At 66.2% G+C, this 51494-nt stretch carries 47 protein-coding genes and 3 pseudogenes; 17 read left to right on the top strand and 33 right to left on the bottom strand.

Features of this window, described 5'->3' with window-relative positions:
- Nucleotides 1–1125: 1125 nt before the first annotated feature.
- A complete protein-coding gene (locus FV234_RS14185; RefSeq protein ID WP_147829899.1) occupies nucleotides 1126–1989 on the bottom strand; it encodes a zincin-like metallopeptidase domain-containing protein in 864 nt (287 codons plus the stop codon).
- A 548-nt stretch (nucleotides 1990–2537) separates the two neighbouring features.
- On the opposite strand from FV234_RS14185, the gene FV234_RS14180 reads away from it, so the two are divergent.
- From FV234_RS14180 to FV234_RS14170, 3 genes are all read left to right on the top strand, one after another.
- Nucleotides 2538–3344 (top strand): alpha/beta fold hydrolase, encoded by an 807-nt coding sequence (locus tag FV234_RS14180; RefSeq protein WP_246686201.1) that lies wholly within the window; start codon nucleotides 2538–2540, stop codon nucleotides 3342–3344.
- 324 nt (nucleotides 3345–3668) lie between these two features.
- The gene (locus FV234_RS14175) at nucleotides 3669–4751 is read left to right on the top strand and encodes a catalase family protein (protein ID WP_147829909.1); all 1083 of its coding nucleotides are present in this window, start codon (nucleotides 3669–3671) and stop codon (nucleotides 4749–4751) included.
- Between the two features lie 54 nt (nucleotides 4752–4805).
- Nucleotides 4806–5375 carry a type 1 glutamine amidotransferase domain-containing protein gene (locus tag FV234_RS14170; RefSeq protein ID WP_147829895.1) on the top strand — a complete coding sequence of 190 codons (570 nt, stop codon included), beginning with the start codon at nucleotides 4806–4808 and terminating at the stop codon, nucleotides 5373–5375.
- 111 nt (nucleotides 5376–5486) lie between these two features.
- On the opposite strand, the gene FV234_RS14165 is transcribed toward FV234_RS14170, so the two are convergent.
- Nucleotides 5487–5900, bottom strand: coding sequence for an ester cyclase (locus FV234_RS14165; RefSeq protein ID WP_147765289.1), 414 nt, complete (start codon nucleotides 5898–5900; stop codon nucleotides 5487–5489).
- Between the two features lie 170 nt (nucleotides 5901–6070).
- A pseudogene (locus FV234_RS14160) lies at nucleotides 6071–6577 on the bottom strand (molybdopterin oxidoreductase); the annotation flags it as partial.
- 82 nt (nucleotides 6578–6659) lie between these two features.
- Here FV234_RS14160 and FV234_RS14155 point away from each other — a divergent pair.
- Entirely contained in the window at nucleotides 6660–7034 is a 375-nt protein-coding gene (locus FV234_RS14155) for a response regulator (protein WP_147709887.1), read from the top strand.
- Between the two features lie 276 nt (nucleotides 7035–7310).
- On the opposite strand, the gene FV234_RS26675 is transcribed toward FV234_RS14155, so the two are convergent.
- From FV234_RS26675 to FV234_RS14105, 8 genes are all read right to left on the bottom strand, one after another.
- Entirely contained in the window at nucleotides 7311–11549 is a 4239-nt protein-coding gene (locus FV234_RS26675; protein WP_246686199.1) for a GAF domain-containing protein, read from the bottom strand.
- 497 nt (nucleotides 11550–12046) lie between these two features.
- A complete protein-coding gene (locus FV234_RS14135) occupies nucleotides 12047–12406 on the bottom strand; it encodes a hypothetical protein (RefSeq protein WP_246686198.1) in 360 nt (119 codons plus the stop codon).
- A 621-nt stretch (nucleotides 12407–13027) separates the two neighbouring features.
- Nucleotides 13028–14095, bottom strand: coding sequence for a calcium/proton exchanger (gene cax, locus FV234_RS14130; protein WP_147829891.1), 1068 nt, complete (start codon nucleotides 14093–14095; stop codon nucleotides 13028–13030).
- Between the two features lie 65 nt (nucleotides 14096–14160).
- Nucleotides 14161–15414 (bottom strand): sodium:proton antiporter, encoded by a 1254-nt coding sequence (locus FV234_RS14125; RefSeq protein ID WP_147829889.1) that lies wholly within the window; start codon nucleotides 15412–15414, stop codon nucleotides 14161–14163.
- A gap of 55 nt (nucleotides 15415–15469) precedes the next feature.
- Complete coding sequence (locus FV234_RS14120; RefSeq protein WP_147829887.1) at nucleotides 15470–16537, bottom strand: endonuclease/exonuclease/phosphatase family protein; 1068 nt, start codon at nucleotides 16535–16537, stop codon at nucleotides 15470–15472.
- Nucleotides 16534–17070, bottom strand: coding sequence for a YetF domain-containing protein (locus FV234_RS14115; RefSeq protein WP_147829885.1), 537 nt, complete (start codon nucleotides 17068–17070; stop codon nucleotides 16534–16536). The genes FV234_RS14120 and FV234_RS14115 overlap by 4 nt, the downstream gene beginning before the upstream one ends.
- A 95-nt stretch (nucleotides 17071–17165) precedes the next feature.
- A complete protein-coding gene (locus tag FV234_RS14110; protein ID WP_147829883.1) occupies nucleotides 17166–17435 on the bottom strand; it encodes a hypothetical protein in 270 nt (89 codons plus the stop codon).
- Nucleotides 17436–17690: 255 nt separating this feature from the next.
- Nucleotides 17691–18245 (bottom strand): fasciclin domain-containing protein, encoded by a 555-nt coding sequence (locus tag FV234_RS14105; RefSeq protein ID WP_210250891.1) that lies wholly within the window; start codon nucleotides 18243–18245, stop codon nucleotides 17691–17693.
- Between the two features lie 384 nt (nucleotides 18246–18629).
- Between FV234_RS14105 and FV234_RS14100 the strand changes: the two genes are divergently transcribed.
- The 6 genes from FV234_RS14100 to FV234_RS14075 all read left to right on the top strand — a co-directional run bounded on the left by FV234_RS14100 (nucleotide 18630) and on the right by FV234_RS14075 (nucleotide 23048).
- Complete coding sequence (locus FV234_RS14100; RefSeq protein ID WP_246686197.1) at nucleotides 18630–19082, top strand: PRC-barrel domain-containing protein; 453 nt, start codon at nucleotides 18630–18632, stop codon at nucleotides 19080–19082.
- Between the two features lie 26 nt (nucleotides 19083–19108).
- A complete protein-coding gene (locus FV234_RS14095; protein ID WP_147762980.1) occupies nucleotides 19109–19357 on the top strand; it encodes a hypothetical protein in 249 nt (82 codons plus the stop codon).
- Nucleotides 19358–19466: 109 nt separating this feature from the next.
- A complete protein-coding gene (locus FV234_RS14090; protein ID WP_147829879.1) occupies nucleotides 19467–20462 on the top strand; it encodes a mechanosensitive ion channel family protein in 996 nt (331 codons plus the stop codon).
- Nucleotides 20459–21757 carry a DUF2254 domain-containing protein gene (locus tag FV234_RS14085; protein ID WP_147829877.1) on the top strand — a complete coding sequence of 433 codons (1299 nt, stop codon included), beginning with the start codon at nucleotides 20459–20461 and terminating at the stop codon, nucleotides 21755–21757. Before FV234_RS14090 ends, FV234_RS14085 begins: the two co-directional genes overlap by 4 nt.
- A gap of 59 nt (nucleotides 21758–21816) precedes the next feature.
- Nucleotides 21817–22068 carry a hypothetical protein gene (locus FV234_RS14080; RefSeq protein ID WP_147762983.1) on the top strand — a complete coding sequence of 84 codons (252 nt, stop codon included), beginning with the start codon at nucleotides 21817–21819 and terminating at the stop codon, nucleotides 22066–22068.
- A 92-nt stretch (nucleotides 22069–22160) separates the two neighbouring features.
- Nucleotides 22161–23048 carry a YihY/virulence factor BrkB family protein gene (locus FV234_RS14075; RefSeq protein WP_147829875.1) on the top strand — a complete coding sequence of 296 codons (888 nt, stop codon included), beginning with the start codon at nucleotides 22161–22163 and terminating at the stop codon, nucleotides 23046–23048.
- Between the two features lie 247 nt (nucleotides 23049–23295).
- On the opposite strand, the gene FV234_RS14070 is transcribed toward FV234_RS14075, so the two are convergent.
- The 9 genes from FV234_RS14070 to FV234_RS14035 all read right to left on the bottom strand — a co-directional run bounded on the left by FV234_RS14070 (nucleotide 23296) and on the right by FV234_RS14035 (nucleotide 31982).
- Nucleotides 23296–24501, bottom strand: a complete 1206-nt coding sequence (locus FV234_RS14070) for a DUF2252 family protein (RefSeq protein ID WP_147829873.1) — start codon at nucleotides 24499–24501, stop codon at nucleotides 23296–23298.
- Nucleotides 24502–24663: 162 nt separating this feature from the next.
- On the bottom strand, nucleotides 24664–26046 hold the full coding sequence (locus FV234_RS14065) for an SLC13 family permease (protein WP_187273684.1): 1383 nt from the start codon (nucleotides 26044–26046) through the stop codon (nucleotides 24664–24666).
- A 5-nt stretch (nucleotides 26047–26051) separates the two neighbouring features.
- Entirely contained in the window at nucleotides 26052–27233 is a 1182-nt protein-coding gene (locus tag FV234_RS14060) for a glycerate kinase (protein WP_147829869.1), read from the bottom strand.
- 123 nt (nucleotides 27234–27356) lie between these two features.
- On the bottom strand, nucleotides 27357–27758 hold the full coding sequence (locus FV234_RS14055; RefSeq protein ID WP_147762988.1) for an exopolysaccharide production protein YjbE: 402 nt from the start codon (nucleotides 27756–27758) through the stop codon (nucleotides 27357–27359).
- Between the two features lie 133 nt (nucleotides 27759–27891).
- A complete protein-coding gene (locus FV234_RS14050) occupies nucleotides 27892–28557 on the bottom strand; it encodes a response regulator transcription factor (RefSeq protein ID WP_147763010.1) in 666 nt (221 codons plus the stop codon).
- 11 nt (nucleotides 28558–28568) lie between these two features.
- Complete coding sequence (locus FV234_RS14045) at nucleotides 28569–30650, bottom strand: ATP-binding protein (RefSeq protein ID WP_147829867.1); 2082 nt, start codon at nucleotides 30648–30650, stop codon at nucleotides 28569–28571.
- A 181-nt stretch (nucleotides 30651–30831) separates the two neighbouring features.
- On the bottom strand, nucleotides 30832–30984 hold the full coding sequence (locus FV234_RS26225; RefSeq protein ID WP_187273686.1) for a hypothetical protein: 153 nt from the start codon (nucleotides 30982–30984) through the stop codon (nucleotides 30832–30834).
- A 76-nt stretch (nucleotides 30985–31060) separates the two neighbouring features.
- The gene (locus FV234_RS27055; protein ID WP_348643063.1) at nucleotides 31061–31285 is read right to left on the bottom strand and encodes an Rmf/CrpP family protein; all 225 of its coding nucleotides are present in this window, start codon (nucleotides 31283–31285) and stop codon (nucleotides 31061–31063) included.
- Nucleotides 31286–31556: 271 nt separating this feature from the next.
- Nucleotides 31557–31982, bottom strand: coding sequence for a hypothetical protein (locus tag FV234_RS14035; RefSeq protein WP_147829863.1), 426 nt, complete (start codon nucleotides 31980–31982; stop codon nucleotides 31557–31559).
- Between the two features lie 562 nt (nucleotides 31983–32544).
- Here FV234_RS14035 and FV234_RS26220 point away from each other — a divergent pair.
- Nucleotides 32545–32712 (top strand): hypothetical protein, encoded by a 168-nt coding sequence (locus FV234_RS26220; protein ID WP_187273683.1) that lies wholly within the window; start codon nucleotides 32545–32547, stop codon nucleotides 32710–32712.
- 80 nt (nucleotides 32713–32792) lie between these two features.
- The gene (locus FV234_RS14030) at nucleotides 32793–32972 is read left to right on the top strand and encodes a hypothetical protein (RefSeq protein ID WP_147829861.1); all 180 of its coding nucleotides are present in this window, start codon (nucleotides 32793–32795) and stop codon (nucleotides 32970–32972) included.
- 26 nt (nucleotides 32973–32998) lie between these two features.
- Here FV234_RS14030 and FV234_RS14025 read toward each other — a convergent pair whose 3' ends face one another.
- Nucleotides 32999–33418: a BA14K family protein gene (locus tag FV234_RS14025; protein ID WP_147762995.1), complete on the bottom strand. Its 420-nt coding sequence runs from the start codon at nucleotides 33416–33418 to the stop codon at nucleotides 32999–33001.
- Between the two features lie 329 nt (nucleotides 33419–33747).
- On the opposite strand from FV234_RS14025, the gene FV234_RS14020 reads away from it, so the two are divergent.
- Nucleotides 33748–34491, top strand: coding sequence for a glutaredoxin (locus tag FV234_RS14020; RefSeq protein WP_147829859.1), 744 nt, complete (start codon nucleotides 33748–33750; stop codon nucleotides 34489–34491).
- Nucleotides 34492–34503: 12 nt separating this feature from the next.
- Here FV234_RS14020 and FV234_RS14015 read toward each other — a convergent pair whose 3' ends face one another.
- The 4 genes and pseudogenes from FV234_RS14015 to FV234_RS26670 form a co-directional block, all read right to left on the bottom strand.
- Complete coding sequence (locus tag FV234_RS14015; protein WP_187273682.1) at nucleotides 34504–35184, bottom strand: LysM domain-containing protein; 681 nt, start codon at nucleotides 35182–35184, stop codon at nucleotides 34504–34506.
- Between the two features lie 250 nt (nucleotides 35185–35434).
- Entirely contained in the window at nucleotides 35435–36595 is a 1161-nt protein-coding gene (locus FV234_RS14010) for an AI-2E family transporter (protein ID WP_147829855.1), read from the bottom strand.
- A gap of 190 nt (nucleotides 36596–36785) precedes the next feature.
- On the bottom strand, nucleotides 36786–37058 hold the full coding sequence (locus tag FV234_RS26485) for a hypothetical protein (RefSeq protein ID WP_210250889.1): 273 nt from the start codon (nucleotides 37056–37058) through the stop codon (nucleotides 36786–36788).
- Nucleotides 37059–37140: 82 nt separating this feature from the next.
- Nucleotides 37141–37230, bottom strand: a pseudogene (locus FV234_RS26670) (ion transporter); the annotation flags it as partial.
- A gap of 175 nt (nucleotides 37231–37405) precedes the next feature.
- On the opposite strand from FV234_RS26670, the gene FV234_RS14000 reads away from it, so the two are divergent.
- Entirely contained in the window at nucleotides 37406–39319 is a 1914-nt protein-coding gene (locus FV234_RS14000) for a potassium transporter Kup (RefSeq protein ID WP_147829852.1), read from the top strand.
- A gap of 383 nt (nucleotides 39320–39702) precedes the next feature.
- Here FV234_RS14000 and FV234_RS13995 read toward each other — a convergent pair whose 3' ends face one another.
- From FV234_RS13995 to FV234_RS13960, 8 genes and pseudogenes are all read right to left on the bottom strand, one after another.
- Nucleotides 39703–40131, bottom strand: a complete 429-nt coding sequence (locus FV234_RS13995; protein ID WP_147829850.1) for a hypothetical protein — start codon at nucleotides 40129–40131, stop codon at nucleotides 39703–39705.
- Nucleotides 40132–40342: 211 nt separating this feature from the next.
- On the bottom strand, nucleotides 40343–40609 hold the full coding sequence (locus FV234_RS13990) for a hypothetical protein (RefSeq protein ID WP_147829848.1): 267 nt from the start codon (nucleotides 40607–40609) through the stop codon (nucleotides 40343–40345).
- 76 nt (nucleotides 40610–40685) lie between these two features.
- Entirely contained in the window at nucleotides 40686–41825 is a 1140-nt protein-coding gene (locus FV234_RS13985) for an ADP-ribosylglycohydrolase family protein (RefSeq protein WP_246686196.1), read from the bottom strand.
- Nucleotides 41826–42283: 458 nt separating this feature from the next.
- Nucleotides 42284–42487: pseudogene (locus tag FV234_RS13980) on the bottom strand (transposase); the annotation flags it as partial.
- Between the two features lie 52 nt (nucleotides 42488–42539).
- Complete coding sequence (locus FV234_RS13975) at nucleotides 42540–43781, bottom strand: DUF4238 domain-containing protein (RefSeq protein WP_147829846.1); 1242 nt, start codon at nucleotides 43779–43781, stop codon at nucleotides 42540–42542.
- 217 nt (nucleotides 43782–43998) lie between these two features.
- On the bottom strand, nucleotides 43999–44355 hold the full coding sequence (locus tag FV234_RS13970) for a DUF2958 domain-containing protein (RefSeq protein ID WP_147829844.1): 357 nt from the start codon (nucleotides 44353–44355) through the stop codon (nucleotides 43999–44001).
- Nucleotides 44352–45680: a hypothetical protein gene (locus tag FV234_RS13965; RefSeq protein ID WP_147829842.1), complete on the bottom strand. Its 1329-nt coding sequence runs from the start codon at nucleotides 45678–45680 to the stop codon at nucleotides 44352–44354. Before FV234_RS13965 ends, FV234_RS13970 begins: the two co-directional genes overlap by 4 nt.
- A gap of 442 nt (nucleotides 45681–46122) precedes the next feature.
- Entirely contained in the window at nucleotides 46123–46767 is a 645-nt protein-coding gene (locus tag FV234_RS13960) for a hypothetical protein (RefSeq protein WP_147829840.1), read from the bottom strand.
- A gap of 168 nt (nucleotides 46768–46935) precedes the next feature.
- Here FV234_RS13960 and FV234_RS13955 point away from each other — a divergent pair, with 168 nt between their 5' ends.
- The 3 genes from FV234_RS13955 (at nucleotide 46936) to FV234_RS13945 (ending at nucleotide 51454) form a co-directional block, all read left to right on the top strand.
- Complete coding sequence (locus FV234_RS13955; protein WP_147829838.1) at nucleotides 46936–48444, top strand: VapE domain-containing protein; 1509 nt, start codon at nucleotides 46936–46938, stop codon at nucleotides 48442–48444.
- Nucleotides 48445–48590: 146 nt separating this feature from the next.
- A complete protein-coding gene (locus FV234_RS13950; protein WP_147829836.1) occupies nucleotides 48591–50801 on the top strand; it encodes an AAA family ATPase in 2211 nt (736 codons plus the stop codon).
- Nucleotides 50783–51454: a hypothetical protein gene (locus FV234_RS13945; RefSeq protein ID WP_147829834.1), complete on the top strand. Its 672-nt coding sequence runs from the start codon at nucleotides 50783–50785 to the stop codon at nucleotides 51452–51454. Before FV234_RS13950 ends, FV234_RS13945 begins: the two co-directional genes overlap by 19 nt.
- Nucleotides 51455–51494 lie beyond the last annotated feature (40 nt).

Below are 51494 nucleotides of genomic sequence, written 5' to 3'. Positions count from 1 at the left end.
AAGACATCGACCTGACGCAGCTTGGCGACGATCTCTTCAGCCGTATGCTTCTTCCGTCCCATGAAAATATCCTCCACATGGCTTGAAGCCATACCTCAGGGAGGACCACTTTTCAGGAGGCAGGCCACAGGCCGACGGGCAGGGTCGTGACCTGCTTAGCGGTGAGTTTGTTGATCGCGGGCACGGTCCAGCCTGGGCTTAGATGTGCCCAAGCGAATGCCCAAGCACGACGCATGTCCTTGGCGGTCCTTACCTACCCCCACGTGACCGCGACACCGAAGAATATGGAGCTTTCTCAACGGGTTCGACAACCCGGAGAACCACGCATAACCGCTCTGGGCGGGTAAATGGCGGAGACGGAGGGAGTGTCCCCACAGCGCTGTTAAGCAAGCAAAAACAATGACTTAATGGACGCCGACAACGCCCTTTGTGTACCACCCTCGTGGACACCCGTCTAGGGTTGTGACCGGGGTGATCCAAATCGGGCGGAGCGAAGGTTGGCGACGGCTGCGTTAAGAGCACGGCCCCACTGCCGGGACAGTTCGATCAACACTCGCCTAGTGATGGATGGCATCCGCCACCCAAGGCATTTCCACCTCCGCGTCCCCGATCCTCGGCCACAGGTGCAGCTGGCGCTTGAGCCTCCGCGCGCGCAGCCTCAGCGCAATATCAACTGGCGATCAGGCTCACTAATTGCCAGTTGAACCAGCGACTGCGGGCCGGCGGTCGTCCGCCGGACGCGCTGATCCCGGCCATCGGTCGAGATCAGCGCCGCTTGGTATTATAGGTCAATTGATCTCGTGGCCTCAGCGGCGAACAGGGCCAGTGCCGCGGGCGACGTCCTCGAGCGCAATCGGAGGTAGACCATTCGAACGACTATCGTAGCTTCCAGGCGATCGATACTGATGAGCGCTCACTCGCGGGCAGCCGCCAGCGCCTCGAACTACGCGAAGAGCTGCGGGGTCGGATCTGGGAGTAGGGCGTCCCTCGCAGCGGGAATGGTGCTCGCAGGCTATGACGACGCTAGGGCGTGCAGCGGCAGGAGCCGCCGCCGCATCGGGCGACGCACGTTTCGACCGTCTTCATTATTGGAATACGGGATGTCACCATCGGGGTGATCGTCGGTTATGCCGCGATCTCGGAACCAATCACTTGCTGCGAGAAGGCCTCGAGGAATTGCGTGGCCCTGGAGGCGAGCGAGGCGGCGGTGATAAGCGCCCGGGGATCGTCGCGGACGAGTGGCAGCCAGCCGGCCATGTAGGCGGAGTGGTTGATATGCGGCTCGGGAGCCAAGCCCAGGCCAGCCAGGACGAAGGCAGCACCGAGTTCGGCTACAAGTTCTTCGGCAGCGTAGCTACGAGTGGCGAAGCGGGTGTTGAGCCGTCTGTCGAGGCGATGCGGAGCACCGGTCCAATGGATGAGTTCGTGAGCAAGAGTCGCACAGAAGCCCTCTGCCGAATGGAATAGCACCCGATCCGGCATCCGAATCTCGTCGCGGATGGGAAGGTAGGCAGCGGATGCACCCCGGCGGACGTGGGCACCGGTTGCTGTGACGAAACGGTCGAACACCGGGATCGGGTCGATTGGCGTCAGGGGCCTTTCTGGAAACTCGGGTGCGCCTTCAACCTGCTCGGCGTTGAACACGCTTGAGGCGCGAGCGACAAAGCGACGGTCTGCGTTTTCGCCTTCCTCGGAGGCACCGGGCAGATCCCGGTAAAAAAGCACGGCGGTGCCGCGCTCGCCCTTGCGAACCTGGGCCCCGAGTTCGGACCACTGCCGGTACGTCGCCCAGCGGGCATCGACGAAGCCGGCGGATTGACCGCCGCACCAGAGAGCGATGATGTTGATGCCGCGATAAGTCCGGCCCGTCAGAGCGTTACAGGGTAGGCCGCCGTGGGCACGGTGCCAGGGGCAGACCCAGGTATTAGGGTCGGTGGTCTCGATCTGACGAAGGATGACGTCGGTGATGCGCGAGTAGGGATCGACCATGGGCCTGCCTGAGACAAAGCCGCGATGCAGCGGTCAGGCAAAGCTTCACGCATGGGAGAGGGATCTTGCTGGCGGTGTCCCTGGTCGGTTGTTGGGAACGGCCGGAAAGGTGGCAACCGTACCTTGATCCTTCATCCATAAGCGGACGTTCTGCCTCCGACCCAACGCAGTCATTCACGCGAGGCCGTGCGGATCCCGAAAACGGACGTATGGATTGTGCGGACGTGGCAATGATGTCCGGAAGGCCACGCGCCGCATTCCAACGTTCGTAGCGGCACCCGGGACGTACCGTTCGTCGCGTCCGAAGGTAGACGACGATGGGAGGGGCGCTGACCTTCCCACGAGGGGAAGCACCATCTGTGATGTCTCACACCGGTGACATCCGGCGCTTCCAAAACTGCGAAGCCGGATCGGCCCCGCGCCGTAGCAGACTATCAGACCGGCGACTTCGCCTAGAAGCGTCCGATATGAGTGGCCCATAGACCTGACTGAGACGTCCGGCCTGACGAAATCTTCGACGGACCACTGTTCGGCCTGCAGCGCAAATATTGAAGGACAATGCCATCATGTCCCTACATTTCGAACGCCTCGGCACGGGCCGGCCGCTGCTTATGGTCCATGGGCTCGGATCCAATCTCCGCACCTGGGATCCGCTCCTGCCCGCATTGCGCGACTTGCGCGAACTGATTTTGGTCGAATTGCCGGGACATGGCAGGTCGGCCCCGCTCGCGGGTCGGCAGACGATGGAGGCCCACGCGGACGCCCTCACCGGCTTTGTGACATCTCAAGGCCTGACGACAGCGGACCTTGTCGGCAGTTCGGTGGGAGGCCGGCTGGTGCTGGAGCTGGCACGGCGGGGCATCGGTCGGCACTGCGTGGCGCTTGATCCCGGCGGCTTCTGGCGTGGGTGGGAAACGCGCTGGCTCCACTGGACGCTCGCGGCATCGATACGCTTGGTGCGGTTGCTGCGGCCCTTCCATCCCGGCCTGTCGCGCCACGCCGTCACCCGTACGCTGCTACTGGCCCAACTGTCGGCCCGTCCGTGGGCACTGCAACCGCAGCTTGTCGTAGGGGAGTTGCAGAGTCTGGCGGCCACACCGGTGTTCGATGCGATGCTGCGTGAGCTGGCACACGGGCCGTTGCAGCAGGGTTCGGCAACGACCCCCGGCTTTGTCACCATAGGCTGGGGCCGCCAGGACCACCTGCTGCTGCCGCGCCAGGCTGCACGCGCCCAGGTATCATTCCCGTCGGCCCATCTGCACTGGTTCGAGCGCTGCGGCCACTTCCCGCATTGGGATCAGCCTGCCGAGACGGTGCGGGTAATCCTTGAAACGGTTGGTAAGGATGCGCCTTAAATTGCTCGTCGAACACCCGAGCCCACGGTCATCCACGGGTCGTCGAACATAGCGGCCAAGCTTGCCTCCTCCGCCCAGCAACTGGTCCATGGTCCAACTGCTTTTGCCGCCAAGACGAAGCAGCGCTTCGAGGCCAACTTATAGCGCAGCCGAACTCAGGCGGACTTTACACGGACACGAATTCATCATGGGCCGGGAACGGCGCGCAGCCCCCCGATGTTCGAAACAGGATTCCCTTTTCGACTCGATACGTCGAACCCCGCGTCCGCTGCGCTCTCCCCTGCCGCGGTCCCCTTCAGTTCCCCGATCACCGGGAGGAAAATCCTGACCTACCTTCGATACGCGCCCGACATCGAGCGGCCCGCGCCGGACGAGCAGAAGACGATTGACGGCATCATCCAAGGCATGACGCAGCAATCGGAGACGGTCGAGGCACGCGAGCACCATGCCGTGCGTGCCAGCCATGCCAAAAGCTCGGCCTGCGTGACGGGCGAGTTGACGATTTCCGCCGGCCTGCCAACCGAACTGGCGCAGGGGTTGTTTGCCACGCCCGGCACCCACCCTGTGGCGGTTCGTTTCGCTCAAGGACCAGGCGAGACCTTGGGTGACCGGGTGTCGACCCACCGCGGCATGTCCATCAAGGTTTTCGACGTTCCGGGAGAGAAGCTACCCGGCCATTCCGTCGACACCCAGGATTTCGTGCTCGCGACCGGGACCACCTTCCCGTCCGGCACGGCGGCGGGCTTCCTGCGCGACGGCACGGTCATCGGCAAGTCGACCGGCCTGCCGGAGGGGGTGAAGAGCGCGGTGTCGTCGACCATGCGCAACATCAACAAGGCGCTCCATGCCTTCGGCACCGAGAGCGCGTTCGCCGACTTCTTCGGGCACCCCTACAGCCATCCGCTTGCCGACAGCTACTTCAGCCAGGCGCCGGTACGCTTCGGCGATTACGTGGCCAAGCTCGGGGCCGTGCCCGCGACCGAGGCGCAGCGCGCGCTGTCCGAGTGGCGGTTGGACCCGAACCAAGACGAGGACGGTTTCCGGCACGCCACGGTCGCCTTCCTCAGGGACATCGAGGTGGTGTTCGAATTGAAGGCGCAGCTCTGGGCCGATGCCGAGCGGCAGCCCATCGAGGACGCCTCGGTCGACTGGCCGGTCTCGGTCAGCCCGTACCGGACGGTGGCGACGCTCCGCCTGCCGCGCCAGGACGCCTACTCGCCGGACCGGGTGCGCTACTTCGACGAGGTCATGACCTTCCGCCCGGCGCACAGCCTCGCGGCGCATCGACCGCTCGGTTCGGTGATGCGGGCGCGGCTGCAGGTCTACCGCGCGCTGAGCGATTTCCGCCACCGCGAGAACGGCGTGGCGGCCGAAGACACCGCCGGCATCGACCGCATCCCGGCGTGAGGAACGGCGCAAGCCGCGCCTCTGATGAACCCCAACACCCAGAAGGATGATGAGATGAGCTTACAGGGCAAGAAGATCGCGATCCTGATCGCACCGCGCGGCACCGAGGAGCCCGAGTTCGCCAAGCCCCATGAGGCGGTGAAGCAGGCCGGGGCGACCGTGACGGTCATCGGTTTGGAGGCCGGCGAGGCCGAGACGGTCAACAACGACCTCGATCCCGCCGGCCGCTACAAGGTGGACAGAACCATCGATGAGGCGTCGGCCACGGACTACGACGGGCTCGTAATCCCCGGCGGCTGCGTTGGCGCCGACAAGCTCCGGGCGAGCAAGGATGTCGTGGCGTTCGTCCGGGACTTCTTCGCCGCGGGCAAGCCGGTCGGCGTCATCTGCCACGGTCCCTGGACCCTGATCGAGGCCGACGTCGTGAAGGGACGGACGCTGACCTCCTACCCCACCGTACGGCGGGACATCGAGAACGCCGGTGGCACCTGGGTCGACGAGGAGGTCGTCTGCGACAAGGGGCTTGTCACCAGCCGCACGCCCAAGGACCTGCCGGCCTTCTGCGCCAAGATCGTCGAGGAGTTCGCGGAGGGCCGCCATCCCGATCAGGTTCGGAGCGCCTGAGGAGTCGGGAAGCCGACGATTAGCTCTTGAGAGCCTGGGGCGGCCCATAAGTCGCCCCGGGTCATGTCTTGGAGACGTCCCGCGGCCGGGACGCCTTGGCGGATGTCTCCATCAACCCTTGATGGCGCCGATCTGCTTCAGGATGCCGAGCTCGTCGGACGAGCCCCACCTTTCGACCATCTTGCCGTCGACGAAGCGACCGATCTGCATGCCGCGGACCTTGACGGCCTTCCCGGTCGGCTTGTGGCCGTTGAAGTCTCCCTGGTGCGTGCCGGTGAGCGTGTAGGCGAAGGCGACGCTGTCACCGTCCGCGACGAGCTTCTTCACCTCGACCTGCATGTCGGGGAACGCGGTGCGGAGTTCGGTGAAGAAGGCCTGGTATCCCTCGGGACCCATGTGCTGGCCCGGCGCCGGGTCGTGGTCGTGGCAGTCCGGTGCGACAACCTCGGGGAAGGCGTCGAAATGGCCGCTGTTGACGAGTTCGCCGAATTTCTCGGTCGCCTGGATGCTGGTCTCGCGGGACATGATGTTCCTTGGGGCTCGGGGCTGGCGAAGGCGCGCCCAGCGCCTCGACGCACGGGAAACTCCCGCCACCGTGGGACGTTGCGGCGCCATGCACGACAGGATCGGGATGACCGCCAGGCATGACGTCGTCCATGAGGGTGGCGGTAGCCGACATGCCAGACCGTCCGTCCCTAGGTGACGTTCACTCGCACCCGATGCCAGCAGGCGCATAGGTAGCCCTTATGGTTCCAGGTCTCGTCCGGCAGTGCCGGCTGCGTCTGGCCCGCTTCGTCCCAGGCGCGCACGGCGAGCTCATGCTCGCCCGGAGGCAGGTCGAGGCTCGTGCTCCAGAACGTCCAGGCGAACGGAGCCGCCGCCTCGCGTTCGAGCTCGGCCTGCACCCAGGATCGGCCCCCGTTCCCGGAGACGTCGACGCGTACGACGGCCCGATCCCCGCTCACCGCGTAGCCGCGGATCCTGTTGCTCCCCGATTTGAGCGCGGCCCCAGACCCGGGCTCGCAGATCGCGGCGTTCAACGGCATCGTATCGATGGTGTGGCCATTGGCCGGATCGACAGTCTCGGCGGTCACGTCGGCCGGGTACAGCTTGTAGTCGCCGGCCTGGATCGGGTTGTCAGATGGGTGGTCCTGGACGGTCAAACGCCGGAGCCACTTGGGGCTGCGCACGCCGGCGAAGCCCGCGGGCGTCCGTTCGACCCGGGGCAACCAGATGACGCGACTTCTGTAGGCAACTAATCGGTTTAACCTGTGTTGCGAAACCATGACGACGAAGCGCTCCATGGAAGCCTCGGCCGTCCTCGTCGTCGAGGACGATGACCTCGTGCGCCTCTGCGCGGTCGAGATGCTTGAAGATGCGGGCTTCTCGATCATCGAGGCCCGCCATGCCGACGAGGCGTGGTTCATCCTCCACGAGCGCTCCGACATCGGCGCGCTATTCACCGATGTCGACATGCCGGGCACCATGTGTGGGGTGACCCTGGCCGGACGCGTCCACGACGCCTGGCCCGATATCCGCCTCGTCGTGACCTCGGGACGCCAGCGCTTCGCCGACGGCGAAATCCCCGACCACGGCCTGTTCGTTCCGAAACCCTACAGCGCGGGCCAAGTCATCGACGCGATCCATGACGCGGTCTGATCGACGTCCGGGGACCTTAGACCGTTGGCGATTCATCGTTGGAACCTGATGGATGCGGCTTGTCGCGAGCGTCGGCAACGAGTCGGGAGGTGACCCTGACCCTTCGCCCCGGAGGAGACGTTCCGCTTCGCAACTAATCCGGTTGTAGGGCAAACGGACGGGCCCCGACCCATCCCGGTAACGTTGACGGCAATCGGCAGGTCCCGAAAGCGGCCATGCATCAACGTTGGCTCGGGGGGGAGCAGAAGCTAATGGCAACGATTGGAGCGGACATGATCACCGCGAGGTGATGAGATCCTTGATCCGCGAGGCGAGCGTATCCATTGCGAAGGGCTTGGTCAGCACCTGCATGCTGGGGTCCAGGTGCCCGTTGGTGATGACGCTGTTCTCGGCGTAGCCGGTGATGAACAGCACTCGCAGATCGGGACGTCGTTCGCGGGCCGCATCCGCCATCTGGCGCCCGTTCATTCCGCCCGGCAGACCGACATCCGTGACGAGCAGGTCGATGCGGACGTCGGACTGGAGCACCTTGAGCCCCGCGGCGCTGTCTCCCGCCTCGATGGCGGTGTAGCCGAGATCCTCAAGCACCTCGGTGACCAGCATGCGCACCGACGGCTCGTCGTCCACGATGAGCACCGTCTCGCCCTGCTCGGCGCGCGAGGCCTCGTCGAGCTTCTGCGCGAGCCCCTCCTCGTCGGTCTCCCCGTAGTGACGCGGCAGGTACAGGCATATGGTCGAGCCCTCCCCGACCTCGGAGTAGATCCGCACCTGCCCGCCCGACTGCTTGGCGAAGCCATAGACCATCGAGAGGCCGAGCCCCGTGCCCTGCCCGAGCGGCTTCGTCGTGAAGAACGGCTCGAACACCTTCGCGATGAGGCTCGGCGACATGCCGGTCCCGGTGTCGGTCACGCAGACGCTGAGGTACTGGCCCGGTGCCATGTCGTGCTGGCGCGCGCCGTTCTCGTCGAGCCACTTGTTCGCCGTCTCGATGGTGATGCGGCCGCCGTCCGGCATCGCGTCGCGGGCGTTGATGCAGAGGTTCAGGAGCGCGTTCTCAAGCTGGCCTGGGTCGATCAAGGCGGGCCAGATCCCTGCCGCTCCGACCACTTCCATATGGATCGCCGGCCCCACCGTGCGTCGGACGAGTTCCTCCATGCCGCTGATGAGGCGGTTCACGTTCGTGGGTTTTGGATCGAGGGTCTGCCGGCGCGAGAACGCCAGCAGGCGGTGGGTGAGCGCGGCTGCCCGCTTGGCTGCCCCCTGCGCCACGGTCATGTAGCGGTCGACGTCCGTGAACCGGCCCTGGTCGATGCGCTTCTGCATCAACTCCAGTGAGCCAGAGATCCCCGCGAGCAGGTTGTTGAAGTCGTGCGCCAGCCCTCCGGTGAGCTGGCCCACCGCCTCCATCTTTTGCGACTGACGCAATGCCTCCTCGGTGTTCTGAAGGGCCTCGGCCTGCTCCTTCTCCGCCGTGATGTGTCGGCCGCTCGCGTAGATCAGGTCGCCGTCGGGGGCGGCCACCCACGAGATCCAGCGGAAGCCCCCGTCCTTGTGCCGGTACCGGTTCTCAACGACCGGCAGGCTCTGGACGCGGGCATGCTGGAGCGCACGGTCTGTCACACCTTCGTCGTCCGGGATGAGGAACTCGAACAGGGGTTTGCCGACCGCATCTTCAGATGTCCAACCGAGGATCGCGGTGAAGGCCGGATTGACGGCCTGGAAAACACCCTCGCCGTCGATGATGACCTGGATGTCCTGGGTGTTGCTCCAGAGCCGGTCGCGCTCCTGCGTGCGCTCCTGAACCTTCTGTTCGAGCGTGTCGTTCAACCGACGGAGCGCTTCCTCCATGCCCTTGCGGTCGTTGATGTCGCTGAAGAAGATCGCGACGCGGTGGTCGGCCGGGTCGCCGACGCGCAACGCACGCACGTCGAACCAGCGCCCGAACCTGTCCGCCTTGTTCTCGAAGTGCGCCGGCTCGCCCGTGAGCGCGACGCGCCCGTAGGTGTCGAACCAGTGCCGCTCCAGGTCCGGGGCGAACTCGCTGACCCAGAGACCGGCGACCTTGGCGCCGGTTTGCCGTTCGAAGGCCGGATTGGCCTCCACGATGCGGTAGTCGACCGCTCGGTCCGCATCGTCGAACTTCATCTCGACGATGCAGAACCCGACGTCGATGCTCTCGAAAAGGGTGCGGTAGCGCGTCTCGCTCTCTCGGAGTTGCTTCGAGACCGAGCGCCGCGCGATCTCGACCTCGGTGCGGTCCATGACCCGGCGGGCGAAGGCCAACTCCTCTGCGGACCAATACTGGGCACGGTCACGATGCAGGCAGAACACCACTTTGAGATGCCCGTCCTCCATCAACGGCAGGTTGGCCATGGACCCGATGTCGAGTGCACGAAAGCTATCGACTTGTCCCACGGTGCGGGGATCGACGGTCACGTCGGCGACCGCGACATCCTCGCCGCGCCGCAGGGCTTCATTGAAGTTGCCGTAGTCGGCGAAGCTGTGGCTTCCGGCCGCGCTGCGCTGACCCGATGCCAGCCAGTCCCGTGCGATGACGATGTGCTGGCCCGGCTCGTCCACATCGCCGTAGGCCGCGCGCGAAAGGCTGAGCGCGTGGCCGACGGTCTCGGCAGCGGCAAGGGCCATCGCCTGCGGCGTGTCCAGCGTGCGCAACCGCTCGGACAGCTCGATCAGCATGGCCTCCATGCGGCGCTGCTCGATGTCGATCAGCACGCCCGGGAAGGTCAGGGCCGAGCCGTCCGGGGCGAGATCGACGCGCCCGTTCGCCTCGATCCAGTAGTAGCGTCCGTCGGACCGGCGCACGCGGTACTGGTGGGCGTAGGCACCGCCGCGCGCGATCACCTCCTCGATGGCGGCGGCCAACCCCGCCTGGTCGTCGGGGTGCACCGTCGCCACGATCTGGGCGAGGGGGATGCCCGTCCGTCCAAGCGTGGGATCGAGGCCAAAGGAACGGGCGAAGCCCTCGTCGACGGTGAAGCGGTCGGAGGGTATGTCCCAATGCCAGGTGCCGATGATGGCGCCGGCTGCCAGCGCGAGTTGCACGCGCTCGCCGTTCTCCCGCGCCAGCGCCTCGCTCCCGCGCAGGGCGTCCTGCACCAGTCGACGCTCGGTGATGTCGACGATGAGCATCGCCACGCGGTCGTCGCCGGCCGGGAATAGGTGAGCATCGTACCAGCGGCCGAGCGGTGCGGCCTCTCCCTCGAACCGGATCGCCTGCTTCGTCCGGACGACCTGCCCGTAGGCGTCGTGCCAGTGCTGCTCGATGCCGGGTGCGATCTCGGTGGCCCATCGCCCTGCGGCGTCCGTCAGGCCGGTGTGCTTCTCGAAGGCTGAGTTCGCCGATAGCACGCGATGGTCGGCCGCGCGTCCGTCCCCATCGAACCTCACCTCGCAGATGCAGAAGCCGGCGTCGATGTTTTCGAACAGGGTTCGATAACGCACCTCGCTCTCGCGCTGGGCCTCCTCCCCATCCAGGCGCTCGTAGACCGCCGAGATCAGTCGGGCGAGTGTCTCGAAGAAGGAAAGCGCGTCCGTGTCGAACTTGGTCACCTGGGTCGAGGCGAAGGAGATCACGCCGCGCAGGCTGCCGCGGCTCATGATCGGGAAGCCGGCGTAGGCGTTCAACCCGATGTCCCGGGCGGTCTGGTAAGCGGGCTCCTCGCTGTTCTGGACATCGGTCAGGATCAGCGGTCGACGCTCTTCGGCGACGATGCCGCTAAGTGGTGTCCCGTAGGGCATCCGATGGACGAGGGCCTTCAACTCCTCGGTCGCGCCGAGGGAGTGGGTGAGGCGCAGATGTCGGCTGTCCTGCCAGACCTCGTAGATGTAGCTGCGGTCGAACCCGAGGGTGCCCGCACTCGCGGACAGGATGGGATCGAGCACCGCGGCGGGATCGGTGGCGGTCAGCAGGGCCTGCGAGGCCTTGGCGAGGACCTCGATGCGCCGGGCCTGCCGCAACTTGGTGCGCTGCCGTTCCAGAGCCTGGTCGCGGCCTTCAACGGCGCGGCGCATCTCCAGAAGGTTCGCCACCTGGCGTCCGAGCGCCCTGAGGTCGTCGGCCTGCTCCGGGGTCAATCCGCCGGGCCGGGGCACGGTGTCGATGACGCACAACGAGCCCAGCACCTGCCCTTCGAGGGTGCGGAGCGGCGCGCCCGCATAGAAGCGGATGTGCGGCTCGCCCGTGACCAGCGGGTTGGCCATGGTCCGCGGATCGGCGCTCAGGTCCGGGATTACGAGGAGGTCGGGCTCGACGAGGGCGAACTTGCAGACAGAGCTATCGAGGTCGGTCTCGCAATGGGGGAAGCCGACGCGGGCCTTGAACCACTGCCGGTCGGCGGCGACCAGGCTGACGAGGGCGACCGGCGTGGCGCAAAGGCGCGTCGCGAGACGCACGACGTCGTCAAAGCCCTGCTCGGGCGGGGTGTCGAGGATTTCATGGGCGCCGAGCGCGGCGAGGCGAGCCGGATCGGCTACATTGTAGGGAATGTCGGTCATCTCGCGTCAGGCCAATAAGCGGCCGATCTTCAGGCTCCCTCGCCTAGATCGAGGTACAAGGATAGGGGCCTCGGGGTCGATCATGAGGCGCAGGCCGAGCGGATGACCTTGCTGACGCTCGCGTAGCGTCCGGAGGCAACCTGTGCCTGGAGGTAGCTTTCCAACAAGCTCAGGGAGACGCAACGCGTTGGGGTGTTGGACATGACATATTTTCGCACGGCGGATCAGAGCTATCAACCTATGTTAAGCCACCGTCGTCGGAACGTTCTCGGCAGAGCACAACCTTCTCACGAACAGACAGGCTGACGCTTCGAGTAGCGGCGTGGGCTGGCGCGACCCTAACGTTCGCCGCGTTGCGTCGCCGTTCGGAAGCGGACCGAATAGAATTCACTCGTTCCGGCCGTGGTTCTCTGTCTTGCCGAGCCGACTGCAAGCAGGCGCTCCCAAAAAAGAAAGGGCCGCCCGAAGGCGGCCCCGAAATAAAACGTGTCGGGATGTCAGTACCCGCAGCCGTAGGGCGAATACCCGTAGCCGCCGCCGTAGCCGACCGGCTGGCCGTAGCCATAGCCACCACCATAACCACCGCCGTAGCCGTAACCGACCGGACGGGCGTAGCCGTATCCGCCGTAACCATATCCACCGTAGGCGTTCGATGCGATGGCACCCGCTGCGAGGCCGGCGATGCCAAGCCCGATCACGGCACCCGGTCCGATACCCCGGCGCCCGTAGCCGCCACCGTAGTATCCGCGGCCATACCCACCGCGGTACCCGCCGTAGCCACGACCATAACCGCCGCCGAAGCCGACGCCCCTATACCCGCCGAAGCCGCGACCGAACCCGCCGCGCCCGAAACCCACTCCCCTGTATCCGCCGCCGAAGCCACGACCGAACCCGCCGTGACCGAAGCCACCACGGCCAAAGCCGCCACCGTGACCGAACCCGCCATGGCCGAAGCCACCACCATGGCCGAAGCCACGAGCCTCAACGGATGGCGATGCTAATACGCCAAGGCCCAAGGCTGCCGTCGCAACGAGTGCAATCTTGTTCATGCGCAAAGATTTTCCGGAGATGTTTTGCATGATCTGAGAACGGCGTCGGAACCAAAACAGTTCCATATTCGTCAGGCTAAAACACTACGCAACAGATCATGCAGTCACTGCCCATGGTTTGTACCGGTATAGAAAAACTACGCGAAGCACGATGCTTGAGGTGAACGCATTACGCATTCAGACGGCGGGTCGTGACGCAGAAACGTGGCCTAACGACCGTGGGGACGGCTTTACAGGGCGGCCTCAACTACGGTGGCGGAGCGCATCGGCGATGGCCAGGATCACAGGCGCACGCTTTCGCCGGCATCCCGACGCCGCATAGGCAGCACTCCATTCGCCGGCATGGCCACCAGCGCCGTCATGGGGATTGAGACGCCGGTCGGTCTTGCGCCCCCCCGCTATCCGGGATGGCGCGGTGCCATAAAGGAGTCAGGTCGGACTCGCGAAGAAGAAGGCCAGGCCGAACAGGACGTAGACCCCGAGGAGCAAAAGTCCCTCGAACCACGTGGTTTCGCCGTCGCGGGCGATGGCGTTGACGATGAAGGCGGTGCTCGCGATGCCGAACAGGTGCAGCGGGTTCGAGAACACCAGCGACATCGGGTGGCCCAGCGCCCAGGAGATGATGACCAGGAGCGGTGCCAGCACCAGCGCGACTTGGATGGCCGAGCCGATGCAGATGTTCAAGACGAGCCCCATGCGGTCCTCGTGCGCGAACCAGGCCGCCGCGAACAGGTCGCCGGCCGTGCCGACCAGGGCCAGTACGATCACGCCGAGAAACATCGGCGAGAGGTGCAGGCTCCCGGCGGCCTCAGTGATCGTCCCCGAGAGCATCTCGGACTCGAAGGCGATGGCGACCGTCGCGGCGATCAGGACCCCGATGGCGAACGACAGGCTCCAGTCGGCCTCGCCGCTGCCCTTGTCGTTCGAGAACACGTCGCGGTGGGTGACCAGGGTGAAGGCAAGGTTGGCGAGGTAGAGCAGCAGCAGAACGACTGAGACGCCAAGGCTGACCTCCTCGTCGGTGATGCTCAACATTTTGCCCTGGCCGGACATGCGTCCGCTTAGGTCGAACACGGCCGGCAGCAGCAGGGCGATGACGACGAGGATCAGCAGGGTCGACAGCAGGCCGGCGCGCTCCGCGCTGAACTTCTGCCGCTCCCGCGTCGCCCCGCCGACGATGATGGCGAGACCGAGCCCGAACAGGCTGGTCCCCATGATCGAGCCGGCGATCTGCGCCTGCACCACCGCGGCCTCGCCGCGCAGGAGCACGAACAGAGCGAGGACGAGCTCGGCGATGCTGCCAAAGCTGACGGTGAGCAGGCCGCCGATGGCAGGCCCGACCCGGTCGGCGAGCTGATCGGTGGCGCGTCGGACCCACTCCGCCAGGACGGCGATGGCCAGCGCGCTGGAGGCGAACACCAAGAGCGGCGAGGCCCCGACGAGGTACTTCAGCGCCGCCGAGATCGGGATGAGGACGAGGAGGACGGTGAAGACCATGTGGGGTTACGATATCCGATGGAGGTGTACCGGCCGACGCGGGACGGTGCCGTAGGCGTCGTCTCTCAGCCGACGCGCAGCGTGCGCCGTGCCACAATGCCTAGCGTCGAGCCCTGGACGATGATGGTGAAGAGCACCACCGCGTAGGTCGCCGCCAGGATCGCGGGCTTGGCGTCGCTCTCCGGGATGGAAAGCGCCAGCGCAACCGAGATGCCGCCGCGCACCCCTGCCCAGGTCAGGAACGGCACGTTGCGCGGCGAGAGGTTGCCACCCCAGCGGAACATGAGCAGGGGCGTCGAGACGGCCACCAGCCGGGCGACGAGGACGATGGGAACCGCGCAGGCGGCAAGGACCAAGCCGCTCACCTCGAAGCGCAGCACCAGCACTTCCAGCCCGATCAGCAGGAACAGGACCGAGTTCAGCACCTCGTCGATCAGCGTCCACAGCGCCGAGACGTAGCCCTGCGTCCGCTCGCTCATCGCGTCGCGCGGGGCCCGGTCGCCGACAAGGAGCCCTGCGGCGACCACCGCGAGCGGGCCGCTGAAGTGGAGCTTCTGGGCGAGCGCGTAGGTCCCGGCGACCAGCGCCAGGGTGATCAGGACCTCGACGGGGAAGTCGTCGATGGCGCGCATCGCCCGGTAGGCGACGTAGCCGGGGACCACCCCGAGGACGAGGCCGCCGCCGGCCTCCTGCACGAGCAGCTTGGCCACGCCACCGGCGCTCGTGGTCTCCCCGCCTGAGCCCGCGGCGAAGGCCACCAGCACCGTGAACAGCACGATGCCGACGCCGTCGTTGAACAGGGCCTCGCCCTGCATCTCGACCTCCAATGCCTCGGGGACCTTCACGTTCTTGAGGGTGGCCAGCACCGCCACCGGATCGGTCGGGCTGATCAGCGATCCGAAGACGAAGGCCCAGGCGAGCGGGACCGGCCTGCCGATGAGGTCAGCGGCCAGCCAGAACGCGCCGCCGACGATGGCCGTGGAGATCAGGGTGCCGACCAGCGCCAACGTCGCGACGGCCCAGGCTCGGTCGCGGAGCATGCGCAGGTCGAGGCTCATGGCGCCGGCAAACAGCAGGAACGCCAGCATGCCGTTCATCACCACGTCGGTGAAGTCGACCTGGCCGAGCACCTGGGTGAGGTCCGCGTAGAGGTGCTGGGCCGGGAAGGCGAGGTCGAGGCCGACGAGCGAGAGCGAGGCGAGCAGCCCCATCACGAGCAGACCAATGGTGTGCGGCATCCGTAGGAAGCGGCGGTTCAGCCAGCCGAACAGGGCCGAGAGGGTCAGCAGCAGGGCGGCGAGGTCGAAGATCGAGATCATGGGTGTCTCCGACCCGCTTCGAGGCGGGCTGCGAGGCCGTTTGCGGCACGTAGGTTCATCGGGACTGCAGTCGTTCGGTCGTCCCCGCCGCGGCAAGCACCGCGTTGGCCGTGGCGACGTCCTCGTCATCCCGCTTCGGAAGCGCCTTCGCACCTTGGGCATCCTGGCGGCACAGTCGCACGAGGTAGGGGAAGTGATCCGAGCCGAAGGCGTCGAGGCGTTCGATGGAAACCGTCGCGAAGCCGCCTTCGTGGAAGACGTGGTCGAGCGGCCAGCGCAGCCAGGACGAGTGCGCGTTCCAGGTCGCGACGTAGCCGTAGCCGCGGCGCGGGTCGATCAGCCCGGACAGCCTTGCCATGCGCTCCACCGCGATCTCCCAGGGCGTCGCGTTGAGGTCGCCGGCGAGGACGCCGGGCTCGACCCGTTCGCGCAGCACGGACGCCGCGGCGTAGAGTTGGGCGTCCCTCCCACGGGCGGATTGCCAGGGCTGAGGCGGCTTCGGGTGAAGACCGATGAAGTCGATGACCTCGCCGCTGCGCAGGGTGACGCCAGTCACGACCGCCGGGGTGTCCTGCTCTCCAAGGTGCCGGATGCCGCCGTTCACCAGTGGCAGCCGCGAGAAGAAGTGGAGGCCGTAGTATGACCCCGTGATCCGCTGCAGGGTATGGGGCATCGACGCGAGCACGGGCTTCAAGGCCTCGTCCCACCACGCATCGGTCTCCATGGCGAGGAACAGGTCGGGCTCCTCCCGCGCCACGGCTTCGACCAGGGGCCTGGCATTCCGATTCCCGAATTGCACGTTCGCGATCAGCACGGAGAGCCGGCGCTCGGCCGGGCATGCGTCGACCCGCATGCCGCCCGTGGGCCGATAAGGCCACAGGATCCAGGCGTTGACCGCCAGTGCGAGGGTTGCGAGCGCAAGAGCCGGAAGGGTCGACCTCGGAGTTCCCTTGAGGAAGGGGAACAAAGCCAGACCGACGACCAACGAGCCGACGGCGAAGGGCAGGCGCGGGAAGTCGAGCAGCCGGACCGCCCACCATTCGGTCGAGATCAGCGGGATCAGGCTCGCGGCGGCCAGGACGGTTGCGAGCAGGATGAGCGTATTGCGGACGAGGGCCTTCACGAACGGTGCTCGGCAGGTTGGCCCGTCTCCGGGTGGGATACGCCGGTCAGGCCGTCCCCGCGGTCGGACAGCGTCTTGAGCACGCTGATCGAGCCGTCGGTCTCAAGGACCACCGCGGAGGCCTGCGAGAGGTCGTCGAGCCCTTCCGTGCGTAGGGCCGAGAGCACGTCGTCCCGTGTCAGCCGCTGGCGGCGCATCGCACCCTCGACCAGCTGTCCCTTGTGAGCGAGCAACGTCGGCTCGGCCTTGACCAGCGACCTGACCCGCGCCGAGCGGACGCTCGACCAGGTGATCAGGTACTGCAGCCCGATGAGGGTCGCGAGGGCGAGCACCCCTTCCAGCAGCGCCACCGACTTCGTCAGGACGATGGACGACAGCGTCGAGCCGAGCGCCACGGTCACAACGAGGTCGAAGGCGTTCAGCTTGGTCAGGGTGCGCTTGCCCGAGATCCTGAGGAACAGGATCAGCGCGACGTAGGCCAGGGGCCCGACGACGATGACCCTGAGCAGACCGGACCAGGTATCGAAGAACATGGAAGATAATCTCCGGGAGTGGTCCCCGGAGGGATGGTCCTTGATATGCGATCTTCCTGTCTGGGAGGCTCGCAGACGTTCCGTTCAATCGTCGGTCAGCGCATGTCCTTGGGCAGGTGCTTGATCGGGTCGGTCCGGCCACCCTGGGTCTTGCCCTGGACCGAGCCCTCGGACTGCATGACGTCGGTCGAGGACTGGATCGCGCTCGGCGGCGCGACCTGCCCGTTGCCATCGTGGCGCACGTTTCCGGTGCCCTTCGTCGTCGAGGTTCCGGAGGGCAACGTCCCGGGCGTCGGCTGATCGATGGAGCTAGCTGCCGACTGGGCGACCGCGGGGCCTGCAAGCGCCACGCCGGAGGCGATCATGACGGTTCCGACGATGCGCCTGACGACGGGACCGGACGCAAGCCGGGCAAGGTTGGGCGAGCTCATACGAAGAGTCCTGTCGGTTCCGCGGTCATCGGGGGTGTCGATCTGAAACCTCGCCGAACCCGTTAGTTCCTGTTCCGGCCGTCAAACCGACGATGCGAGACGATCCGCTTTCGGGTGGTGTCCAACATTCCAAGCCGTCACCGGTGCCGGCCCACCCCGTGAGAGGGGTAGGCCGGCCGTGGTGTCGGGTTACTTCGGCATCAGGACGCTGTCGATGACGTGCACGACGCCGTTCGACTGGAACACGTCGGCCTGCTCGACGAAGGCGCCGCCGCCCTTCTGGTCGATCAGCGCCAGACGGTCGCCGTCCATCTTCACGGTCAGCACCTGGCCCTCGACCGTCTTCAGGTTGGCTTCGGCGCCGCCCATTTTCGCCTTGGCCATGAGTTCCTTCGCGTCAAGCTTGCCCGGCACGACGTGGTAGGTGAGCACGCCCGTCAGCGTCTTCTTCATGTCGGGCTTCAGCAGCGTGTCGACGGTGCCGGCCGGGAGTTTCGCGAAGGCCGCGTTGGTCGGGGCGAACACCGTGAACGGACCCTTGCCGCTCAGGGTGTCGGCGAGGCCGGCGGCCTTCACGGCGGCGACCAGGGTCGTGAGGTTGCTGGCCTTGGAGGCGTTCTCGACGATGGTCTTGTCGGCCATCATCGGTGCGCCACCGACCATCGGGGAGGTCTCGGCGAGGGCGGGGGCCACGAAGGCGAGGCCGGAGGCGAGAATGGCGGCGGTCAGGGTCGTACGCATCATCGAAGATCCTGTTGACGTCATCAAGCCTCGATCATCGAGGCTCATGACGACGTTACGGATCGATGTGGTTTCCAGTTCCGCCGCAATCATCACAAGAAAGTCATTCTCAAGTTGGCTATGACCAAGGATTAATTTTCGTTCATGCCACGCATCGCGCCGGTGTACTGCGGGTCGCTTGTTATGAGAGACGTTGCCAAGCCCGTTTGTCGATCCGTTTCGTGGCGGTAACTTACGAAATGTTCATGGGGCGGGCGACGATTTTTCTGAACGTTTCCTGAACGAGGACGTTGTGGCCCCGAACCGTGCAGCCTTGAAGGGCACATGCCTGGCCCCGTGGTCGGGCATCCCGACCTGCACCCTCGAAGCCCTCACCCGGAGAACGTCTTGTCCTATCGCACCATCACCGCCGCCATCGCGCTCGCTTGCCTCTCAGTCCCGGCGCTCGCACAGACGGCGCCCGCAACCCCGACCACGGGCATGAGCTCGTCCTCCGACATGGGGATGAAGATGGCCGACACCGCGACGGTGAAGCTCAAGTACGTCACCGTGAAGCCGGCCGACGTGATGTCGTCCAAGCTCGTCGGCACGACCGTCTACAACAACAAGAACGAGACCGTCGGCGAGGTCGAGGACCTGGTGATCGAGAACGGCAAGACCCTGACCGGCGTCGTGGTCAGCGTCGGCGGGTTCCTCGGCATGGGCGAGAGCTACGTCGTGCTTGACCCGTCGACGCTCGCCATCAGCGATAAGGACGGTAAGTGGATGGTCCACGCCGACACCGACAAGGACACCCTGAAGAACGCGCCGAAGTTCACCTACTCGAAGATGAAGAAGTGATCCGCCACACGAAAGGAGCGACGACTATGAAGCACACCCTCCTCGCCTCGGCGCTTCTGGCCGGCCTCGGCCTTGGCGCCTCGACCCTGCCGTCCTCGGCGCTGCCCGTGAACGCGGCCGGCATCGGCACCTCGACCGGCTCCGACCTTGTTCAGGTGCGCATGTCCCGCCGGCAGATGCGGCGCCACCGCAGCAGCGGCGGCAACGCCAACATGCCGTCGCGCCGACCCGGTGCGAAGCAGTACGGCCAGACCACGGGCGGCCCGCGTCGCTGAGACGGTCCGACATCGCCCGCGTGGATCAAGTGTCCTCGCGGGCAAACGATGAAGTGCCGCCGGCTGGCTCATCCGCCACCGGCGGCTTTCGCATGAAACGGGACTCCGCATGATCTTCTCGGAAGCGCTGGGACGTCTGGAAGGGCTTGGCCGCTCGGCCGCCGCCCTCGTGCCGGGGCTCGTCATCGCGCTCGTCCTGTTCGGCGTCGGATTGCTGGTCGCACGCGGCGTCCGGGCCGCCGTTCGCAGGGCGGCGGAACTGCGGGAGGCCTCGCCCGGCTCGGCCGCCGTCCTCGGGCGCATCGCCGGTGGCATGACGATCCTGGTCTCGTTCCTGGTCGCAGCCTCGGTGGCCTTCCCGTCCGTCTCGGCCGCCGACCTGTTCAACCTCCTCGGCATCGGCGGCGTCGCCATCGGCTTCGCCTTCCGGGACGTGCTGCAGAACCTGCTTGCCGGCATCCTCATCCTGCTGACCCGCCCTTTCGTCATCGGCGACCAGATCCGAGCTGGCGCGCACGAGGGCACGGTCGAGGACGTCTGGGTCAGGGCGACGGTGCTGCGGACCTACGACAACCAGCGCATCCTGATCCCGAATGCGACGCTGTTCGTCGACAAGATCACGATCATGACTGCGCACGATACGCGCCGACTCGCCTTCCCGCTCACCATCGGCAACGGCGACGACATGAGGGAGGCCCGCCGCGTCATCGTCGAAGCCCTGCGCGGGACCGAAGGCGTGCTCGCCGACCCGCCACCGGAGGCGCTGGTCACGGGACTCGGGGCGGCCGGCGTCGACATGTCGGCGCGGTTCTGGATCGACCCGCCACGGCGCCGCGACGCGGTGGATGCGCTCGATCACGCCATCTCGAATGTGAAGGACGCGCTCACCGCCGCCGGCATCGATTTGCCGTATCCGACGAGCCAAGTCCTCCTGCACGACCAGACCGAGGCGTCGGATGGCGACCGCACCCGGCAGCGCGAAGGTTGGCCCGCCGGCAAAAAACCACCCCGCGCCCGCTGGGAAGTGCTCCGTGAGGATCGTGCCGACCGCGAACGCGGAAAGCGCGAAGGCAGGGACTCCGAAGGGAAGGGAGACCCGGCATGAAGGCGCGCCTCCAGGCCTGGATAGAGTGGCTAGGGGACCTGTTCTGGCTCAGGCCGGCCCTGATCGTTCTCGGCTGCATCGCGCTGGCGCAACTCGGGATCTGGCTGGAGACGGCCCACGTCGCCGGCTACGACGCCTCCTCGCCGAACCAGAACTGGGGCTATTCCGGCGGGGCCGAGGGGGCTCGGGCCTTGCTCAGCGCGGTGGCCTCCTCGACCATCGGGGTCGCCGGCACGACCTTCTCCATCACCATCGCGGCCCTGACGCTGGCCTCCGGCCAGATGGGTCCGAGGCTCCTGCGCAACTTTACCCGCGACGCCCGCAACCAGATCGTCCTGGGCATATTCCTCGGCACCTTCGCCTACGCGCTGATGGTCCTGCGAACCGTGCGTACCGTGCAGGAGAGCCCGTTCGTCCCACACCTCGCGATCACTGGAGCGATGGTGCTTGCGCTGCTCTCGCTCGCCACCCTGGTCTGGTTCGTCCACCACATCGCCGCCAGCATCAACGTCGAGACGGTGGTCGACGCGGTCCATCGCGACCTCCTCTCCGCCGTCGAGGCGCGCACCCGCGACGGCCCAGGCATGACGCTCCCGGCCGTGCTACCGACCGGTGGTGGGGTCTCCACCGATGGCAGCGGTTACCTTCAAGCCGTCGACGAGGATGGGTTGGCTGGCTGGGCTCACGAGCACCGCGTCACCGTCGCCCTGCGCGTGCGCCCGGGGGATTACGTTCCGAGCGGGTTCCCGGTCGCGTTCCTCTCCGCCGGGGTCGAGGGCGCGGAGCCGGCCATTCGCCGGGCACTGACGTTCGGGCGACGCCCGGCCGCCCTTCAGGACCTGGAATACTCGATCCGGCAGCTCGTCGAGATCGCGGTCCGGGCGCTCTCGCCGGGCATCAATGACCCGTTTACCGCCGGCAGCGTCGTCGACCACCTCGGGGACGCCCTTTGCCGCGTGGCGTCGCGGCATCTGCCGACCGGAGCGGTCGCGCGCGAAGGCGAGGTCGTGGTCGTCGTGCCGGTGACCGACTACGACGGCCTGTGCGATTCGATGTTCCACATGATCCGCCAGAACGCCGCCGGCTCGGTGCATGTGCTCGCCCGGATGCTCGACGTGCTCACCCGCATCGCCGAGGTTGAGCGGCTGACGAACCGGACCGCAGAGCTCGCCCGCCATGCGGATCTCGTCATCGCCGCGGCCAGACGTGACGTCGCCGATCCGCACGACCTTTCCGATCTGGAGGCACGGCATGTCCGCTTCGTGAAGATGCGCGACGGCGACCAGCCGGCGTGAGGGCGCACGACATTCTCCGGTGCCACATCTTGGTTTCCAATCCATCGAAGGACGACCGAATGACCCGCTTCGCCCTCTCACTCCTCGTCGCGGCATTTCCCACGCTGGCGATTGCCGCACCCGTCGCCGAGCCACCCAAGGATGACGGCGTCCGCACCGGTGGGATGGGCGTCGGGACCCGCCCCACCGGTGAGGTCACGCGACCGGGCACGGACATGACGACCGCAGGGTCGGGCGCCGGGGAAGGGAAGCCTGGCGCCAAGGCCGGGGCGGTCGGATCGACCGGCGAGGGAGCCGCCAAGCCACGCTGATCGGCTGCGGCCGTTGGCCCGCGTGCAGTCGCATCGTCGCCGGCCACGGACATCCGTCGTCTTCTACCCTTCATGTCGGCGTGCGAGGAATCATGAGCGGAACCGCGTTCCGGATTGCCCGGCATGCCGCACGCGAGGCTTCGGCGGACCAGGTCAGCTTCGTGGCCTCGGGGGTCGCCTTCCGGGTCGCGTTGGCGGTATTCCCTGCAGTGGCACTGGTGGTCTGGCTAGGAAGCCGGTTGCTCGGCGCGGACGAGGTCCGCAACTTCCTTCAGGGCGCGATGCAGGCCGTGCCGGACAGCACGCGCGAGATCGTGCAGCAAGCCGTGGGCGCCTCGATGGCGAAGAATCCGGCGGATCGCGGAAGCGACCTCCTCGGCCCGGCCGCACCGCTTCTCGGCCTGGCCTTCACCCTGTGGAGCGCCAACAGCGGCATGCGTGCGCTGTTCAAGGCCCTCAACCTGATCTTCGACGTAAGGGAAGGCCGCGGCTGGCTGCGCTTCACCATCGTCACCCTGCTGTGCACGTTGGGGACCCTGGTCGTTCTGGTCTGCGCGATGACGCTGGCGGTCCTCGTGCCCCACGTGCTGCCGCAGGAGGGCCTCTACGCCGCGTTCTCTCCCCTGCGTTGGCCGGTCCTCTTCGCGGTGCTCGCGCTGGCGCTGGCGACGCTGTACCGGCTCGCCCCCTCGAACGGGCGCGAGGGGTGGCCGTTCGTCACCGTCGGGGGCGCCGTCGCCGCGCTCCTGCTGCTGCTGACCTGCGGCCTGTTCTCTTGGTTCACGGGCAAGTTCGCCAGCTTCGCAGTAACTTACGGCTCCCTCAGCACGGTCGTGGCCTTCCTGCTCTGGCTGTGGCTGTCATTCGTCATCGTGCTGTGCGGAGCGGAACTCGACGCGGCCATCGGCAGCGAGACCGGCCTCTACGGAGGTGGGTCTGCCGATGACCAGTCCGCGAACGATCCGGATCGACAGGGGTAATCGTACTTCGTCGACGCCTCGGCCCTACCGTGATCGGGCACCTGGCCGGGCCATGCCGATCCCGTGGGTCGCCGGCACGTGCGGACAAACCGCGTTCCACTTGCGGGACCCGGTTTCGCCACGGCGGCCGTCCCTTCGGTCGACCGAGCTATCCCGACGCGGTCCATCGCCCTGCCTGAACATGCGCCGGGCGGGCGCCGTGTCCCTTCCCTTGGTCGCGTTCATAGCCGCGACAGCACCGATGAGCTCAGTGCCGGTAGATTAGGTCGTGCGCGCAGCAATGGTCGAGGTAGGCCGCCTCGTGACGCCCCGACATCGCCACAACGGACTTCCAGAGCCAATCCGGTGCGTCGATTTCCGCGGTGCCGCGTTGGCGCACCGTGCGCCGCCAATCCTTGCGCGCCTCCGCGTCCATCAGCCGGCCGTGGCTGTCGCCGACCACGTAGGCGAGATAGCCCGCCACGCCGAGCGCGGACTTCGAGGCGAACTGATCGACCTCGATCTTCAGGTCCTGGGGCAGCAACTCGCGGACGAACATGGGCCGATCCATGACCCGGCCGGTAGCCATGCGTTCGCCGAGGATCGGCGAGAGGGCCCGCGCACCCGTGACCACGCGCTCGGCCGGGTCGTTGGGCATCGCCTCGGGCCGGGCTGCCGGTGCAATGGGAGCCTCGGCCTCCTTGATGTCGAACAGCGCGTAGCTCGGGGCTTTGCCGCCGTCCCGGATCTCGATGATGGCGGCATAGCGCAGCAGTTCGAGCGAGCTGCAGCCCTTCACCCAGTAGGCTGCGTCGACAACCTCGATCCGCGTCTCGGCTTCGCGACGGTGGAGCTTGAGCACTAGGTCGCGGATCGCCGGCTGGGCGAACAGCGCGACGACCGCCGTGCGCTCCTCCGCCGCCATCGGCCAGAACTTCTTGCCGGGCTCGATGGAAGGCGTCTTGTGCTTCAAGCGGTCCTTGGCGAGGTGCTTCCAGCTTCGGTCGAACGCGCAGCGCTGCGTCGCTTCGACGAGTTCCGGCGCCTTCGGGACCTCATCGCGGCGTCCCCGAGCGAGTGCCAGGGCATAGTTCCGAACGACCTCCTCGACCATGCGCGCGGTCACGGTTCCGGACAGGTCCGACGAGCGCGCGGCCGACGCAAGGGATAGGCACAGCCGGATCAGGTCGTGTCCCGGATGGCCGATCACGGATTGGTCAAAATCCCGGATCTGGACCGCGATGCTCCCATCCGATCCGGCGAGCGCGCCCAGGTTCTCGATGTGGCAGTCGCCGCAGATCCAGATCGGCGGCGTCTCAGGCAGGGCGAGGTCGGGCATCTGTCCGAGCCATTCGTAGAAATGCCGCGTGTTGCCACGAACGTAGCCGTGGGCGGTGCGCGCCATCTTGCGCAGTCGCCGGCGCTCCAAAGCAGCCTGGCGTTCACCGGGTTCGTAGATCCGATACTTCGACATGAATTAGCTCCAGCGGCCGGAGGCCGAACGGTTGGCGTTCCGCGAACGGGAATACGGTCGGTGACCATCGTTCCTCGATCAGTCAGGCCACTGCTCGATCCGGTGGCCCGGTCAAAATCCAAGTTTCTTTGGCGCAAAAGCGATGGGACCGGTCTCTCGACGTCACAGGGCCAAGCCAGTTCGCGACCATAATAGGTAGTAGGCGGCTACTATCAGCGCCGCGTAGGCGGGCGCCAGAAGAGCGCTAAGCTTCAGCAGGTCGGTCGAGGTCCAAGCTTGTCGCTCCCCGCCCTGGAAGACCAGAAGCGCCTTCGAGCTGATTGGCAGCGTCAGGCAGTAATCCATGCCGGCATTGGCCAGGAACGCGACCGCGACCGGGTTGAGGTGGAGCGCCTGCGCTAAGAGAAGTAGGGGAGGCAGGAGCGCAGCCACCCGCGCGGTGTGAGACACCATGTAAAGGTGGGCCGACATACCCAGCGCCGATAGGGCCAGCAGCACCACAAGGGTCGGGCTATCATCGGTGATCCCACTCGTCGTCAAAGCCGAGCCTATCAGCCACTTGGCGGCGCCGGTCGAGATCAGGGCGCGCCCAAGCACAAGCGAAGCTGCGATGAACAGGATCAGAGACCAGTTCACCGCCTCGACGCCTTCGTCCCAGTCGAGCACGCCGACCACCGGCATCGTGAGCAGCACCGCGCCAGCGACCGCCACGGTAGCGATGCCGAACGGGTGGTATCCCTCGGTCAACCAGAGGCCCAGCATGGCCGCCACGACCACCCCCGTTCTCCACTCGGCGGCGGATAAGGGACCGGCCTCGGCCTCGACTCTAGCCACCCGCCGCTCCCGCGTCTCGCGATCGAGGAACAGGCGACCGATCACGAAGGCCGTAACCAGGCAAGCGAGTAGGCCGAACGGCAGTCCCCAGAGCATCCATTGCCCGAAGCCGATGGTCTTGTCGGACAGACGCTCCAGCAAATCGACCGCAACGAGGTGCGACCCGGCGCCGGTCAGGCTGCAGATCGTCGAGATGACGATGACGGAGGGGATCAGCAGGCCGACGGCGCGCGCAAGGCGCTCGTCGTCGTCGGCCTCGATCAGGCTGCGATACAGCGGCAGGAGGATCGCGGCGCGTCCGGAAGTCGACGGGATCAGAAACGCGAGCGGGACGATGCCGAAGGTCATGCGCCACATCAGGCCGCCGACTGTCGTGCCGCCTCCAGTGATCAGCGCCGTTAGCCGACCGGCGAGCCCGCTCTTCGCCACCGCAGCGCCCAGGACGAAGGTGCCAATCACGAGCCACACGACCTTCGAAGCCAGCCCATCGATCAGCGCCTGTTGCTCGACGGCGCGCGTCGCGACGAGCGACAGGGCGGCGGCCACGGCGACGTAGGCGCCGTTCAGTTCGGTCAGGGTCCAGAAGATGGCGGCCCCGCCGAAGGCCAACAGCGCGGCCCTGGCCGGCCAATCGAGACTTTCCGGAAGGGACACGGCGACGCATAGCGCTGCGAGCGCGCAGGCGACCAGCAAGGTCCGCTTGGAGGACATCCTGATCATTCCCGACCGGCATCGATCTGGAGACGTCCAAGAGCGGCGCCGGCCAGGAAAGTCCGCATCATCTGCTCGGCGGTTCGCTCAAGCTGGCTTTCGACATCTCGCATCGCTTCCTGGAGCGACTGCGGACGTCCGATGGCGGAGAAGTAGGCGCATACGCCTTCCTCCAAGACCTCGCCGGACCGCTCGCCCAGGGTGCCGGCCAACAGGATCACCGCCTTGCCTGCGGCCGCGCCGCGCCGGCCCATCTCCGCCGGGATCTTGCCGCGGGCGCTCTTGTAGTCGAGGCCACCCTCAGCGGTGACGATAAGGTCCGCCCAACCGACCGCCGCGTCGACGTCGAAGAACGGGAACAGGATCTCGAAGCGCGATGTCAGCCGGGCGCCGAGCAGGGCGTGGAGCCCGGCTCCCGCGCCCCCGGACGCGCCTCCCCCGGGCATGAGGCGGACATCGACGCCGCAGTCGCGCTCGACGACCTCGGCTAGGCGGTCGAGCGCCGCGCTCATGGCCTCGACGTCCTCATTGCTCGCCCCCTTCTGCGGGCCGTAGACGCGGGCGACGCCATGGGGGCCGGTCAGAACGTTCTCGATATTGCAGGCAACATCGACCCTGACTTGGGCGAGACGCAGGTCCCGGCCGCCGAGGTCGATGCGGTCGAGCTCGGCGAGACCAAGGCCGCCGTCTGGGATGTCCCGCCCGGTTCGGTCAAGAAGACGCACGCCAAGCGCGCGCGCTAGACCGGCGCCGCCGTCGTTAACCCCGGAATCCCCACACCCGACAATGACCCTCATTGCCCCGGCGTCGATTGCTGCCAGGATGAGTTCTCCGACGCCGCGGGTAGTCGTCCGCATCGGGTCGCGGCGGTCACGGGGCACATGGCTCAAACCTGCCGCGGCGGCGAGTTCGACGACGGCGGTTCCGCGGTGGAGACCTCCGAGCACGGCGAACGACGCGTCCATCGTTTCGCCGAGCGGCCCCGTGACACGTGTCGGCCGGAGTAAACCGCCCGTCATCCGGGCAAGCGTCACGGCAGTGCCCTCGCCACCGTCCGCAAGGGCCAGTTCGCGGATATCGACACCGTTCGATGCTCGACGAAGGCCAGTCGCTATCGAACTCGCAACATGCTCGGGGTCGAGGCATCCCTTGAAGCCGGAGGGAGCGACGAGAATGCGGATACTCATGACTTGAGTTCGGTCCTCGCACCGCATCATGCGTCCAACGAGGGACGGACCAAAAATGGGAAGGGCCCGCTACGGTGATCCGAAGCGAGCCCTGTGACGCCTTGCTTACAAGTCCGGCTAACCTCAGCAGCCATCGTCCTTGGTAGCCTGATCGCCGAGCTTTTGGTTGGCGCCAGCGTTGTTCATGGCGCCGACCGTGCCCGGCGAGGCCGGCTGCTGGCCGCCCGCGAGGTTCTTGCTAGAGGTGCCCACCCCGGCGCCCTGGTCGTTCTTCGCCTCGGAACCGGGCTTCTGCCCGACCATCTGGTTGGCGCCGGCGTTGTTCATCGCGCCGATGGTGCCGGGCGAGGCGGGCTGCTGGCCACCGGCCAGGTTCTGGCTCGACTTGTCGACGTCCGAGCTCTTCGGCATGACCTGCCCGGGAGTGGGGTCCTTGGCCTTGGTCGTGCCGGTGTTGCAGGGGGCGGCAAAGGCCGGCACCGCCAGGGCGAAGGTGGCCGCGGCGGCGATGGCGAACGATCTCATAAGCGTTTCCTCAAGTTTTTTGATTCTCGCAAACAAGACTGCGGGCGGCGTCAGGTTCCTGAACGAGGTGCGGCTCCCACCAGGCAAACGCGGCAACCGTACCGACCCAGCGACGCCGCGGATGCAGGCCGCACTATCGAAGGGTGAGCGCGTCCAGCCATCCGTGGGAGGCAGCGTAGCGGATGATCTCGGCGCGCGACCTCAATCCGAGCTTCTCGGCGGCCCGGGCCTTGTAGGTCTCAACCGACTTCACGCTGACGTCGATGCGCCGCGCGATCTCCTTGTTGCTGAGGCCCTGGGCGATGAGCCGCAGCGTCTCCGTCTCCCGTGGGCTGAGCGCCTCGCCGGTCTCGGCCGGCTTGGAGCCTGCCGCCGTCGCGGAACCGTCCCCAAGGGCGTGTCCGGCGACGGATGGGTCGAGGTAGACGCCGCCCGTCGCGACGGCATGGACCGCCCGTAGGAGGTCCTCGGCCGCCGAGCGTTTCAGGAGGTAGCCCCTGGCGCCGGCCTTCAGCAGCGGCTGGACGTAGGCGGCGTCCTCGTGGACCGTGAGTACCAGGACCTTGGTGCCTGGGCACTCGACGGTCACGCGCTCTGTCAGATCGAGCCCGTTGAGGCCGGGCATCGAGACGTCGAGGACGGCGACGTCGGGCCCGACGGAGCGGATCAGCGGCAGCGCCTCGCCGCCGTTCGTGGCCTCGCCGACCACGTCCACTCCGGGGTCGGCGTTGAGGAGCGACCGGATGCCGGCAAGGACGATGGGATGGTCGTCGGCGAGCACGACGCGGATGCGGCCCATGGTCAGGTCCTTCATGCGCAGGCGGCCTGCGGAACGGGAATGCGGATGAACAACGTCGTGCCGACGCTCGGGGAGGCTTCCAACGTGAGGGCGCCATCGAGGAGGGACAGGCGCTCGCGGATGCCGGACAGACCGAGGCGCGGCTTGGGCGGCGACCCGTCCGCAGGGGGCGGGGGAACCGCCTCCGGATCGAAGCCGACGCCGTCGTCCTCGATGATGACGCGCACCTCTTCCGGGCGGTGCTCGACCGAAACGCTCACGGTATCGGCCCGGGCGTGCTTCAGGACGTTGGTGAGCGCCTCCTGGACGATCCGGTAGACCGCGCTCTCGGCGGCGGCGGGCAGGCGCACGGGCTCGCCGAGGAACTCCAGGTCCGCGCGGACGCCGTGACGCTGACCCCATTCGCGCAGCAGGGTGGCCAAGGCCTCGTGGAGGCCCAGGTCGTCGAGGGCTGTCGGGCGGAGGTCGACGGCGGCGCGGTGGATGTCGCGCCCAATCTCGCCGGCGAGGGTTTGCAACCAGCGTATCTGGCGGCCCGCTTCCGTCGAGGTATCGTCGGCTTCGAGAAGCCGCTCCAGCCCTTTCAGGCCGAGCGAGAGACCCGTCACGGTCTGTCCGACCTGATCGTGGAGTTCGCGCGCGATCCGGCGCTGCTCGTTCTCCTGCGCCTCGCCGAGCCGGCGCAGGAGTTCGAGGCGTTCCGCCTCGGCCCGCTTGCGCGGCTCGATGTCGGACACCACGCCGTAGACCAGACCGGCCGAGGCTGGGTCCTGCAGGCGGGGCGCACGGCCGGTCAGGCGGACCCAGCGCGGCTCTGGGGCCGAGCCATCGACGCGGAACTCCACGTCGAGCGCCCCGCCGTCCGCGAGGCTCCAGCGCAGGTCGTCGATGAGCCGGGCTCGGTCGTCCGGGTGCACCTTCCCGATCACCGTGCCGGCATCGGTCTCCATCTCGCCGTCCGTTGGGACGACGGTGCCCCAACCCAGGAGATGGGCGGCGCGCGGCGACCCGGTCACCTTGTATCGGACCGTGTCCCATCGCAGCGTGCCGAGCTCCGCGGCCTCGGTGGCGACGGCGCCCTGCTCCTCGCTCGACCTCAGCGCCAAGGCGAACCGGGCCCTTTCGCCGGCACGTCGTTGCGCCATGTCGCGCCCCACCAGCCCGACAAGCGCCAGGGCGAGGCCGATGCTCAACACGCTGCCGCCGCCCAGGACGAGGTACGAGCGAAGGACGGGAGCGTTCAACGTCGCAGCCGGCATCCCGAAGTGCACCGACCAGCCGCCGGTTTCCTTCAGCGTGCGATAGACGACTTCGACGTTCGAGCCCTCCAGGGTGGAACCCGTGTAGAACCCGTTCGGGGCGTGCCGGATCGCCGCTCGGAGGGCGGCGTCGGCCGGCTGCCCCAGTTCCTCGGCCTCGGCTTGGGTGCGGGCGATGGTGTTTCCGTCGGCGTCGACGATGGTACCGACCCAGCCTTCCGGAGCGCCCGCGTCCCTCAGGATCGAGCTGACCGCGTCGTTGGCGAGACCGACGGAGAGGACATAGTGGAGCTCGCCGTCCCGAATGACCGGTACCCGGAGGGCGACTAGGCGCTTGCCGGAGATCGGTCCGACCGGGCCGATGCCGCCGACCACGGGCCGGCGCGTCCTGACGACGGCGTCGAAGCTGCGTCGGTCCGCGGTCGGTCCGAGCTCGTCGTCGAGAGTGCGAAGCAGGTTGACGATCTGGACGCCATCGGGCCTCGCGAGCTCGACGGTCTCCCATAGGGGGCGCGCCCGCTTTAGCCGCACGGCCTCGGCGTAGAAGGCCGCGAGGTCCGGCTTGTCGAGGGTGGCGGATGCGGCCTCGGCTTCGAGGACGGCGATCTGTGCCGCGATGTCGGAGGCGACCCGTTCGGCGACGCGGGTCGCGCTGGCCACGGCCGCGCCGCGGGTCAGGTCGCGCTGCTGCTGCGCCATGAGGGTGGCGACCCAGCCGCTGAGAAGCAGCACGGGGATGGCCGCCGCAAGGGCGAGCGCGACGAATGTGCGACCGTTCCCGCGGCTCCGTCGAGGCTGGCGGGTGCGTTCGGCGGCTTCTTCCCGGGTGGTCATGCGGCAGGCACTTCGACCGGTCCGTCGTATTTAACGCTCCCGGACGGAAGGCTCTCCATGTCGTTAGCGCTTTCCGTCCCCGTCGCCGAGATGCGGGCTTTCGCGGACGCGGGTCTCAAGAAGACCTGTCGGTCGGAGGGGTAATAGTGGACGAAGGTGGAGGGTTCGACATGGAACGGATCTACAGCAGGCGACGCCCGGATGCGGTGACCTGCAGGCTCTGACGGTCGCCCCCGGCCTCGATCACGAATCGCTCCAGGTCCCGAAGGCGTCCGACAAGGTTCGGCGGGACGGCGTCCCCCTCGGCGAGCCCTGCCTCGACCAAGGCCGTCACCACCCGTTCCAACCGTCCGAGGCTTCGGCCCCGGAGCGATGGCGCACTTTTCCCCCCTGGTTCGGTGCCTAGGTACTCAGGCGAAAGCCGACGCATGGCTCGGGGCCCCAGCGGCGTCCCGTGCCATGGCGACGCTTCGGATAGCCACGGCCGGATGCGGAACCCTCGTGCCGGGGTCCCACGCCGATCCGTCGAAACCCTCGAACCACGCCCGCCGCTCGCGCGAATCCGCGGGATAGGGACAGGCATCCCTCGGTCGGCCGGTGGTTCGGGCCCTGGAACCCTGTCGAATGACTTCCATGATCATCGGCGCCTGCCCTTTCGCTGTTCCGAAGCGTATTCGACGCCGTCGAGTTGCGCCCGGATCGCGTCGACCGACAAGCTTTTCCAGTTGCTCCTACCGGTCTCACCGACGCGTGTCGGGGCAATCCCGACAGGCCGGGCGGCGGAATGCGCTTGACCGTGGCGAAGGGGCGGCACCGCTCCCCCGGAAGGGAGAAAGACGAGCCATGAGCAGAGGGCCGCGTCCACTGACGGGCCCTCGATTCGTCAGAACCTCTCGCATACGCGACTCAGTAGCCGCAGTACGGTCGACCGTATCCGTATCCGGCCGGGGCATAGCCGTAGCGTACCGGGGCATAGCCGAATCCGAAGGGACGACCGTAGCCGCCGTAGTAAGCCGGCCTGATGGCCGCGGCGGCCAGCCCGAGACCGAGTCCGGCAGCGATGCCGATCCCGTTGTAGCCGCGACGGTAGCCGTACCGTCCGTAGTGACGTCCGAACCCATGACGGGGATGGCCGAAGCCACGGTAGCCACCGAACCCGTAGCGATGAGAGCGGAAGCCGAAGCCGCGGTGGCCGTGATGTCCCCGGAAGCCACCGAAGCCGCCGTGATGACCGTGGAACCCGTGTCCCCGGCCGAAGGGCCGCGCCTCGCTCGACGGGGCGAACATGACGAGGCTCGATACCGCCGCGAGGGCGAGGGTAATGCGTTTCATGGGGCTGCTCCCAGATGACCATTGATGGCCACGCGACATGAGGAAAGGTTTGACCGACATCCGGCCAGGGCGAGTGCGCCTGGACGGATCTGGTGCCACCTCACCGGCTCGGAACGTCATCTGGGTCGCCGAGCGCTACCTTTTAGTCAGAGAAGCCCGTAGCCCCGTCGGGATAAACCTGACGCCCGCCTGAGCCACCTCCAAGCGTGGCTTGCGTTCGACGCGGAGGCATACGAGGTCCCGAATTTGGGCAGGGCGCCAGGGCCGTCATCACGCGATGGCGCGAGCCGATGCCTCCTCGGCCAAACGACAGGGCGTGCGATGAGGGAAGCGATGTATCGAACGGCGCGCCTGGTCCGCACGCTACGGAGACGGCGCGGCATCGTCCCGCCACCGGGAGGTCCCGTCCACGGCAATGCGGGCCTGACAGTACGCTCCATTGAGGATTGGCCCCGGTACGGCGGAGGGATCTCCGGAACCGAGCTAGCCCCGGACCGACCCCGCAACCGATATCCGTTCAATGACGCGCCAACATGAGCTGGGTTCGAATACTCCAAGTTCCTTGTCCAAAGGGCCCTCCGCATGCCGCAAGTGGCGACGCTGGCCGAGTGAGCTTCCCGATCCGGCCAACGACAACGCCGACGCCTCGGCGGGTGCCTTCCATGCGGTCGGCCTCGCCATCCTCGGTTGCTTCGTGATGCTCTGCCTTCTCGTCGCGTTGGCGACCTGACCGGGGACGCCGATCTCCTTGGGTCAAGGATGGCCGGATACAGATCCAACCAAAGCCCCCTCCATCACCCGGAGCCTGCCTTGCCACCTGCCTCGATCCACAAGCGAACCTGGAAGCAACTGGCATTCACCAGTCAGTCCGGTCGGACGCTGCGCACGTCCGACATCGTGTTGGGGGTGGTCGCGGTCGCGCTGCTCGCGGGCTTCTGCCTAATCATGGCCGCCGACGTCATCGACGGCGTGAGCACGGTCCCGGGCTGACCAGACCTTTGGCGGTGACCCTGTGCCTACGGGCAGGTGTGCCGGTCTCCGTCGTTGCCGAGATAGGTGCCGCTCGACGCATCATAGGACCGGAACCGGCGAGCGCATGCGGCAACGGCCTCAGAGCCCTGTGCCGCCTGGGCCTGTGAGTTGGCGATGGCGCCGCCGATGATGGCGCCTGCGGCCAGGCCCGCTACGCCAGCACCAACGGCAGCGCCGACGCCTGGTCCGCGACGGTAGCCGTAGCCGCGTCCATAACCACGACGGTAGCCGTAACCGCGTCGGAAGCCATGATGCCGGTGCCCGAAGCGCCGGAACTGCGCGTAGCCGGTCGGCAGGGTGCCGGCCGTCAGCGCCTCGACAGGCGTCGTCGCGGGGGCGGCGAAGGCGGGTTGTCCGAGCAGGGACGCCGCGACTGCTGCGGCAAGGGTGAACGAGAGCTTCATCGTGACCAGGTTCCTGAATGGGCGCCGCATGCGAGCCAGCGCGGATGCGCGCGGTTGGACCGGCGAGGGAGACCGATGTCCGCAGCGGCCGAAGGTTCACAAACACCCGCTCGCCCCGGACGTTCCGGATATCCGGTCCCACGGTGGCCGGGCGCGCCGTCGATACGGCCGTGTCCCCAACGATGCGCCCCTTGACCTTCCAACCGTGGGAAGCCCCATCTTGTTGTCCAGAAGTTCCGCGCAATGCAGCTCGGGAAGCCGATTGCCGCCGTCGCGTTGTCAGGGTTCGGGCGACCCACCCTCCAGGCGCATTCCGAAAGGATTCCTCGATGCTCGACACCACCCGCAGGGCCACCGTCCATCGCATGGTGATGGAGAAGCACGTCTGCCCCTACGGACTGAAGACCAAGGACCTGCTCGAACGCGAGGGTTTCCAGGTCGATGACCATTGGCTGACGACGCGTGAGGAGACCGACCGCTTCAAGGCCGAGCACGGCGTGAAGACGACGCCGCAGACCTTCATCGCGGGCGAGCGCGTCGGCGGCTACGACGACCTGCGCCGACATCTCGGTAAGTCCGTCCCCGACCCGAAGGCCACCAGCTACACGCCCGTGGCGGCGGTCTTCGCGATGACGGCCTTGATGGCGCTGGCGGCGAGCCAGGCGGCCTTCGGGACGCCACTGACGGTGCGTGCAGGCGAGTGGTTCATAGCCTTCAGCATGTGCGTGCTCGCCATCCTCAAGCTGCAGGACGTGGAGAGCTTCTCGTCGATGTTCCTGGGCTACGACCTGCTCGCCCGGCGCTGGGTGCGATACGCCTACGCCTACCCGTTCTGCGAGGCGCTTGCGGGCATCCTGATGGCAGCGGGCGCTCTCTTTTGGCTGTCGATCCCGGTCGCGCTGTTCATCGGCACGGTCGGCGCGGTCTCGGTGTTCAAGGCGGTCTACGTCGACCGGCGCGAGATCAAGTGCGCCTGCGTCGGCGGCTCGGCCAGCGTGCCGCTCGGCTTCGTCTCGCTCACCGAGAACCTGATGATGGTCGGCATGGCCGTCTGGATGCTGGTCCGGTCCTGACGGCCCCTGCGGTCAGGGCGCGATCCGGAACGGCTTGCTGGTCAGCTTCACCGCGTCCCCGTCTCGCAGGACGAACACGAGGCGGGTGTCGCCCTGGCGCTCGGGAACCTTCACCTCGACGTCCAGCGTGCCTTTGCCCGACGTACGGGCGGATTGCAGGACCTGGAAGGCCGTGTTGGGCGTCCCGACCCCGACCAGGAGCGGCTCGTCCTTCGGCACGCCCGTGGCCGTCAGGGTCACGGTCGAGCCTGATGGGCCATGGTCCGGCGAGAGGGTCAGGCTCGGGGCTTCCGCACCATCGCCCAAGCCGATCCGCCGACCGAGCCGCTCCAACCGTCCCTTGAGGTCGGGGTTACGGTCGAGCAGGTCCTGGGCGGAGGCGCCGACCTGACCGGCGATGCGGCCTACGGCGTCGTTGGCCTCGCGCCCGATGTGGTTGAGGCGATCCGCGAGACCCTGGCCGGCCGCCGTCCGCAGGCGCAGGGTGGCGCCGACCTGCAGGTCGCCCGACCCGTCGATGGACGGATTAGCGGCCAGGAGGGCGCCTTCCGACACGTCGCAGCGGCTCGCGATCCGGCTTAAGGTATCGTCGGGCAGGATCTTCACGGGACCGTCCCCGCAGGTCGCCTCCTGCGCGTCGCCATGACCGGCAGCCAGCATGCCCGTCCCGATGATGAGGGACAGAGCGGTCAAGCGAGAAGTCCGACGTCGCATCCTGAACTCCCGACCGCTTCAGATGCCACCCGCAACGTGTCTAACGACTGGCCGTTCCGTCAATCCCGAGGGTGGCCGAGCGCAGGATGCACTAGGAATCCCCATGCGCGTCCAGGGGAAATTGGAGCGTCCATGACGCCGATCCCAACCTCCTGGATGGACGATCCCGTGTCGGCGCGATCCCACCGATGCGTCCGGGATTGAGCGGCACCGATGGGGCGTCCTTCAATCAGGACCCGATCATGTGGCCCAGGGGTTTAAGGGGCTCTACGCGGTCAGATACGATCTTCATCATCGCCAGCAGAGGCACCGCGAGCAAGGCCCCGGGGATGCCCCAGAGCATGTGCCAGAAGAAGACCGAGAGGATCACGAGGAAGGGGTTGAGCGTGAAGCGCTTGGCCAGGAGCAGAGGAGTGATCATCTCGCCTTCGGCGATATGGATCAGCAGGTAGAGACCGGCGGGCAGGAGCGCGAACAAAGGCCAGTCCAGACTGAGCACACCCACAACGAAGAAGATCACGATCCCGGCCAGGGGCCCGAGGATCGGGATGAAGTTGAGCAGGAAGGCCGTTGCGCCCCAGAGCAGCGGCGTGTCCAGTCCGCAGGCCCACATGGCGAACCCCGTCGCCACGCCGACACCGACGTTCATGATGGTGATGGTGACAAGGTAACCCGTGATGTTGGTCTCGATTTCCTGGACGATCTCTACGGCCTGACGCTTGCCGGAGAGGGTCGGCAGCACCTCGACGAACCCGCGCAACAGGCGGTCGCCCGAGGCGAGGAGGAAGAAGAGCAGGATCATCGTCGTGAAGAAGCGGGTCAGGAGGGTGGCGGTGCCGCTCATCAGGTTGCCCGCCAGCGTGGAGGCGGGCCTTGCGGTGACGACGTCGCCCGCGCCCTCCTGCCCGTTGGCCGCGGCGATGCTCTCCAGCGCCTGCAGGCCTTGCTGGAGGACATCCAGGGGCCGGCGTAGCGCTTCGACCTTCTCCTTCAGGAGCGGCAGGCTCTCGGGGGCGCGCCGTATCCAGCCCGACGCGGGTATCGAGGCCGTGAAGCCGACGCCCCCAATGGCCCCGAACACCACCAGGATCAGCAGTGCCGCGGCAAGGGCCTTCGGCAGCCGGAAGCGCTTGTGCAGGACCCGCATGGCCGGCGCGAGCAGGAGCTTCAGGACGAGCGCGAGGACGATGGGCAGGATGAGCTCCTGACCGACGTAGAGGGTGTAGACGATCCCGAGGAGGCTCAGGACCAGGATGCCCGCGGAGCGGACGCCGCGCGGGATGGCCTCGTTCGTGGCAACGGCCCGACGGGCCTCACGGTCCCCGCGCTCGTCGATCCGGTCATCGGCAAGCGACGGCCGGACCGCGCCCTGTTCCCGCGTGAACGCCAAATCCTTCTCCTGAAAATCCTGCGCGGCGGCAACAGGGGGCGTGATGGAATGATCCGAGCCCGCGCCGGGCGATGTCCCGGAACTCCGCGTGCGACCTTTCGGGGGCGACGGTTCGGGTCAGCTTGGCCCCGATGGCGCTCGTTCGATTCCCCGCGCCCGAGGATTTTGACGGCTCGGGGAACGCTTGGGATCAGCCTTGCCCGCCGTCCCGGTAGGCGGCCCCACGCACGGAGTTGGATGCCTCACCGGACATCCGGCCAGGCGTAGCCCGATCCGGGTTCGGGTCGTGCGAGCTCCCGGCATCGGCCGATCCGGCGGTCCCGATCATCGCCTCAGCCCCCGTCGAGACGGCCCACTGCTCCGGTTCGGGCACGTCGCCAACCCGATGGGCCGCGACGGCCAGCATGCCGGCGCAGAGGGCGGTCGCGATCAAGAGCGTCGAAAGGAACTTCATGCCCGTCAACCGGCGGCCGAACTACGCCGTTCCAGACGACCTCGGTACGTGCCCTCGCCGGGATGTACAGGGGTGTACCGCAGGTTTTGCAGAGGACCTGGGCGAGCCGCAGGAAGAGGGTCACCCCGCAGGTCATCACCACCGGTGAGGTAAGGCGCCCCGTACCGTGGAGCGTGACGTCGTCGTGGGTAAGGTCACCGACGCCCGACGTTCCGCGGGCTCGAACGTTTCCCCGCCCCGTCGTCGGTCCGCCGAGACCGGGATGTTCGTCTTCGGCTTAGGCGAACGTTCCCGGCCCCTCGACCGTTGAGGCTTGCCTTGCGAGCCTCCCACGTTCGCGGACGTGGAGCCCGTGGATGCCCGCAATCGCCAGGACCGAGTTCGCGACGTCCGAGACTCCGCTGCCCTCCGATGAGGGGCATGGCCCGAAGACGGGCTTCTGGGCGCTGACACTCGGCTCGGTCGGCGTGGTCTACGGGGATATCGGCACCAGCCCGCTCTACGCCCTGAAGGAGTCCTTGCACGCAGCCGCCGGAGGGGGGCACGCACCGACCAGCGAGATGGTCTTCGGCGTCGTCTCGTTGATCCTCTGGGCGCTCATCCTCGTCGTTACGCTCAAGTACGTGCTGCTGGTGATGCGGGCCGACAACGACGGCGAGGGCGGCACGCCGTCCCTGGTGGCACTGGCCCAACGTGCCTTGGGCCATTCCGGCGGGTTCGTCATCGTGTTGGGCATGGTCGGCGTATCGCTGTTCTTCGGCGACGCCATCATCACGCCGGCCATGTCGGTGCTCTCGGCGGTGGAGGGCCTGAAGCTGGTGACCCCGGCCACGGAACCGTACGTCCTGCCCATCAGCCTCGCCATCCTGATCGGCCTGTTCGCGGTCCAGAGCCACGGGACGGCGCGGGTGGCGACCTTCTTCGGCCCCCTCACGGCGTTCTGGTTCATCGTCATGGCGCTCGGGGGCCTGGGCCACCTTATCGACGACCCGAGCATCCTGGGCGCGCTCAACCCCGCCCACGGCGTCTCGTTCATCCTGAGCCATGGCACGGCCGGCCTGCTGGCGCTCGGTGCCGTGTTCCTCGCCGTGACCGGCGCGGAGGCGCTCTACGCCGACATGGGACACTTCGGTCGCACGCCGATCCGCGCGGCTTGGTTCGGGCTGGTGCTGCCGGCGCTTGCCCTGAACTATCTCGGCCAGGGCGCCATGCTGCTCGCCCACCCCGAGCGGGCCGAGAACCCGTTCTTCCTGCTCTACCCGTCCTGGGCCCTGCTGCCGATGGTGCTGCTCGCCACTGTGGCGACCGTCATCGCCAGCCAGGCGGTGATCACCGGCACTTTCTCGATTACACAGCAGGCGATGCAACTCGGCCTGCTGCCGCGTATGCGCGTCCTGCGTACCTCCGAGACCGAGAAGGGGCAGATCTACATCCCGCGGGTGAACTGGTGGCTGCTCGTCGCGGTCGTATTCGTCGTGGTGCTGTTCAAGTCATCGAGCGGCTTGGCGGCGGCCTACGGCATCGCGGTCACCGGCGACATGGTCATCACCGCCTGCCTGCTGTTCGTCGTCGCCTGGAAGGTCTGGCGCTGGTCGCCTGCGGTCGCGGCCGCGGTCATCGCGCCGTTCCTGCTCATTGAGGTGGTGTTCCTCTCGGCCAACGCTCTCAAGATCCTCCATGGAGGCTGGGTGCCGCTGACCATCGGTGCCGCCCTCGTCACAGCGATGTGGACCTGGCGACGTGGTTCGGCTCTGATCGCCGAGGAGATCCACCGTCGGCGCGTGCCGCTGTCCGAATTTACGCAAATGGCCGAGACCGGCTCGATCCAGCGGGTGCCGGGAACGGCCATGTTCCTGACGGGCACGCCCGGCGACACGCCCGGGGCCCTGATGCACAACGTCAGGCACAACCGGGTGCTGCACGCGAACAATTATATCCTGCACGTGGTCACCGAGGACCTGCCGCGCGTGGCCGACGCCGAGCGCGTCGCCGTGAAGAAGCTTTCCGACGCCTTCTCCTGCGTGACGGTGCGCTTCGGCTTCACCGAACTGCCCGACCTTCCGCGTGCCCTTGCGGCCGCGGGCCTGGACAAGGGCGACCTGTCGTACTTCCTGACGCGGCGGGTGCTGGTGGCCTCGCCGGAGACGGGCATGCCGGTGTGGCAGGACCGGCTCTACATCTCAATGGCTCGTGCGGCCACGGACGCGTCCCGCTACTTCCGCATCCCGGTGGACCGGGCCGTCGAGATCGGCGCCCGGATCGACATCTGATCCCGGGGAGATCCGAGTGCGGTCGAGAATGTTTTCGATCCATTGCCAGCGGCGGTCGTGCTCGCCACGCGTCAGATCAGGCTGTTTCCTTCGCCCTACGCATCTCTTGGCCATCCTGGATGACCGGCAGGCTTCGGCTCGTAGTCCGTTCGCGCGGTAGCACCGCGGTGCTTCCACGGTCGGCAGGGCCACCTATGTCTGTCTTAGCACAGCACGCCGCCGAAAGCGGCCAGACTGCTCTCCACCCAACCCGGCCGTAGGACAGCGTCTATCAAGCTGCTGGGGAGCGGACTTCCGGAAGGCTGCAAATGGTCGTGAACCGAAATCAGACGGATCAGTGAAACGAGACCGGCCAAGTCGGCGGCCGTTGGGGATGACCAAATTTAGCTCCGGTAGTGGCTATCGCTGCGTACGACGAATTGCGCTTCGGTTAGGTTGAAGGCAGTGACGATGCGTTGGATGAAGTCAGGGACTTGGAGGCGACGGTCGGCGTAGATCGTGAAGACGCGGATGGCTGTGTCGTAGACGATGCGCCCACGTGGATGAGTTTCGTACTCGCTCCAGGCGATCGCGGCGGGCAATCCGCGCCGTTTAAGCCCGGCGGGACCTAACGCTTGCCAAGCTTCCCAAACGTCGTAGTGCCCACGCGCATGGGTCAGGGCGGCGCCGTAGGGCTCGGCGTGATTTAGCGGGGTCGCGTCAATGACCAGCACGCGGTTCGAGGGGGCGCCGTCGGGTACACCCCAGAAGATGCCGACGCTCGGCAGCGACGGGTCGTTGTCGGGGATCAAGGTGGTGGGCATCGCGGCCATGGCTGTTTTAGCTTCCGCCGGAGGACGGAGGATTGAGGGTGACGAGCTGATCCGCCTGCACGGAGTTGGCGTTGCGCCAGGCGAGGGGATGAAGCCAGCGCTCGGGAATGGCGGAAGCACCGTATAGGGCGCCGGCGAAGTGGCTAATGGCGGCATCGTTTCTCAGATGAATTGCTTTCAAGCCCGAGAGTGGTCCAGCGTGAACGTAGGCTCAACCGAGCGGTCGCCGGCCCTTGTCATAGAGGTAAATGGTCACGCCGAAGGTCCACTCCCGTTCAGCGCGGAGTACCGCTTCACGAATTGTGGTGTCGTAAAGCTCGCTGACGTGGAACCCGTTTGGTGCCTTTTCGACATCCGCCATATCGAAATAGAACGTGCCGTCCGGCCGCTGAGCGTTGTCGTGCCCAGACGGCTCGAACACCGCGTCGATTTCCGGGCAGGTGCGGTCGCTCCGGTGATCGACGACGTTGCCAAGCATGAAGGCGTCCTACAGCGGGAGAAAGGTGGTCCGGCCGGCCTTTGCGCAGCCGCCAGGGGCGTGGCGGCTGGCGGGGTTAGGAGGGAGCTGAGGCCTCTGCTGTGAAGAGCGCGTCGGCGAGTTGGGTGATGCGCTCACGCCAGGCGAGGGGATGAAGCCAGCGTTCGGGGATGGCGGACGCGCCGTAGAGGGCGCCGGCGAGCTGGCCCGTGACGGCGCCGACCGTGTCGGCGTCATCACCGAGGTTGACGGCGAGATTTACGGCTTCCTCGAAGGTAGTGGTAGTACCGACAGCCCAAAGGGCCGCTTCGAGCGTGTGGATGACGTAGCCGGAGGAGCGGATCTGAGCGCGTGACTTGCCGCGCCAAGAGCCCTGAGCGATTTCATGGATGGCTGCCTCGCCAGTGCGAGATAGCGGGGTGAGATCGTCATCCATGCCGCTGATGAAGTGCCGGGGACGTAGGCCGTCGGTGTTGGTGCCGACCCAGGGGCGCGGACGGAGCACGTCGGGTTGGCCGAGGACCGCTTCGCGGAGGAGCTGGACGAAGTAGGCACAGGCCTCGACCGCCTGAGGAGCGCCGTGGGTCGTTCGGCTTTGTGCCTCAGCGATCCGTTCAGCTTCGCCCGGGTCATGAAGTGTGACCAAGGCGACGGGGGCGAGCCGCATCAGGGAGCCATTGCCAGCGGTGTCGGGATCGGTGGAGCCGACGTAGGGGTCGGCCGTCCGGAGGAACTTAGCCAGCGACTCCCGAGTGGTGATTCCGATGTCGAAGCAGGCGCCGGTGCAGGAGTAGGCGCCCTCGCGGTACCAGGCGACGAAGCGGGCCATGAGATCGGCTGGATCAAAGCCGGGGGCCTGAAGGAGGCTATCAGCGAGCGCCAGGCTCATCGAGGTGTCGTCGGTCCATTGACCGGGCGAGAGCTGGAAGGGGCCGCCGCCGGTCACCTCGGTTTGGTGGGGGAGGGTATCCCGGCGGCTGAACTCGAGGGTGGTGCCGAGCGCGTCACCGACCGCGAGACCGAGTAGGGCGCCACGGGCGCGGTCGAGTACGGCCGGGTCCGCATGAAGGGTCTGGGTCACAATGAAGCTCCACGGGGTCAGCGGATGGATGAGGCCGGATGGGAGCTGAAGGTTCACACAGACGCCGCGTTTTTTGACGGGCGGGTTTGGCCTCAGAAACGGAATGGGGTGCAGAGGTAGCGGAATGGTGTCCAACTAAGGAACTGCTACTGATAGTGAAATTTGGAGCGCCGGGGACTGCGCCGGGACTGCCGGGTGCTCAGCCAGTCATTCCAGAGAACACCAGCTTGGAAGGGCGGTACCACCGGGGATCAATCGGCTTGGTACGGCGGCTGCGGGTACGGCTGGGGGCGCAGGTGTAAAGGTACGTACCTAGGGAGGTAGGGGGTGGGGGTAGGTCGGGCTGTAGTTTGGATGGTTCTCATGGCCTGCCATCCAGGGTGATAATTCAATGTAGGCGCCAGTTAGCTGATCCAACAGTGCGACGTGCGCGAAGAGGATAGCTCCTCTCAATCACTGGGCGGTGACTTGCGGCGTATTTTCGACTGACGGCGAGCGGGATCGCGCGTCTGTTTTGACGCAGCTGGATCTGGATTGTTTGTCGGCGTTGGAGGAATGGGATTGAGTTCGTCGGGGCGTCTGAGCCCCGCGGTTCAGCCAGGTGCCGGGGCCAGCGCGGTCGCAAAGTGATGAAGTCGGTCAGCGTTGGGACAAGCGGCGGCGAAGGCGAGGCGAACGCGGGCAGCGGTCTCGCGGATGCGGGCTTCGAGCTTGAGCAGCCGGAGGCGTATCGTGGCCGACTCGGTCCTGGCGAGGTGATAGGTGCTCGGGAAGGCGTCTCGCACGGTGAGCATCAGTACCGCTATCGGCCAGGCGTCCGCAGGCAAGTTTATGTGCGGGCTGAACCCGCTATGCCCGCCCCCGCTTGAAACGCCCGTGGGCGCGGTATTTTTGAATGTCGCGCCGATAGGCGGCGGTCATATCCTCGCTGTCCTCCATGGGGCCTCGCCGCATGAATTGATGCGAGCTACCGCGCCACTTCGGGCCATGCATCATGGCAAATTCGGCCTTAAAGCGACGGAGCGCAGCGGCCTCAACGCGGTCCCGTTCCTTATCCTCATATCCCTGCTGCCAAGGCTTCTGCCCGTACGCGTTGAAGGCATCATGCCTGCCGTTGTCGTACCCAATCATTATCTCGCCGCCCATGTATACATCGCGAGGATCAGGCATCAACAAATAGCCGTCGCCCATTTTCCGCCAATGATCCACCTCAACGTGTTTCTCTGGGTAGAGCCATTCGCGTTTGCCAGCAGCGATATATCGATAAGCACGCCTCTTTGTGATGAGGTTGATTTGCAAGACCTCTTGCTCGCATAATTTACGACCGGTTTGAATATCGCCGAAATTGAAAATGGCGCGCCGAAATAGATCTGGATTCGTCCGCATCCTCTTTTCCGACTGAAATGGGTTTCGTACCCACCTTAGATTGGTGAAAATAAGAAGTCTGTTAGGAGAAAGCGGAAAATAGGTGTGCGATCCGACAAGACGAATGTCAGGATCACTGAAACCCACGCACTCTTGGGAAAGAGGGGGGCAAGCCCGATTGTAGACCGTAACGGGATGGTCCGAGATGATGAATTTGGTTGGCCCGGCAGCCTCCGCGATCTGCCATTTTGCTTCCGTCCAAATCGCACAAAAAACGTTACGGATGCGCTGCAGGCGCATAAGAGAAATGTTCTTCGGCTCGTCCCGAAATACGGCTTTCATCCATGCAAGCCCCTTGGGCGTACGCATTTTCTGAACGCTAAGATAAGTTAGTAAGCTGTGAAAGCTGTCTGGGTCCGCCGCAGGATGAGTAAAATTATCAAAATAATCAACAGCTTCACGGCCCTCCGAGTCAATTTTTCCAAAAAAGAACTTTTCGATGTCTTTGTTTTTCGCATTACCCCACTGGGTCGTGTAAAGATCATCCTCTGCGAAACAGCTATCCGGACCCCAGTGTAGGAGAGCATTGCGCGTGAATCGGTGACCATCACGAACAACCACCTCTGGCTTGAGATCGAGGTACGCCTGCTTGCCTTTTCCAGGCAGGAGAAAGCGCTTCTGATACCAAGCAGGGACGTAGTGGTTAAAGCTGAATTCGTTGCTCATTGTAAAAATGATCGGGCGGCAATTGGGCGGAAGCCCGCATCATACGTGGCTGTGATTTGGGCACATATAGTGCCGCCCGGCTTGGGTCAAAACCGGAATCGCTCAGCGGGCTAACGGAATGATCATGGGTTAATCTACTGACATCAATAAGCTTTTAGGCAGCTGGAGAGCTGGGTCATTCTAGGGTGATGTAGGATAGAGCGGTGGGCAGAGCGCTTCATACCGTTATCCTCCCGGCGGCGATGGCATCGGCAGCGTAGCCGGATAGCTTCCTATTCGGCTGGAAGTAGATGTCTCGTGAAACCGGCAGCCCGATGTAGCCCCGCAGCCGAGCAAGTTCGTTGAGGTCGATGTAGCCAAGCTCGGGCGATCCAAGCCCGAGGTCGCATAGGCCGAAAGCGCGGGTAGGCTCGGCAGGATCCAGCTCAGTCAGCAGCCACGTAGCAGCACCGTCCGGGATGAACAGTTTGACCACCGGCGACGGGTCGATGTCCTTGCCGGCGGCGGAGCGTTGGCCGTTCAGCAGCAGCTGATGGCGTTGCGCCTTGGTGAACCACGGATGCGGAAGCCTCATGAGTTGCCTCCCGACGAGGCGTTCAAGATACCTTTCCTAGTGGAACGGGGACAGCACTGTGCGGCGGGAGCCGCTGAAGGCGACAGGGTTCGCTGCCTGCTGCGCCGCAGGGACGAACGGCAGGCCTGAGTCTGCGTTGGCGATGCTGTTGGTGTTGGTTCTTCGGCATGGACCGGATTGGCGGCCGGAGTGTCTCCGTCGTTCACGGAGGCGGCGCTGGATGTTGCCGAGGGTCGCGGTGAGGGCAGCGCCAGCGGCGATGAAGGCGGTCCGGACGGTTTCGGTGCCAGCGGAACGTTGTTCAGCGCTACGGCGGCCACTCGGTCGAAGTCGAGGTAGCGAGCGTGGACCGCCCTAGCGTGATCGGCAGCACCTGCGTGAACCAGGGCATCGAGAATGGTTTCGAGCGGGAGGTGAACGAAACCGACCCGGTCCGGGGTGACGCCGAGCGGAACGACGAGGGTGTTGGCGTAGACCTTCGCTGAGGCAGCGACGCGGCGGTTCAGGCTGGGGCCCATGAGGATGAAGAGCCCCCGACTGGCATGGCCCTGATCGACCATGAGCTGCGCGAGGGTGTGTTCACGCCGGAGTTGCTCGATCCCGGGGCGGTAGAGCAGCGGATCGTCGGGGAATTTGTAGAGGGCGGTGGCGCGAGCGACGTCGCCGTACCGGGTCCGGACAGAAGCCGAGGGCCCGACCATCTGCTCGATGAATTTGAGTTCGATCGCAGCAAAGGCCGGCTCACCGTCGGGTGTGATGACCTCGAGCTGGAGGTCGAAGGCCGTACCGTCCTGTAGATGGCGTTCGTCCCCGCGTCCGGGCGAGGTTTCAAATTTGAGACCGGTGACCTGGTGGACGAAGTCCGGCAGCAGCTGTGACCAGACGCGACTGGCGAGGTCGAGGTTGAGCGCCATGGGGCCGAAGAGGTTGAGCGCCAGCCCCTGACTGGAGAGCAGATGGCCGAGGATCTTGACTTCGTCCCACATGGCGCCGGGCTCGCGTAGGATGAGCGCGCGGCGGACAAAGGCGGCGATCTCCGGTGTGAGGAAAGTGCCGCCAGCGAGGGCGTCCTCACGACGAAGTCGCCACCCGGCGCGCAGCTTGCGGGTCTTGCCCGCTTTATCGCCTGATCCCCGTTCGACCTGAATGCCGGCCGGCAGGTTTTGGTCGGCACGCCAGAGCGAGGCGAGGAGCCGGGCAGCCGCGGCAAACCGCGTATCGCCGGTGATGAAGGCGGCGTGCTGCCGGCGGACAGCGTCGGGGATGAAGGGCGCGTGAGCGAGAGGCATTGGCTGATCCGGATAAAGCCGCAGGATGAGCGGCAAGCTCCAGATTCAGCTAACGGTAGCAGTTCTTGCGAGACGAAGACCGGATCGCGAACTTACAAGACCATCATATGCGCGAAACATTGAGGGATTCGGGGAGAGCGGTTTTAGCGAATTCGAACTTTGATAGCCCTATAGAAATTATATAGAATTTAGACAGCATTTTTGATAGCGGCAGTTCCTCATCGCGAAATCTTATTCGATGAGGTGGGCTAGGTTTTATGGTTAGAGAATGATTATTGGCGGGACACATTGTCGTTCGATCTGTTCATGCATTGGACATTTCGTGCGAAGGTGTATTAGCTTCGAAAGTCCTCGGTGTTCCTCCCCCGTGGGGTAGGGGTTGATATCATATCGGGATCGAACAGCTGATCGCACATTCGCCGAACGTCCGATCTTTGTCAGTCCTCCCCGCGTTTCCAGCTCGATTACGAGTTTGGCGTCAGTCCTCGGCGGGGACAGGCTGTTGCCGGGTATAAGTCTTGCGCACGCCCTCTGACGTCCACCGTCGACCAGTTCCGGTGGTGATGCCTCGCCTGTTGAGGTCATCCGCGGCGACCTGCCACCGCCCAGGTCCCTCGGGCAAGCTGCGCACCGCGGCCTTTAATTCGGTACGGGCGCGGTCACGTAGAGCAGGCGCTTCCTTGTCATGGCGTCGCTGCCAGTGGCGGAAGTGCTTGACCGGATCGAACGTCTGACCGTCAATGAAAACGGGGTCGGGACGCAGGTCTAGCCGCGGCACATCGTGATTCGCAAGGTAGGTCCGCATGAACGCGTGCGGACGCCAATGGTGGACGTGCGAGAAGTCGACGTAGATCAACGTCGCATCGTGGACGGCACAGAGGTGCACGACGCGATTAAGCTCCTCCTCAATCTGCTCCGTCCCCCGGTCCGCCTCCATCTCCATGAATACCGCCTCTCCGACGAGTTGCCCTTTCTCATTGCGGACGAATCGGCGGATTACTTCAAGCTGATATCGGATCGTGCGGCTTCTACGAGCGGCGGCCTCGACATCATTGGGCAACACCCGGAAACCCCGGCGCGGCACCGGAAGGGTCCAGTAGAACCCGACATACGCCTGCCCCACGGCCTTTTCCTCTCTCCAATTTCGTCTGTGACGGCACGGCGACCAGCCCGGACAATTCCGCCGTTTCCGCAGCGACCGACCCCAACACTCTAGCCCTGGTCCATCGCCTGACGGGCCGCGGTGGACACGGCGTCCCCGCCCCACAGGCCTCGAAGGACCGAGGTGACTATGACACGAGGGGAAGCCTACGTCGTACTCGGGCTTGCGCCGAGCGCCACTGTTGATGAGATCAAAGCCGCTCACCGTCGCGAGGCGAAAGCCACGCATCCCGACCACAACGGGGCGCATCGCGCAGCCGACTTCATCCGCGTAGGGCAGGCGCGCGACACGCTGCTTGGCCACCAGCTCCGCCCCGGTGAACGAACCGAGAAGGACCGCACGGAAGAAACGGAAGACGAATTCGACGACGAAGGTTTCGATCCGATCTCCATCGTGCGCCAGTTCATGGCGCACGAGCAGATTGAGGTTCTGTTCGACGGCACGATCCGCGTCGGCACTGGACCGCGGATGGCCTACGGCCCTGCCGACGTCGACTCATGGCTGGCCAGCACGCCAGTCATGAGCATCAAGCAGCTGCACACTCTGGTGATGCTCGACGTCCGCCGGGCAGGCATCAAGCTTGGCTCTGATGACATCCACCGGGCGATCGCCAAAATCATTTGGGATGATCAGCAGGATCGCCGGAACCGCATCATGCGGCCGTTCGTCGAAAACACGCCTGATCCCGCCGTCGTGGCGCGTGCCGCTGTTGTCTGGACGCGTCTCGTCGCGACAACGCTCGCGATCGACGTCGCCCTCGGCGTCGCAGTGCTGCAGCACTTTATTTGGCAGGTGAAGCAAAAGCTGCTCAACCGACCCGTGCACCACCACATGATGCCGATCGTCATCAGCCCGGTTCAAGGAACCGGCAAATCAACTCTGGTCGGACTATTTCTCGGTCCGTTGCATGAACTGGCCAGCGACCCCGTGGCTCTATCTGACTTCGCCGACACACGCAGCAGCGACCTCTACCGCTTCCCTGTCGTGTTCATCGACGACATAGATCCGATCGGCCGCACCGCCGTACCAACCCTCAAGCGCTTAATGACGAGCAAAGCGGTACGCGGCCGCACGCTCGGCACATCCAACAGCGACCGGCGGCCGCAGCTTAGCACACTGATCGGCACAGCCAACGAGTCGGTCAGCGCGCTCATCGCCGATCCCACCGGGCACCGGCGCTTCTTTGGTCTGCCGTTCCGCAACGGTGCGGCGCAGAAGGGAGGCGACTCTGCGATTTGGCAGGTCATCAATGAAACGGACTACGATCTCCTGTGGCGCTCGGTCGACACCTTCGGGCCGGCACCAATCATTCCCTTTCTAGACGCACTGGCCGCCGTCCAGTCCGCTCAAGCGCCCTGCGATCCGCTGCGAGACTGGCTCTGCACGCAGGACTTCCTGTCGGAGCCTTTCGCCGACCTGTGCGAGCGCTGGGGACTGAAGGCCGACGCACTTCGCCAGCGCTACAACGCGGAAGGGGGCGAGACGCTGAACAACAACCGCTTCAAGGACCGGATGGCCGACCTCGTCCTCGATCCGGCGGTGCCCCTGGGACCGAGCGTCCGCAACAAGGATGGCACGTTCTATCCTCTGAAGCTCCGGCGATCCTCCTGCGAAGGCCAGCCTGCGGGCGATCCGTGAGACGCGCGTGTGGTCTGTGGCGGCGCCACCGGCTACAGGATAATCACGGTCGCTGTCGTCGACACGGCCTTCATCGTCGTCATCGTCGTCATCGTCGTCATGGCCGGGCGCCCGAGCGGCGCATTGAGGTCGAGAGAAAGTCCGCCATGAAGCGCGCCAGCTTCGCCGACCTCTACCGGCCGCGCGCGTTCGGCGAGGTCTACGGGCAGGCGAGCGTCGTTGACTGCCTGTCCAGCCTGATCCAGCGCGGCCAGATCGGTCGGGACATCCTCCTGCACGGCTCGGTTGGCTCCGGTAAGACCTCGTTGGCCTGGATATACGCGAGGGCCCTGAACTGCGAAGCGCCGCAGGCTGACGGCTCTCCTTGCCTCACCTGCGATACCTGCCGCGGATGCGACCGGCCCGGACCCGACGGCAATCCCTGCGGCCGGTGCGGTCCCTGCCGCCAGAAGGACGGCCAAGCGATCGCGGGGCTGCACTCCTACAACGTTGGGCGAAAGGGCGGCTCGCGTGCGCTGGTGACGGCCTGGACTGAGCCACTCGTGCGCACGACGCCGCGGCATCGCTACAAGATCCTGTTCTACGATGAGGCCCACGCCCTTAGACCTGATGCCTGCGACGGCCTGCTCGAACTCGTCGAGCAGTCGGAGAACCGCGTGCTGTTCTTCTTCGCCACGACCGAGGTCGACAAGATCCGGCCAGCCTTGCGCTCGCGGCTATTCGACCTTCTGGTCCGCCCGTTGTCACCTGACGACGCCTACCGGTTTTTGGAGGTTCAGGCGCGCAAAGCGCGCCCGCCCGAGCCGCCGCTCGATTATGAACCCGAGGCCCTGGCGCTGCTCGCGGGCCTGCGCAGAGGCCTGCCGCGCGATCTGCTGCTCGGCCTCGACCGCGTGCACGAGCCCGGTACCCGGCTGACCGTGGCGCGGGTGCGCGCCGCCTTCGATGCGGACCAGACGGAGCCGCTGCTCACCTACTTCGGGGCGCTGGCCGAGGGCGACCTCGCCGCACAGACCGCGCTCATGGCGGGCTGGCAGGAGAGCGTGAACGATAAGATCGCGTGGATCCAGGCCTTCCTGCTCTCGCTCTACGCCAACGACATCCGGCATCGCCGCCTGCGGGTCGACGGGCTGATCGACGCCATCCCCGAGGGCGACCGCGCGCCGATCCTGGTCCGCTTCTGCCAGCGCCTGAACCTGCGTAAGCCCGCCGACCTTGCCGAAACGTGGCACCGCATGATGGACTTCTGGTCATGGCCTGCGCAGCGGCTGGCTAAGCCCGACCGCGCAGGGGACATCGCCCTGTCGCTGCGTGTTGCGCTGTTCCACCGACTGGTCAACGACGACCTGCGCGCGGAGTGCGGGCGTAACGTGGAGGATCGAAGCGACTCGATCGCTCCGGTGCACACCCTCAACCAGCATGGCCCGACCGTGACCCTGCCCTCGCGCGGCTTTGGCGAAGCACCACCATCGCCGGTCGACTGCACGGCGGGGGTGGCGTCGGAGGATCCACAGTACCTCACAGCCGCCGACGCGCGCGCGATCGTCAACCGCGCCTCGTTCCTGATGCAAGAGTACGGCGCCCTGTTTAATACCGCCTTCGTGGTCAGGCCGGGGCTGCTTGGCACGACGTCTGAAGCCGATAGCATCGCGCTGATCGACGCCTTCGGCGAAGCACTGGCCGATCAGGTTCGGGCCTGGGGTGGCCCGCTATCTGCCCGGCTCACCCTGTTCGTCCGAGAGGGTCGGGAGGTCTACGGGCGACTTGTGGCCCATCTTCCGCGCCCAGGACCAGGGCAGGCGGGGGGCGACTGCCTTGCGCGCGCGCCGGACTGGCGGCGGGCCTGGATCGCCCGGCACGGGAGCAGTGGCGAGGACGCGGTCGTACAGGAGACCGCCGGCACGGATGATGCCGCAGCGCTTGCGTTCCACTGGGACAACACGCTCGGCCTATGTGCCGGCCTCGACCCGGAGATTCTGGACTGGGACCCTCGGGTGGGTGCCTGCAAATCTCTCGTGTCATTACTGGGAATTCAGCGACAGCAGGGTCTCGGACCGATCGTCGGGCACCCACTTGTCCACGCGCCCGGCCCCCTGTCGGACACGGCGATCGCGCGGGCATGCGTCAATCGGCTGGAACCCCTGTCGGCCTTCGACGATCGCGTATGGGGCGAATTACGGAGCGGCTGGGAGCTTCGCGAGTTCGAGGATCGTCGAGCGACCCGGAGGGAGCGTGAGCGGCAGCTGAGCACGTTGAGCGCCCGGCACGGACCGGACTCGGACGAAGCCAGCGACCTCGTGCGGCGCTGGAGCGATGACCCGAAACGGCGTCCCCGTCGGTGGGCGACGTGGTGGTGACGGGCGTGGGCGCGGTGCAGGACGTCGGCTACTTGCTGGCGACCCATCGGCACGGCGCCGCTGCGCTCGATCGTGCCCTGGTCTACCGCTACCGCTCCGGCCGGTTGTTACGAGCGATGATGGTCGCGCTGCGTTGCACAGCGGAGCGGCAGGGACGCATCCTAGCCTCGGGTGACCTGCCGCTCCGCCCGGGCTTTGCCGATGGTGGACTCCTGAACGTGCTGCCGGTGTTCCGTTGGTCGCGGGAGGCCGTGAAATGCTTGGGGTCTCGCGAGTTTACCAACTCGCTGCGCGTCCTGGCCGAAGGTACGCATGGCCCAAGCGTCCACCTCGTTCCCCACGACAGCCCCGTCTTGCGGCACTCGACCTGGCCCGCGATCGAAGCGGGCTCGCTCGTCGTCGTTGAACCTCTGATCACGCGGGCAAGCCTGCCAACGGCTTTGCTCTACCTCGCTGAGACGAGCGATCTCTGTGCTCCTTCGGACATCCTGGGCCAAACAGGGTTTACGGAAAGCTTCGCCGACCTCATCGACGAGGGATCTAACGATGACGTTCGGGCACGCGGGCTAGGTCGTGAACCCATAACGGTTGGCACGGTTTGGGCGGTGGGTCGTTGGTTTTCCGAATGGAGGACCGAGGATGGCGCGGTTTGACCTGACGGATGCGGAGTGGGCGGTGATTGAGCCGCTGCTT

This window comes from Methylobacterium sp. WL8 (genome assembly GCF_008040045.1).
Taxonomy (GTDB): Bacteria; Pseudomonadota; Alphaproteobacteria; order Rhizobiales; family Beijerinckiaceae; genus Methylobacterium; species Methylobacterium cerastii.
The sequence above is the reverse complement of the archived record's forward strand: the minus strand, read 5'-3'. Positions and strand labels throughout refer to the sequence as shown.

Coding starts and splice junctions, on each gene's coding strand:
- FV234_RS14155 (WP_147709887.1), top strand. CDS start 6,660: ATGACGACGAAGCGCTCCATGGAAGCCTCGGCCGTCCTCGTCGTCGAG.
- FV234_RS14115 (WP_147829885.1), bottom strand. CDS start 17,070: ATGTTCTTCGATACCTGGTCCGGTCTGCTCAGGGTCATCGTCGTCGGG.
- FV234_RS13970 (WP_147829844.1), bottom strand. CDS start 44,355: ATGAGGCTTCCGCATCCGTGGTTCACCAAGGCGCAACGCCATCAGCTG.
- FV234_RS13975 (WP_147829846.1), bottom strand. CDS start 43,781: ATGAGCAACGAATTCAGCTTTAACCACTACGTCCCTGCTTGGTATCAG.
- FV234_RS14060 (WP_147829869.1), bottom strand. CDS start 27,233: ATGAGTATCCGCATTCTCGTCGCTCCCTCCGGCTTCAAGGGATGCCTC.
- FV234_RS14050 (WP_147763010.1), bottom strand. CDS start 28,557: ATGGGCCGCATCCGCGTCGTGCTCGCCGACGACCATCCCATCGTCCTT.
- FV234_RS14125 (WP_147829889.1), bottom strand. CDS start 15,414: ATGATCTCGATCTTCGACCTCGCCGCCCTGCTGCTGACCCTCTCGGCC.
- cax (WP_147829891.1), bottom strand. CDS start 14,095: ATGGTCTTCACCGTCCTCCTCGTCCTCATCCCGATCTCGGCGGCGCTG.
- FV234_RS14020 (WP_147829859.1), top strand. CDS start 33,748: ATGCTCGACACCACCCGCAGGGCCACCGTCCATCGCATGGTGATGGAG.
- FV234_RS13950 (WP_147829836.1), top strand. CDS start 48,591: ATGAAGCGCGCCAGCTTCGCCGACCTCTACCGGCCGCGCGCGTTCGGC.
- FV234_RS14025 (WP_147762995.1), bottom strand. CDS start 33,418: ATGAAGCTCTCGTTCACCCTTGCCGCAGCAGTCGCGGCGTCCCTGCTC.
- FV234_RS26675 (WP_246686199.1), bottom strand. CDS start 11,549: ATGACCGACATTCCCTACAATGTAGCCGATCCGGCTCGCCTCGCCGCG.
- FV234_RS14075 (WP_147829875.1), top strand. CDS start 22,161: ATGAGCGGAACCGCGTTCCGGATTGCCCGGCATGCCGCACGCGAGGCT.
- FV234_RS14080 (WP_147762983.1), top strand. CDS start 21,817: ATGACCCGCTTCGCCCTCTCACTCCTCGTCGCGGCATTTCCCACGCTG.
- FV234_RS14105 (WP_210250891.1), bottom strand. CDS start 18,245: ATGATGCGTACGACCCTGACCGCCGCCATTCTCGCCTCCGGCCTCGCC.
- FV234_RS13995 (WP_147829850.1), bottom strand. CDS start 40,131: ATGGCCGCGATGCCCACCACCTTGATCCCCGACAACGACCCGTCGCTG.
- FV234_RS14185 (WP_147829899.1), bottom strand. CDS start 1,989: ATGGTCGATCCCTACTCGCGCATCACCGACGTCATCCTTCGTCAGATC.
- FV234_RS27055 (WP_348643063.1), bottom strand. CDS start 31,285: ATGGAAGTCATTCGACAGGGTTCCAGGGCCCGAACCACCGGCCGACCG.
- FV234_RS14165 (WP_147765289.1), bottom strand. CDS start 5,900: ATGTCCCGCGAGACCAGCATCCAGGCGACCGAGAAATTCGGCGAACTC.
- FV234_RS14065 (WP_187273684.1), bottom strand. CDS start 26,046: ATGTCCTCCAAGCGGACCTTGCTGGTCGCCTGCGCGCTCGCAGCGCTA.
- FV234_RS13990 (WP_147829848.1), bottom strand. CDS start 40,609: ATGCTTGGCAACGTCGTCGATCACCGGAGCGACCGCACCTGCCCGGAA.
- FV234_RS14045 (WP_147829867.1), bottom strand. CDS start 30,650: ATGACCACCCGGGAAGAAGCCGCCGAACGCACCCGCCAGCCTCGACGG.
- FV234_RS14090 (WP_147829879.1), top strand. CDS start 19,467: ATGATCTTCTCGGAAGCGCTGGGACGTCTGGAAGGGCTTGGCCGCTCG.
- FV234_RS14070 (WP_147829873.1), bottom strand. CDS start 24,501: ATGTCGAAGTATCGGATCTACGAACCCGGTGAACGCCAGGCTGCTTTG.
- FV234_RS14035 (WP_147829863.1), bottom strand. CDS start 31,982: ATGAAACGCATTACCCTCGCCCTCGCGGCGGTATCGAGCCTCGTCATG.
- FV234_RS13955 (WP_147829838.1), top strand. CDS start 46,936: ATGACACGAGGGGAAGCCTACGTCGTACTCGGGCTTGCGCCGAGCGCC.
- FV234_RS14085 (WP_147829877.1), top strand. CDS start 20,459: ATGAAGGCGCGCCTCCAGGCCTGGATAGAGTGGCTAGGGGACCTGTTC.
- FV234_RS14055 (WP_147762988.1), bottom strand. CDS start 27,758: ATGAGATCGTTCGCCATCGCCGCCGCGGCCACCTTCGCCCTGGCGGTG.
- FV234_RS14095 (WP_147762980.1), top strand. CDS start 19,109: ATGAAGCACACCCTCCTCGCCTCGGCGCTTCTGGCCGGCCTCGGCCTT.
- FV234_RS14170 (WP_147829895.1), top strand. CDS start 4,806: ATGAGCTTACAGGGCAAGAAGATCGCGATCCTGATCGCACCGCGCGGC.
- FV234_RS14110 (WP_147829883.1), bottom strand. CDS start 17,435: ATGATCGCCTCCGGCGTGGCGCTTGCAGGCCCCGCGGTCGCCCAGTCG.
- FV234_RS14000 (WP_147829852.1), top strand. CDS start 37,406: ATGCCCGCAATCGCCAGGACCGAGTTCGCGACGTCCGAGACTCCGCTG.